Below are 57,671 nucleotides of genomic sequence, written 5' to 3'. Positions count from 1 at the left end.
GATACAATCCGGCTGAATTAATTGGAGTAATGCAAATATTAAAAGCTGCTGCCGGACCAAATCGAACTCCAGAAAGAATGAGCACACATCCTGACCCTGAAAATAGGATTGAAAAAATTAAAGAAGCAATTAAAAAATATGGCAAATAAAAAAAGAGGCGTTCAAAACGCCTCTTTTTTATTACACAATGTTGAAAAGATTATTTTTTTCTTTTCTTAGATTTTTTGTTTTTTGAAATTGCTTCAGAAATTACTTTATAGCTATCTTTAGCATTTGACAATTCTGCATATTTCAAAGCAGTTATACCTCTTTGAGACTTTAATTTTAATTTCGCGCCATTTTCAATTAGTAAAGCTGCAATTTTAGCTTTATTATGTCTAGCTGCAAACATTAAAGGAGTTAAACCATTAGATTTTCTGTTTACATCTTCACCTTCTTTAATTAAAGATTTTACGGTTTCAAAGTCTCCCATTTGAATTAATTTACAAAATGCATTTACACTAGTAGAGTAAACTGTTTTTGTTGGTAATAAAGTTTCATTTACATTGCTTTTTGCAGATACTAATACAACTGATAATAGTAATACGATAGATAAGATAGATTTTTTCATTTTTTAATAGTTTTAAGTTAAGTGTTATATACTAAAAGACTACCAAACAAAATTCTTGTTACATAAAACCATACTCATTAACAATACTTTAACCTTTTTAACATTTTATTTTATCGCAATCGTTTTAGTAAATTTTAGTCTAATTAAAGTCTAATTATAAAGCACTTAACACCATATCTTTGTATATTTGATACTTCAAATTAATTAATGTAATTACCAAATGAATAAGAAAGTAATTTTAATGATTTTAGATGGCTGGGGAATAACTCAAGAGCCAGAAGTTTCTGCTATTTTTAATGCAAAAACATCATATATAGACAGTTTATATACTAAATATGCTAACGCAAGTTTAAGAACTGATGGAGAACATGTTGGTTTACCTGTTGGTCAAATGGGTAACAGTGAAGTTGGACATATGAATTTAGGTGCTGGTAGAATTGTATACCAAAACTTAGTTAGAATAAATATGGCTGTTGAAGAAAAAACTTTAGGAAAAGAAAAAGTTCTTTTAGATGCAATTTCTTATGCTAAAGAAAACAATAAAAACATACATTTATTAGGTTTAGTTTCTAATGGTGGTATTCACTCACATATAGATCATTTAAAAGGTTTATTAGATGTTGCTGCTGAAAACAATGCAGAAAACGTTTATTTACACGCTTTTTCTGATGGAAGAGACTGCGACCCTAAATCTGGAGCTTACTTTATTAACGATATTCAAGAGCATATGGCTAAAACAACTGGAGAATTAGCTTCAGTAACTGGTCGTTACTATGCAATGGATAGAGATAAGCGTTGGGAACGTGTTAAAACATCATACGATGCTATGGTTAACGCAACTGGTGAATTATCTACAAACGCTGTTGAAAGTATTGAAAAAAGCTATGCTAATGATATTACTGATGAGTTTATTAAGCCAATTATTATGGCTGATGCAAACGGAGCACCAAAAGCAAAAATTAGTGAAGATGATGTAGTAATTTTCTTTAACTACAGAACAGATAGAGGTCGTGAGCTTACAGAAGTACTTACACAACAAGATTACCCAGAGTTTGGTATGAAAACATTGCCTTTACACTATGTTACAATTACTAATTATGATGAAACATACAAAGGAATTAATGTAATTTATAATACAGATAACCTTGTAGATACTTTAGGTGAAGTTTTAGAAAATGCAAATAAAAAACAAATTAGAATTGCAGAAACTGAAAAATATCCTCACGTAACATTTTTCTTCTCTGGAGGGCAAGAAGCAGAATTTAAAGGTGAAAAAAGATTATTATGCCCATCTCCAAAGGTGGCAACATACGATTTAAAACCAGAAATGAGTGCTTATGAAATTCGTGATGCTATTAACCCTGAATTAGAAAAAGGTGATGTAGATTTTGTATGTTTAAACTTTGCCAATGGAGATATGGTTGGACATACAGGTGTTATGGAAGCTGCAATTAAAGCTTGTGAAGCTGTAGATGAATGTGTAAAAGATGTTATTACAACTGCATCAGATAACGATTACACAACAATTGTAATTGCAGATCACGGTAACTGTGAAACAATGAAAAACCCTGATGGAAGTCCTAACACAGCTCACACAACAAACCCAGTACCTTTTATTGTAGTAGACAAAGATATTACAAAAGTAGAAGACGGTGTTTTAGGTGATATTGCTCCAACAATTTTAAAATTAATGGGAATAGAACAACCAGAAGCAATGACTAGACATTCATTAATCTAGTTGTAGATATAAATAAAAACTATATTTTAAAAATGAGAATATACTAGTGTATATTCTCATTTTTTTTGGTTACATTTCAATAAATAAAAATAATCACTTTATGAAAAATTTACTTTTATTAAGTCTGCTAACTTTATTAATTAGCTGTAAAATTCAGAAAAAAACAACTAAAGCTACAACTAATAATGATGGAGATTTAATTGGAATTGCCATAAAAAGTAATTTTTTAGTTGAACCACATAAAGACTGGTTCGATTTTAGTTATAATGATTATACGCCAAACAAAGAAATTATTAAACAACTAAAACCCTTAATAAATTCAGTAAAAATTAAAACTTTTATGGGTACTTGGTGCGGAGATAGCCAAGAACAAATACCTGTATTTTACAAAGTACTAGAAGCTACAGAATTTAATTTCAATAATTTAGAAATGGTTACTGTTAACCGCAAAAAAAAGGCTCCAAAAAGCTTACAAAAAGGTTTCAACATAATTAGAGTACCTACCATTATTATATTTAAAAATAATGAAGAAATTGGTAGGCTTGTTGAATACCCTAGAGAAACTATTGAAGCTGATTTATTAAAAATTATAAGTGGCAAACCTTATAAACATTCTTACGAAGAGTAATATTTTTAAATACTTATAAAATTATCTATTTTTGCCCTGCTAATTGTTATTGAAAAATATAATACTCAAAAGATAGATTATCCCTCACTGTTCTCCTAAGGTTATTTTTTTTATGCAATAGCATTAAATATTAATGTATTAATACAAACAATTTTATGAAAAAAATTACCCTTATAATTTGTTTAGTCCTAACAAATTATGTGGCTTTAAGCCAAACAATTACAGAATACTCTTCTGGATTTACTTCTTTAGAAGGTATTGCAATAAACCTTAACAATGAGATTTATGTTTCTGAACATGACTCTGGAAAAATTTACCATTTACTTTCTAACGGAACCAAAGTTGAAATTGCAACTGCCGGAGGATATGCAAATGATATGGTTTTTGATGCCAATAATAATTTATATATAGCAGAGCCTTTTTTAAATAAGATTTCTGTTATTAATACTAACACTTTAATTAAAAGCGATTATATATCTACCTTTCCTAACGGAAACTCGCCTTACGGATTAGCAATTTATAATGACTTATTATATTTTTCTTCGGAAACATCAGGAAAAGTAATTCAAATTAATGCTAATTTAACTACAACTGATTATACTACAGGTTTATTTACTCCTGAAGGTATTGCTTTTGACTCAAATGGAAATTTATATGTAGCAGATAGGAATGATAGAAAATTATTTAAAATAACACCTACTGGAACCAAAACAACTGTTGCTAGTAATATTACAAATATTAGAGGTGTAGCGGTTTCTCCAACAGATGAAGTTTATTTTACTTCGTATAATTCGTTTCCTGTTGAAAACAAAATTATGAAATACAATCCAACAACTGAAGCTATATCAGATTTTGTAATAACATCTTTAGATGAACCTAGATTAATTGAAATAGATAATTTAGGTAATATGTACGTTACCAATATTGGTAATGGTACTGTAACAAAAATTTATGATGATGCTTTACTTCCAGCAGCGAGTCCTAATGATATTGTGAATATTCCTGATACAATATTTAAAGATTATTTACTTAACTATGGTTTAATAAATGTAAACGGAGACGATGAAATACAAGTTTCTGAAGCAAACTCTTTTAACGGAGAAATATATATACCAAATAATAACATATCCGATTTAACAGGTATTGAATATTTTACAGAAATTTACAGTTTGGTATGTAACAGTAATAATTTAATTAGTTTAGACGTATCAAAAAACACAAAACTAATTAAACTTAGTTGTTCTTATAATAACATAACCAGTTTAGATGTTTCAACTAACACATTACTTAACGAACTATATTGTGATTCTAATAGCATTAGTGCTTTAGATATTTCAGCTAACACGCTACTTAATAAACTCTATTGTTCTTTTAATGACATTACAAGTTTAGATGTTTCAGCTAATACGTCACTTACTAATCTGAATTGTGGATATAACAATATTACTAGTCTAGATGTCTTGACAAATACGCAACTTACTAACCTAAGTTGCAATGGTAATGATATTACCAATTTAAATGTTTCTGCAAATACATTACTTACTTACCTTAATTGCGGAGCTAATGATATTAGTAGTTTAGATATCTCAGCAAACACTCTACTTACTAATCTGAGTTGTGGTTCTAATAATATTACTAGTTTAAATGTTTCTGCGAATACATTACTTACTCAACTTACTATAGACCAAAATGATATTTCCAGTATAGATCTTTCAACTAATACAGCTCTTATAAATTTAAACACTAGTCATAACCCTTTAACAACTTTAGATGTTACTAAAAATGTTTCTCTGCAATATCTTTCCTGTGCTAATAATGGGCTATCTACATTAGATATATCTAAAAACATTAACTTATTAAGCCTAGCATGTATTATTAATGAACTTACAACAATAGATCTATCAGCTAACGAATCTTTAAAAAAATTAGATATCGATCGTAATAAACTGCAATCTCTTGATTTAACCAAAAATGTATTATTAGAAATACTTGACTGTAGTCAAAACGAACCTTTAACTACTATAGATCTTAGAAACGGAAATAACACCTTAATTACCGATGCTAATTTCTCTAGTTCTAGCACTCCTAATTTAAATTGTATTTACGTAGATGATTCTACTTACAGTACTAATAATTGGACTAACAAAGACGCTGCAAATACATTTATTGAAACTGAAGCTGAATGTGGAACGCTGGGAACCAGCAATTTTGAAACTGCTCAAATAGGTATTTACCCTAATCCAGCTTCAGAAATATTGAATATTAATACTCCAATTAAAAAAGTTACTATTTACAATACTCAAGGCCAAATTGTTTTAATAAGCGAAATGAAAAATGTAAACATTCAAAACCTACCAAGCGGATTGTACTTTATAAAAATAATAGGAATTAACGATAATTTATCTACCTCTCAATTTATTAAACAGTAAAAATTAAAAATCATAATAAAAGAGCCGTTTATCAACATGATAAAACGGCTCTTTTATTTTCTTGTAAAAAATAATTTTTAAATAGCACTAATTCTTTATTCAATTTCATCGATACAGCAATTGATACTTTTTCCTTAATCGGTAATCATTTGCTATTCATCGACACTTAACTGTATCTCGCCTATAGTTATCCTCCACTCGTCTACTTCATCGTTATTTCGAGCAAACAAAGAGGTATATTTGATATACAATCGTTTTTTATTAAACAATTGTATAAACCCCAAAAAAAAGACATATGAAACCCCTACACTTACTAATAGCTGTATTGTTATTTAGTATAACAAATTCAGTATCCCAAACTGAGACAGACTCCCACACTTTAACAATTAATTTAAATACTGTTGCTCATTTAGAAATTAATTCAACAAACTCAAATGCCATTTCATTAAAAGGAACTGCACCTAATGATGCTGGTGAAAAAGTAGAACTTAATCAAAGTAATAATGATCTTTGGTTAAATTATTCTTCTATTGCCAAAAATAACTCAGCTAGAAATGTTACTGTACAGGTTATAGATGGTGAAGTACCTGAAGGAATTAACCTAATGGTTTCTGCAAACAAATATTTAGGAGATGGCGAAGGACATATTGGAAAAGTTGTAGAACAACCAATAATTTTAAATGATAAAAAAGCAACTAATATAATTGAAGGAATTGGAAGTGCTTACACTGGTAACGGAGCAAAAAAGGGACATAACCTTACTTATAAAATTGCTCAAAGTGATGAGGCAAATTCTTATGCTTTTTTAGATTTTGATGATTCCACAACGCTTACTATTGTTTACACATTATCTGACAATTAAAATTAAAAAACATAAAAAAAGGTCCTTCAAATGAAGGACCTTTTTAAGTTTATACTTATCTTTATATAATCAAACTACTTAAGTTTGTATTAAAAATACCCTACATATGAAAAACCTTCTATTAATAATTACCCTATTATTATTTCAACAAACATTTTCCAATGTAATTATCCTTAACGGATTAACTCATACACACAAAACTAAGTCTGGAGATGTAGTTACTGGAATAATTAAACTCAAAAACACCAAAGAATCTGAACAAAGAGTTATTATTTATTTTAATGACTTATTTCAAAATTGTGGAGAAGAAACTGTTTTAACAAACAAAACTACCCACAATAAATCTATTGAAAAATGGGTTTCAACAGAAATTAACGAATATGTACTTCAAGGAAAAGAAGAATATGAATTAATATACACACTAAAAATACCTAGCGACTCTTCCTTATTAGGATCTTACTGGGGTGTATTAATGATTGAAGTTGAAGAACCTATTAAAGAAGATTCTTTAGATTACAGCGTAAAATTACAATCTAAAATTAGATACGGAATTCAACTAATTGCTGATGTTAATGATAAAACAAGTTCGGAGCTTGAATTTTTCGATATAAAAATTGATAAAGATGAAAACAATGTTCCTGTTTCTATAGCTGTTGAAGCACAAAACTTAGGTGCTTTTTATGTTGAACCAACAATAGTTTTAGAAGTTTTTAATGAAGAAGGTGAACAAAAAGGCAAACAAGAAGTAAAATTCAAAAAAATATACCCAAAAAGCTGCAAAGTATTTACGCTAGATATATCCACCTTACCAAAAGGAAATTATACAGGTGTAATTGTTGCCGATTATGGCGAAGATATGTACGCCATAGACATTGAATTCGAAAAATAATTATTTATTACAAATAGTCTAATAAACTGAGTGAATTTATTATCATATAAAATAACACCTTTACTATTTGTTCTTTTTTTTGCTGTTAATATTTGTTTACCTCAATCATCAACCATTACCATAAATTCAAAAACTAAATTAAAAAAAATAAAACCTGGTAAACATTACACTATATTATTTGAAGTTCTAAACCCCTCAAATAAACCTATTAAATTGAATTTTGTTTATAATTTACCAAATCAATTTAAACCAATTTTAGCATCAAAAACAAAGACAATAGCTGCTTCAGGAAAAAAAAATATTATATTTTCTTTTTCTGTAGATAAATATTGCAAAGCTGAAAATTTTAACATTGAAATTATTGCAAATATTGAAGAAAAACCTGTTGCTAATTTCAAAATAAATTTAGAGGTTGATAAAATTTTTAACCTAGATATTACACCTTTAGAATCTCCCAAATACCTTAGATTTGAAAAAGATTTTACTTGTAAATATACCGTTACTAACAAAGGTAATAGTGCTGAAAACATTCAATTAGAATCATCACGAAGTATAAGCGTTAAACCTACCCATATTACACTTAGCCCTGATTCTTCTGCTGTTGTAACAGTTGTACAAGCAGTGCCATTTACTCCTTTTAGCAAAACGTTAGCTTTAAATGTTTTAAGCGCACAAGTAGCGTCTTCAGGAATAAAATTTTCTAATAGAACACCAATTACAGTTTACCCAAACAGCACAAAAAAACCAGATTTATATCATAGATACCCTATTTCAATAGCTACAGTATTTAATTATTTAAACGGTGATGAAACTATTAATGCTTTTAAATATAATGTAAGCGGCTCAGGTTTTTTAGATAGAAAGCACAACCATTATTTAAATTTCTCATATTCTGGCCCTAATCAACCAAAGCTCGTTAGATTTGGTGAGTATGACCAGTACAACATACTTTATAAATCTAAAAAATTAGAAGTTAACGCTGGTGACGTTTCTTATACATTATCAAATATTTCTGAAGCATCTAGAAATGGTAGAGGCTCAATTATAACTTACAATTTTGCAAAATCAAACGCTTCTGTTTTTTTCCTTGAGCCTCGATTTACAGATAGAATATCCGGAATATTTGGTGGTGATATTCAATGGAGTTTATCCGAAAAATCGCTTATTAAATTTGGGCTAATTAATAGAACTATTCTAGAAAATGACATATCACTAAAATCTCAAATTTACAGTTTGTCTTCTACGTATGCTGCTAAATACTTTAAAGTAACTGGTGAAGTTGCTTTTGAAAACAACGATTTAACAAATGGGTTTGGACTCTCTTTCGACTCTTTTTATAATAAACGAAAACTACAATGGGTAAACTCAATACAATATTCTGATAAAGACTTTAAAGGCTATTTAAGAAATAGTAAATCCTTTACAACACTTATTAATTACCAACTATTAAATAAAATAAACTTACACTCTAGCGGTATTTATAGGTCTATAAATCCTGAGAGAGATGAAATAAACTACAACTCGTCACCAATAATAGAAAATTATAAAGTTGGAATAAATTATAAACTAAATAGAACTAACGGATTAAAACTTGGTGCCAGCTATAGAAAAAAAGAAGATAGGTTAGAACCAAAAAAATTTCATTTTAAAGAAAATTTAATTAGTATATTTTATTCAAAACTGAAAATGAACAATTACAGTTTACAACTTTCAAACAGTTATGGAACTACTCAAAATTTACTTATTGAAAATGCAGATGAAACTACGGCTTTTTATAGTACAGCAGATATATCTTATTCAATTTTTAAAAATTTAAACATTAGCCTTTCCGCTAACTACGAATATACTAGTAGAAACTCTACAACAAACAATATACAAAGCTCTATTTACTATGGAGGAAACATTCAATACCAACTAAAAAACAAACTAAATTTAAGCTTATTTTACAGAAATGATTATGCAATAGATGAGTTAGAAGCAGATGCTCAAAGCTTTTTAGAAGCGCAAATTCAATATAATTATAATAATAACCATCGCTTTAGTTTTTCAGCTTCACAAGCTAGTTTACCTTCTCAAACTAGCACTAAAAACAAAGAACTCTTTTTAAGTGCGTCGTATAATTTAATTATTAACACTCCTCTTTCTAAAGATAAAACTAAAGGAAGTTTAAAGGGAAAAATAATATCTAAAGACAATGAGAACCTAGAAGGAATTCTTATTTCTTTAGAAAGTAAAGCCGCAGTTACAAATAAAAAAGGGGAATTTATTTTTTATAACCTGGTTCCTAATCAATATTCATTAACTGTTGCACAATCAAGTTTACCAAAAAATAAAATAATTGTAGAGCGTACACCATTAAAAATTAACATAGCTCCAAATAAAGAATCCTATATAGAATTGAATGTTGGCAAAACAGGTAGCTTAAATGGTGTAATTAATTTAAAAGAAATTAAATCAACTAGATCTTCTAAATTTGAAAAAAAGCTACCTAGAGTTGTTGTAAAAATTTCAAATAAAGACACTAAGTTTTTAACACAAACCAATGCTAAAGGGCAATTTACATTTAATAAATTAGTACCTGGTGAATGGAGAGTTGAGTTAATTATTAAATCTTTAGCCAAAGATTTTACATTTACAAAACCTATAAAAAATATTATTATTAAACCAGATGAAACTACTAATGTAGAATTTAATGCCGCTACAAAAAACAGAAGACTTAAAAAGAGTAAAAAAACTTTTAAACTATGATAAAAAAAATTATATATATAATTGTTTTAAATTCATTTTTAGGCTATAGCCAAAAAAATGTTGAAAGTAAAAACGCATCTTTCAAATTGAAAGAAATTGCATTGCTAAGTATTGAGCCAAACAATTCTACAGTTATGTTAAATTTAGGTAGCCCAGATTTTTCTGGAGACAAAGTAAAAACTACTTCTGTTAATAATGAAAAATGGATAAACTTTACTTCAGCTATATCTAACAGCTCTTCAAAAAGAAACTTACTGGTTAAAATAGAGGATGGAAATATACCTAATGGAATAGAGTTAAAATTAAAAACAGACAATTATACTGGCAACGGCAAAGGGCAATTAGGTGTAAAAACTAATATTGTTTCATTAAATAAAAGTTCCCAAACTATAATATCTGATATTGGAGGTGCTTACACTGGATCAGGAACAAATAACGGATATAAAATTACATATCTACTAGATATTTATGACTATAAGCTATTAAACAGAAACAACAGTCAAGTATTAACAATTAGTTTAACCTTAACAGATTTCTAATGAAAAACATAATTTACGTATTGCTAATATTAATTTCAACGTCTGTTTTTTCTCAAAAGATAAAAGTTTCTGGAAATTGGAATAAAACTCTAAGTGTAACCGATATTTCTATTGCAGGAAACGATTATGCTCCTTATTATGAAAGTAAAACAAACCAAACTAGACTTACGGTTTCACCTATTCCAAATAGTTGGTATAACAGAAAATATACACGCTTTAAAGTATTTGTGCATAAAGCAGATTTTAACTGGCATTCTAATTTAAACTTAGAAGTAAAGATAACTTCAAATACTCACGGAAATTCTACAGGAAAACAATATCAAGAAGTTACCAATTACTCAAATTTATTTTTTGAAACTATCGGTAAACAAAGTAATATTAAATTACAATATAAAATTTCTGGATTAAGCGTAACAATACCTGCAGAAACATATTCTACAGAAATTATTTATACTGTAATTAGCTTATAAAAAATGGCCTCTAAAAAAATTAGAAACCATTTTATTTATTTTAAAAACTAAACACAAATTAATGTGTTGCTTCATAATATGCCTTATCTATTTCTTCTCTATGGTCTGGATGCGCAATTTTTACAAGTTCTTGAACCCTTTGTTTAATTGTTTTTCCATACATATTTGCAACTCCATATTCTGTAACTATGTATTGAACATGTGCTCGAGTTGTAACAACTCCAGCTCCTTTATAAAGCGAAGGTACAATTCTACTCACTCCTTTATTTGTTAAAGAAGGCATTGCAATTATTGCTTTTCCACCTTCACTTAAACTAGCACCTCTAATAAAATCCATTTGACCACCAACACCACTATACATTCTATTTCCAATAGAATCTGCACAAACTTGGCCTGTTAAATCAACTTGAATAGCTGAGTTTATTGCAACCATTTTTGGATTTTGACGAATATTAGCAACATCATTTACATAATCGCAAGATCTAGCTTCTACAAACGGATTGTCATCCACATAATCATACAAACGTTGCGATCCAGCTAAAAACGTAGTTAACGCTCTACCACGCCCTAAGCCTTTATAATTACCATTAATTACATTTTTTAAAATTAAATCTATAACCCCATCCGAAAACATTTCGGTATGCAAACCTAAATCTTTATGGTTTCCTAAACGAGATAATACAGCGTTAGGAATAGTTCCAATTCCCATTTGCAGCGTACTTCTGTCTTCTATTAATTCAGCAATATAATCACCTATTGTATTTTCAATATCAGTTGGTGCCGGAATAATAAACTCATGAATTGGATTATTTACTTCAACAAAAGTATCTAATTCAGATATATGAATAATTCCTTCTCCATGCACACGTGGCATATATGAATTTATTTGTGCAATTACATGTTTTGCATTATCAATAGCTGCTAAAGTTGCTTCAACAGAAACACCTAAAGAACAATACCCATGCTTATCTGGTGTAGAAACTTGAATTAAAGCAACATCTACCGGCAACACATTTCTTTTAAATAAATTTGGTACTTCACTTAAAAAAACCGGAGTGTATGACCCATTTCCTGCTTTAATAGTGTGTCGTACATTTTTTCCAATAAAAAAAGAATTTACATGAAAACTATCTCTATATTTTGGGTCTGCATAAGGAGTTTCTCCTTCAATATGCAAATGGCAAACTTCAACATTTCTAAGTTCTTCGTGTCTCGCAGACATCGCATTTATTAATTCTTGCGGAGCAGCTGCGGCAGCTTGTATATACACTCTATCGTCAGATTTTATAATTTTTACGGCCTCTTCAGCAGTTACAGCTTTATACATAATATATATTTGAAAGTTAAAAACTAAATTTAATCACAATTTAGCAATAAAACACTGTTTAAAGTTATATTTTTTAAACTTATTGCAATACTATCATAATCTAATGTACTTGCATTTTATTTCTTTTTTTGATTTACCTTTGCACAATTAATAAACTATTTTAATGATTGTAATAAAAACTCGTGAGGAAATTGAATTAATGCGTGAAAGTGCATTAATTGTGTCTAAAACTTTAGGAATGTTAGCTAAAGAAGTTAAACCTGGTATAACCACTTTACATTTAGATAAACTTGCTGAAGAATTTATAAGAGCTGAAGGTGCTGTACCTGGATTTTTAGGTTTGTATGATTTTCCTAACACGCTTTGTATGAGTCCTAATGCACAAGTAGTACATGGTATTCCAAACGATAAACCTTTAGTTGAAGGTGATATAATCTCAATTGATTGTGGCGCTTTAAAAAATGGTTTCTACGGCGACCACGCTTATACTTTTGAAGTAGGTGAAGTAGCTCCAGAAACTAAAAAATTATTACAAGTAACCAAAGAAAGTTTATACGAAGGTATTAGAGAATTTAAAGCTGGTAACAGAGTTGGAGATGTTGGTTTTGCAATTCAAAACTACTGCGAAAAACACGGCTATGGAATTGTTCGAGAATTAGTTGGCCACGGTTTAGGTAGAACTATGCACGAAGACCCTGAAATGCCAAACTACGGAAGAAGAGGTAGAGGAAAAAAATTTACTGAAGGTATGGTTGTAGCTATTGAACCAATGGTAAATTTAGGTACACATAGAATTAATCAACTTAAAGATGGTTGGACAATTTTAACTAAAGATAACAAGCCAAGTGCTCATTTCGAACACGATGTTGCTATAGTAAACGGTAAACCAGAATTACTTTCAACTTTTAAATACGTAAACGAAGCTTTAGGTATTAAAACAAATGAAGAAGACGAGTTTAGACAATAATTTTTAATGAAGTTATTTAAATTTATACTCAACCATATACCAAGACCAATTCTAATTAAAGCTAGCTATTGGGTACGCCCAGTTATTGCTTTATTTTTGAAAGGAACAACTTTTACCGATCCTATTGATGGAAAAAGTTTTCGAAAATTTTTACCATATGGTTATGGCACCCAACGTATAAATGTACTTTCACCTAGTACACTTTCTTTAGAACGACACCGTTTACTTTGGTTGTATTTAAAAAATGAAACAGATTTTTTTGCTTCAGAAAAAAAAGTGCTACATATTGCTCCTGAACAATGCTTTTTAAAATTGTTTAAACAACAAAAAAATCTAGATTATATTACAGCAGATTTGTATTCGCCAATAGCAGATGTAAAAGCAGACATTTGCAATTTACCTTTTGAAGATAATAGTTTTGATGTTGTTTTTTGTAATCACGTTTTAGAACATATTATAGATGATGCTAAAGCAATGAGTGAATTATATCGTGTTTTAAAACCCGGAGGTTTTGGAATATTCCAAATTCCGCAAGAGCTTGAACGAGAAACCACTTACGAAGATTTTAGCATAACTTCTCCTGAAAAAAGAGCTAAACATTTTGGGCAATACGACCACGTTAGAGTTTATGGTCGAGATTATTTTAATAGGCTACGTTCTGCAGGTTTTAATGTTGAAGAAGTTGATTATTCAGCTAGTATTTCAGAAGAAACAATAAAAAAATACTGTTTGGTAAAAGGTGAAATTTTACCTGTGTGCACTAAATAAATTATTCTTTCAATCCTTCTGAAGCAAAAGTTTCCAATTCTCCTTTATTATTCATAAAAATTAGAAATGCTTTTAGCTCTTTATGCTCTTTTAAAAATGCTTTTGTTTTTTCTAATCCCATAGCCATAAAAGCAGTTGCATAACCATCAACATCTGCGCAATCTCCCTTTAAAATAACTGAGGCACTAAGCAAATTACTTTCCGTAGCATAACCTGTTTTTGCATTTATTGTATGAACAAACTTTTTACCGTTCTCATCAACTCTAAATTTTCTATAATTTCCAGATGTTGCAATAGATTCATTTTCTAAACCAATTGTTGTAGCATACGAGCGTGTTCCATCAAAATTTGGTTCTTCAATAGCAATTCTCCAAGGAATATTTTTATGATTTACACCTCTTGCTCTAATTTCTCCACCAATTTCAACCAAATAATTTTCAACATCATAAGCCTCAAACAACCTACCAACAACATCTACTAAATATCCTTTTCCAATAGCGTTAAAATCAAAATAAATTTGTGAATACTGCTTTTTAATTTTGTTATTGTTTAATACAACCTTATTAAAACCTACAAATTTTAATAAATTTTTAATTTTTATAGAATCTAAATTTTCCAATTTATCTTCAGGTCCAAAACCCCACGCATTTACTAAAACTCCAACCGTTGGGTCAAAATCACCATTAGTCTCTTTATAAATTCTATTCGATTTTTCAAAAACTTCTTTAAAATAAGCATCAATAACTACAGTTGAATCTCCTTTATTTATTTTAGAAATATCTGAACTAGGAATATATGTAGAAGTAGATTTATTTACTTTTTCAATTAAACTATCTACCTTTTTTTCAAAATTAGGAATTGAATCTCCTAAATATCTTATAGAAAAAGTAGTACCAATTGCATTACCAGTTAAAACTTGTAATTCGCTACCTTGTGGCTGACAAGATATAAACACTAAAAATGAAGCTATTATTAAAAAAAATCTCATTTAATCTTAATTTTAAATCGTTTTGTACAAAGATATAACATAAAGTATCTTAAATGTGTCTTAAAAAATAACAAAAATGTAAAATTTACGTTTAATTTTTTTTAAATTTGTAACTGTTAAAATCCTTTTTGAATTATGAAAAAAATATTAGTAATAAGTTTACTAACTTCAGTAGTATTAAGTTCTTGCGTATCTAAGAAGCAGTACGCAGATTTAGAGTCTAATTTCAACAAAAAAAAACAAGAGCTTGTTGATGTTAAGGCTGATTTAATGAAATGTAAAATAGAAGCTGAAAAAGTTTCTGCTCTTGAAAGTCAAATTGGTGACTTAAAGAAGGACAAAGAAAAAACATTAGAATATGTTGATAATTTAACTGTGTTATCTAAATCAGCATCTGACAATATTAAAGAAACATTAGCTCAAATGGGTAAAAAGGATGAGTATATCCAACATATTCAAAAAGCTATGACTCGTAAAGATTCTATTAACCTTGCTTTAGGTTTCCAACTTAAAAGTGTGTTAAAAGAAGGTTTCAACGATCAAGATATTCAAGTTGATGTTGAAAAAACAGTAGTTTATATTTCTATTGCTGATAAATTATTATTTAAAAGCGGAAGCTCAACAGTTTCTGGTGAAGCTAAAAGTGTACTAGGTAAAGTTGCTCAAGTAATTTCTGCTCAACCAGATTTAGAAGTAATGGTTGAAGGTTATACTGATAACAAACCAATTAGTACTGCTGGTATTAAAGATAACTGGGATTTAAGTGTTAAACGTGCAACTTCTATTATTAGAGTGTTACAAACTGACTTTAGCATTGAACCAAGCCGTTTAATTGCTGCTGGTAGAAGTGAATACAAGCCATTAGAAAGTAACGACACTGTTGAAGGTAGATCTAGAAACAGAAGAACAAGAATTGTATTAATGCCTAAATTAGAGCAATTCTTTGAATTACTAGAAAACAAAGTTGATTAACAAAAAATCAACATCTCAATATTCAAAAAAAGCCTTGCAAATTGTAAGGCTTTTTTATTAGTTTAATTCTACATCTAAACGCTCTATTCCATCATATTGCAATAAATACTCTTCATTTAATAATGGCCGTTGTAATTTATTCTTTTTACTTCCAAGGCCAACACCAGCAAATAACACTTTAGAGTTTTGTTTTCTTGCATGAGCTTTAAAAGTTTCCATCCAAACAACATCATATCCAATTGGTTTTTCGGTAATTTCTGAAGCCTTTACAATAACAAAAAACTGATTATTACTCTTATCTATACAAACAAATTGTGGGTGCTTTTTTAGCTGACTATTAACGGCTAAAAATTCGAAGCCTCTTGTTTCTAATTCTTTCCCAACAATATTCATTGCCAAATTATGTAATTCTTGATCTGTTAAAGGTCTACTCATAGCGCAAAAATAATATTGTTTTTTGTATTTAAATAAATAACTTATTTAAATCTAATAAATTTTGAACTATAAAAAGTATAACCTGGTATATTTACTTCGGAATTCAATTCCAAATTATACCACGGAGAGATAGAAATATCATCTAAGTTTTTCAATAAATGAACACTTTGAGCAGGTGTATTTCCTTGAAATAGTAAAAATAATTTTTCTCCTTTATCATTTTTTATTACATCTCCAATCATAACAACATGTCCAGGTGAACCACCTACAATTAACATATCACCCACTTGTAAATTTTTAATTGAGTTTACCCTAGTCATTTCATTAAACAAAGAAATAGTACCAGAATACATATAAATTAAATTCAAATACTTGTAAAAATTCTCTTTTGAATGATTCTTTGTTGCAGTTTTATGAAACGTGACTTTATTTCCCTTTACTTTTGGCCTATAACCTTCGGCATATTTTATCCAAGAACAATAATGACCACTAGTAAAATTGAATCCGATTTTATTTTTCTTATTTGTAGTCCATAAATACTCACTTCTAATTCTAATTAATGCATCTGCACATTGCTGTAAACCATTTTCTGGTACTGGTATATCTAATACTCCAAAATGACCAATTTGATTAAAATAATGGCTTCCATCGTAATTTATAACTTTTGCACCAAATGGTTTTAAAGTATAATTTCTTATATAACTTTCAAATGAACCAACTTTAGAAGTCTTTCTTTCAAAACCAGCGGGAATTATAACTCGATCTTTAACAATTAAACCTTCTTTGTTCAAATAACTTGGAGACGTTACAATTGCTTTTGCTACTTGTTTAACCGGTTTAATTTGCAGACCTATTAATAATAACAATATTAATAACCCAATAAATAAGAAAATCTTTTTCATAGTTTTAAAACGAAAAAAACCGACACTTTCGTATCGGTTTTTATAAATATTTAAAATTTTGTTAGATTATCCTCCAAAGTCATCAAATCTAATATTCTCATCGGCTAAACCAAAGTCTTCACCCATTTTTTGAACTGCTTTATTCATTAATGGTGGTCCACAGAAGTATAATTCTAAATCTTCTGGAGCATCGTGTTTAGATAAGTACTCATCAATTACTGCTTGATGTACAAACCCTGTAAATCCGTCTCCTTTTGTATCATTTACATCAGTTTTATTAACCCAGTTATCTTCTTCAGCTGGTTCAGATAATACTAAGTAAAACTTAAAGTTAGGGAAGTCTCTCTCTAAATCATAAAAATGTTTTAAATAGAATAACTCACGTTTAGAACGTCCACCATACCAGTAAGTAACTTTTCTACCTGTTTTTAATGTTTTGAATAAGTGATACAAGTGCGAACGCATTGGCGCCATACCTGCTCCTCCACCAACATATAACATTTCTGCATCAGATTCATTAATAAAGAATTCTCCATAAGGACCTGAAATTGTTACTTTATCACCAGGTTTACAATTGAAAATGTATGAAGAAGCAACACCAGGGTTCACACTCATCCATCCATTTTTAGCTCTATCCCAAGGTGGAGTAGCAATACGAACATTCAACATAATTTCTCTTCCTTCTGCAGGGTAAGAAGCCATTGAATATGCACGTTCTACATTTTCACTATTTTTCATTTTTAAATCCCATAAACCGAATTTATCCCATTCCATTTGGAATTTATCTGGAGTTTCGTGTTCTTCAGGATGTGCTGTAATATCCATATCCTTAAAATCAACCTCACATTCTGGAATTTCAATTTGGATATATCCACCAGCTTTGTAACCCATATCTTCTGGAATTTCAACAACGAATTCCTTAATAAATGATGCTACATTGTAATTTCTTACAACTGTTGCTTCCCATTTCTTAATTCCGAATACTTCTTCTGGAATAGAAATGTCCATATCTTGTTTTACTTTTACCTGACAAGATAAACGAGCTCCTTCTTTTAATTGCTTACGTGTAAAGTGAGGTGTTTCAGTTGGTAAAGCTTCACCTCCACCAGAATGCACGTGACATTCACACTGAATACAAGTTCCTCCACCACCACAAGCAGATGGTAAAAATATTTTTTCGTTTCCTAAAGTTGTTAATAACGAACTTCCAGAGGCTACTTCTATCTCTTTTTCACCATTAATTCTAATCTTTACAGGACCAGATGGTGATAATTTTTGTTTTACAAACAACAATAATGCAACTAATAGTAGTGTAATAACTAAAAACGCTACCACCGTTGCAACAATTGTACCTAAGGTATTTACTGCTAATATCATTATCTATTCTTTTATTTCAAGTTCGTTATTAGCTAAATTTTTAGCCTCCTCGATAGTTTCAACCTGAGCTGTTTTTTCTTCAACAGCTTCTTCTTCACCTCCAGTTAACATACCACCAAAACTCATAAAACCAATGGCCATTAAACCAGTAATAATAAAAGTTATTCCTAAACCTCTTAATGGTCCTGGTACGTTTGAGTATCTAATTTTTTCGCGAATTGCAGCAATAGCTAAAATTGCTAAAAACCATCCAATTCCAGAGCTTACACCATAATTAAATGCTAAACCTACTGATTGAATTTCACGAGACTGCATAAATAATGACCCTCCTAAAATAGCACAGTTTACAGCAATTAACGGTAAAAATATACCTAATGAATTGTATAATGATGGTGAGAATTTCTCAACTATTATCTCTACTAATTGTACCATTGTTGCAATGGTTGCAATAAACATAATAAAAGAAAGGAAACTTAAATCGTATGATGCATACTCTTCTCCTAACCAAACTAAAGCTCCGTCTTTTAATATATAGGTGTCTAACAACCAGTTTAAAGGAACTGTAATTGCCATTACAAAAATAACAGCTGCTCCTAAACCTACTGCAGTTGATACTTTTTTAGATACAGCTAGGTACGAACACATTCCTAAGAATGTTGCGAACACCATGTTATCTACAAATATTGACTTAAAAAATAATTCTAAATGTTCCATATTCTAGTTCTCTTCAATTAAATCTTGATTCTTATAACGTTGTACCCAGATAATGATTCCAACAGTAATTAGAGCCATTGGCGCTAATAACATAAATCCGTTGTTTTCATAACCAAAAGCATAAACTCCTGTTTTTTCAATAGGATCTCCTAAAACTTTAAAACCTAATAAAGTTCCAGAACCTAATAACTCTCTAAAGAATCCAATAATAATTAATATTACTGCATAACCTAATGAGTTTCCAATTCCATCTAAGAAAGATTTCCAAGGTCCGTTTGCTAATGCAAATGCCTCAAAACGCCCCATAATAATACAGTTGGTAATAATTAAACCAACAAATACAGATAACGTTTTACTTAGTTCGTATGCAAATGCTTTTAATACTAAATCTACAATAATTACTAGAGTTGCAACTACAATAAGTTGAACAATAATTCTAATTTTTGAAGGAATAATATTTCGCATTAATGAAATAACTACGTTTCCTAAACCTAGTACAAACAACACAGCTACAGACATTACTATAGATGCTTTTAATTCTGCCGTAATTGCTAAAGCTGAACAAATACCTAATACTTGTAAAGTAATTGGGTTGTTATCTGCTAACGGATCAGTAATTAATTTTGCGTCTTTTTTTGATAAAAGTCCCATAAATTATTTCTTTAATGTTTTTAAATAAGGTAAATACATTTTCAAATCTTTCTTTAACATTGCCGAAAGACCATCTCCAGTAATTGTAGCACCTGCAATTGCATCTACCTCAAAATCTGTTTTATCTACGTTTTTTGGATCTGAGTTTCCTTTAGCAGCAGTAATTCCTTTAAATGTATCACCATCTAAAATATGCTCACCAATAAAATCGTCCATAAAATAACGTTCTTTAATATTTGATCCTAAACCTGGTGTTTCTCCAGCGTGATCAAAATAAACTCCTTGTACAACTAATTGATTGTCTAAAGCTACATATCCCCAAATGGCATCCCATAATCCTTTTCCTCTCATTGGAACAATGTAAAACTCTTTACCTTCTTTATTACCAACAAATAATGGTAATTTTCTAGTGTATGAAGCAACTTTTGCACTTGCAGCTTCTTTCTTTAAATCAATTAAATAAGCTTCGTTATTTTCGGTAACTTTTTCACCTTCAATTACTACTTGCTTAGTTATATATTTAGAAAACTCACTTTCAACATTTTCTTTTGCAACAAAGGCTAAACTACCTTCTTCATTTTCATTTACGCCCATTGCGTATAAAATGTTTTGTTGTTTTTCTATACGTTTGTTTTCAGCTATTTTTTCTTTTAGCGAAGATGCTAAAAAAGCTAATAAAGTTCCTACAACAAGTACCATACCTGTTGCGAACAAAACTGTATAAGTATTACTATCAGTATTCTTTGCCATTGTTATGCGGTTTTTGCTTTTAAACGTTTTAACCTTCTTTTTACATTACCTTGTACAACGTAATGGTCAATAGTTGGTGCAAATACATTCATTAATAAAATTGCTAACATTACTCCTTCTGGGTATGCTGGGTTAAATACACGTATCATAATTGAAATAAATCCAATTAAGAAACCATAAATCCATTTACCTTTAGTTGTTTGTGATGCTGTTACAGGATCTGTAGCCATAAACACAACTCCAAAAGCAAAACCTCCAATTAATAAGTGGTGCCAGAACTCAGTACTCATTAAGCTATAAAATTTGCTAGTTTCAGTAATCCAACCTGCGCTAACAACACCGTTAAAAATTAATCCCATTACTAAAGCTCCAACTACAGATGATAACATAATTCTCCAGCTACCAATTTTAGTAAAGATTAAGAATAATCCTGCTAATAAAATAAGTAATGTTGAAGTTTCACCAACTGACCCTGGTATAAAACCAAAGAACATATCTGAAACTGTGTATGCCATTTCTTTACCTTGAGCAAGAGCTCCCATGATAGTTTCTCCTGAAATTGCATCAGGTGTAGCACCTTCAACTAAGTTTTGAACTCTTGGATCTGCTCCGTGAACCCAAACTTTATCTCCACTCATCCAAGTTGGATATGCAAAGAATAAAAATGCACGAATTGTTAATGCTGGATTTAGAATGTTCATTCCTGTACCACCAAAAACTTCTTTACCAATTACTACTCCAAAAATTACTGCTACAGCTAACATCCATAATGGAATATCTACTGGTACAATTAATGGAACTAACATTCCTGTTACTAAGTAACCTTCTTCTACTTCGTGACCTTTAATAATTGCGAATATAAATTCAACTCCTAAACCAACAACATATGATACAATTACTAGTGGTAAAACTTTAGTTAAACCAACTAAAAAAGCATCCATAGATAAAAAATCTACAGACTCTCCAATTGCTGCATAATGTTGAAAACCTGTGTTGAACATTCCAAATATTAAACAAGGAACAAGTGCTAAAACCACCATGTTCATTGTTCTTTTTAAATCGTCTGCTCCTCTTACGTGACCTCCTGAATGTGTAGTTTCATTAGGCGTATATAAAAAAGTATGAATAGCACTAAAAGCAGGCAACCACTTTTTGTCCTTATTCTGTTCTTTAAATTTATGTAAATTTTGTTTTAATCCCATAACCCTATCCTATTTCTTTTAACATTAAGTCTAAGCCTTTTCTAATAATCTCTTGGTGTGGTTGCTTAGAAATACAAACAAACTCAGTTAACGCAAAGTCTTCTGGTGCTACTTCATACATACCTAATGCTTCCATTTCATCCAAATCTTTATACATACAAGCTTTTAAAATTTGCATTGGAAAAATGTCTAAAGGAAATACTTCTTCATATTGACCAGTAACAACAAATGCTCTATGCTCTCCGTTTGTATTGGTATTTAAATTGTATTTCTTTTTAGGACTTAACCAAGAAAAAGTTAATGCTCTAGTTGTAGATATTTTTTTGAAAACTGGCATAGTCCATCCAAAAAACTCATAATCATCTCCTTCTGGAATTACTGTTACCACGTTATCATAAAACCCTAAAGCTCCTTTTAAATCTTGAGCTTTACCAGTTAATACGTTACCGCTTATAATTCTTTGGTTTCCATCTTTTATTTTACCTTCAACAATAGAAGCCATATTAGCTCCAATTTTTGTAGTATAATATTTTGGATCTTTAACTGAAGCTCCTGCTAAAGCAATTGTACGCTCTGCATTAAACTTACCTGTTAATAACAACTCTCCAATTATTACAAGATCTTGAGGAGTAACTGTCCAAACAATTTCACCTTTATTAATTGGGTTAATTTTTGCTATTTGAGTTCCAACATTTCCAACTGGATGTGGACCAGACACTTTGTGTATTGTACAATTATCTAGACCTTCTAAAGGAGATTTCCCTTTTTTACCAACTGAAACGTGTACATCTCCACTTGTTAACTTGCTTAATGCAGTAACTGCAGCTTGTAGCTCTTTATCTTTGCCGTCTAACACATAATTGTAATTAGCAGCTAAAGGAGCACTTGCATAAGCAGAAACAAAGATTGCTTTTGGTGAATTTGCAGCATCTGCAACAACATCATAAGGTCTTTGTTTAATAAATGGCCAACAACCACTTGCTAACAAATGAGCTTTAATTTCTTCTCCGTTCATTTCTTTTGGGTTTTTCACTCCAAAATCAACAAACTCTTGAGTAGAGTCAGCTTCAATTTTAAGTTCTAAAATTTTTCTTTTTTCACCACGAATGATATCTACCAACTCACCACTTACTGGCGATGGAAATTTCATGTCTTCGTTAGCTTTATTAAAGAATACTGCTTCACCAGCCTTTAACTTAGCACCAACTTTAACAGATAACTTTGGTATAATACTGTGGAAATCTTCAGGTTTTAATGTGTAAACATTGCTAGATACTGAAGTTTCGGTAACCTTCTCAGCCTTACCTTTTAACTTAATATCTAAACCTTTTTTAATTTTGATGTCCTGTGACATATTTTAAGTTTAATTAATAGTCTATAAAAAACGGTGCAAAAGTAACAATTTTTAAGCTATTTTTTAGCATATTTTAACACTTTTTTGATTCATAATTAAGAAGTTTATTTAACTAAAACGTTTTATTTCTATTTACCTTTATACTTTTGGTACAAAATTTGACGTTTTTAAATCTCTAAACTTTTATAAATTGAAGTATTTTAATTTTTTATTTATCTGCCTGTTTGTTTCCCAAATAAGTAATGCACAATCTAAGTTCGCTGAACCTGAATATATTAAAACTATAATTTTAAAACCTTCAGGAGCCAATTTATACGCACCATACGTTAGACTTGGACAAACAATAACACTTAGTTTTGACGATTTAAATGCTGATGAATATGATTATTCTTACAGAATTGAACATTGCACAATAGATTGGAAACCTTCTGACTTAATAGATTCTGAATTTATTAGTGGCTATGCTGAAGATAGAATTAGAAACTTTACAAATTCATTTAACACTTTACTGCCGTACACACATTATTCAGTTAGTATTCCTAATGAAGATACTCGTATTAAAATTTCTGGTAACTATATAATTTCTGTTTTAGATGAAGATAACCAGGTAGTTTTTAAACGTAAATTTATAGTTTACGAAAACAAGGTTACCGTAGGCGTTGCTATTTTTAAAAGTAGAGATTTAAAACATTACAACACAAAGCAAGCTGTAGAATTTAGTATAAATCACCCAGATTTTAGAATTAACAACCCAAGAGAAGAAATTATTCCTATTGTTTTACAAAACGATAATTGGCAAACTGCCATTACCAACTTAAAACCTCAATTTTACCGTGGCAATCAACTTTTGTACAAGTATAATAAAGAGACTAGTTTTTGGGCTGGAAACGAGTTTTTATATTTCGATTCTAAATCCATCCGAAATTCTTCGTTAAATATAGCTAGAGTTGAACAAGGCAAAAACCTATACCACTCGTATCTTTTTACTAATGAAGAACGCAATGGCCAACCATATACTTTACGCGAAGATATAAACGGTAATTTTGTTATTAGAAGTATTGATGGTCAAGACTCTACTATTGATGCGGATTATAGCTGGGTACATTTTTCACTAGAGTGTTTAGAAGATTTAAGTGGAAAAGATATTTATGTACACGGAAACTTTAACAATTGGCAATTAAAAGATAGCAACAAACTTATATACAACAACAAACTAGGGCTATATCAAGCTAATATTTTATTAAAACAGGGTTTTTACAACTATCAATTTATTACAAAAAATAAAGAAGGAGTATTAAGTAATTACGATATTGATGGATCTCACTATTTAACCGAAAACAATTATACTGTTTTAGTTTACTACAAAAAATTTGGAAGTAGATATACAGAAGTTATAGGTATTGGATATGGAAATTCAAGAAATATTAACAATTAGCAACTTATAATTTTATTATATTTGTTACTGAATATCAAGCTATAAGCAATGGTACAGCAAGTTACTAACGGCATAAAAGTTTCTGTAAAATCTAATTTCGAAGGCACTACCTATCGAGATTACAGACTCTATTTTGCCTTTAGCTACCAAGTTTCTATCGAAAACCAAAGTAACAATACTGTTCAACTTTTAGAACGACGTTGGACTATTTTTGACTCGCTTAACCACACCGAGATTGTTGAAGGCCCTGGAGTAATTGGTAAAAAACCAATTTTAAAACCAGGAGAAAATCATACTTACAAATCAAATTGCTTGTTAACATCTCCTTGCGGATCTATGAAAGGTTTTTATAGAATGGTAGATTTCTCATCATCAAATATTTTTAAAGTATACATTCCAAGCTTTCAATTAATGGTACCAAGTATACTTAATTAATTTTTTAAGTATATTTAGCCTATTAAAAAACAGCTAAATGAAACTTAAGCTTCCTATCTTAGGCAATTCAAAAAAAGATATTAAAAATTTAGAATGTTTAAATTGTGGGCAACCATTCTCTTCAAACGATAAATTTTGTTCTTACTGTGGGCAAAAAAACACTTCTAAAAAACTAAGATTTAGTGTTTTTATAAGCAATCTTACTTCTGGTTTTCTCTCATACGATTCAAGATTTTGGAGAACATTTATTCCGTTACTTATTAAACCAGGCCAAGTTTCAAAACAGTATATTGAAGGCAAAAGAGCTCGTTTTGTAAATCCGTTTCGTTTTTATTTGAGTGTTTCTATTATTTTTTTCCTATTGCTAGGTTTTTCAAATAAAACAAGCGAAAATACTACAAAAACAATAATAGATACAGAAAAAATAGATTCGTTAACTTCTACAATAAACACACAGCAAATTGATTCTATTATTTCGCAAACCCAGAACGAAATAAACAAAAACAGTAAAGACTCTATAAAGATTAATAAATTAGTTGAACTAGGCTCTATATTCAAACTTTCAGAAAAAGATGACAACAAAGCTGAGGAAAAATACACTTACCACATAAAAACAGATACTATAAAACAAATAAGTATTGGAGATAAATTAAATGATTTTTTCCATTTTCAAAAAGAGCACACTAAATTATCAACCACTAAAGCCCTAGATAGTTTAGGTTATAAGAAAACCTTTTGGAACAAATTTTACTATAAACATCTTTCAGCAATTAGAAAAAATTACAATCAATTAAAAAATGATAACAGCGAAAGGTTTGTAAAAAAGTTAATGTCCCATATTTCTATATCTCTTTTTATTTTTCTACCAATATTTACTATGTTTTTATTGTTATTATATATTCGAAAGCCTTATACATATATGGAGCATATGGTATTTGTATTCCATACCCAAACAGTATTCTTTTTGCTTTTTATTATATATTACTCACTAAGTTTTATAGTTGAAATGGAAAATAATGCTTGGGTGTTTACTATCCTTTTTCTTATATATTTATATAAAGCACTTAGAAATTTTTATAACCAAACCAGAAAGAAAACAATTATAAAATTTATACTATTAAACAGCTATTACTTGTTTTTATCTGCAATAGGTTTTGTAATTGTATTTATTATTTCATTTGCAACAAACTAAATAACAGGCTCATAAACTTCACTATTAACAACATCTTTATAAAACCATTGTATTGAATCTTGTTGTTTTTTTATTGAAGTAATACTTACCGTTTCTACATTAGTACGTTTCATTAAAATAGCTTGCTCCTTGTCTCCTTCTTCTGAATGATGAAATTGCAGTATGTTTTTTGAAGTAAATTTATTCTCTTGCATCCAAGAGTTAAACAAATTTTTACGTTTTACTTTATTAACGTTAGAATATAATGTAGATGACGACCAAATTTTAGGCTCTTGCTCTAAGAGAGTAAAGTGCTTTGTTTTTTCGTCCCAAATAAGTTCAAACAAACTTAATTCTTTATTCCAATCTAAAATTACCATAGTAAAAGGTTCAATACCTTCTAAATTTAGACCTTCAACATAACTAATAAAATTATTCGATTTTAAAATATCTTTAGCTATTACGCCTCTACTTTTTTTGTAATTACCTTTTTTTATATGGTTTATAAATGCACCATTTAACACACAAACCAATCTATTTTTAGAACTTTCACCTATCCATGTTCCTCCTGCGATCTTATCTTTAGGGTACATTAATTCAACATCATCTTCAATATATTTTTTTGGCAAAATAGTTTCTCTGTTTCTATTCTCGTCTCTACTAGAGGTTAATATAAAATTATTTTCTTCTAACGGAAGAAAGGTAACTGTACACATACTATCAAAATTTGTTTAATCAGTATCAGTTTTCAAAATAAAAACTAGATACTATTTTGTAACTTTGCTAGCAAATTTAAACTAAAAAATTAGAAAATAATATTAATTATGGCTTCAGGATTTTATAATGTACCAAAGGCAGTAAATGAACCAGTAAAATCTTACGCACCTGGATCTCCAGAACGTAAACTTTTATTAGACACTTACAAGAAAATGTATAATGAAAAGGTAGATATACCTTTTTATATAGGAGGAAAAGAATTTAGAACAGGAAATACTGTAGACATTCATCCACCACACGATCACAAACATTGTGTTGGTCAATACCATACAGCAGATAAAGAACATATAGAATTAGCAATTGAAAAAGCTGCTGAAGCTAGAGTTAAATGGGCAAAAACAAGCTGGGAACATAGAGCTGCAATATTTTTAAAAGCTGCAGATTTATTAGCAGGACCATTTAGATATAAAATGAATGCTGCAACTATGATTGCGCAATCTAAAAATGTATACCAAGCAGAAATTGATTCGGCTTGTGAGTTAATAGACTTTTTACGTTTTAACGTAGAGTTTATGACAGAAATTTATAGCAACCAACCACAATCTGCTCCTGGAATTTGGAACCGAATGGAATACCGTCCGTTAGAAGGTTTTGTATATGCAATTACACCTTTTAACTTTACAGCAATTGCTGGTAACTTACCTGCTGCACCTGCATTAATGGGTAATGTTGTTATTTGGAAACCTGCAAGATCTCAAGTATATTCTGCACAAGTAATTATGGAATTATTTAAGGCTGCCGGCTTACCTGATGGTGTTATTAATATGGTTACAGGAAATTCTGGAACAATTACTGATGTTTTATTAAACAGTTCTGATTTTTCTGGTGTTCACTTTACAGGTTCTACACCAGTATTTAACAGCTTCTGGGAAACTATTGGTAAAAATATGGACACGTACAAAACGTATCCAAGAATTGTTGGTGAAACTGGTGGTAAAGATTTTATTTGGGCACACCCAAGTTCAAACGCGCAAGAAGTTGCTACAGCAATTTCGAGAGGAGCTTTTGAATACCAAGGACAAAAATGTTCTGCTGCTTCTAGAGCTTATTTACCAAAAAGCTTATGGGCAGATATTAAAGCTTCAGTAGAAAAAGATTTAGCTTCTTTTAAAATGGGAACTCCAGAAGACCCAACAAACTTTATAAACTCAGTTATTGACGATAGAGCTTTCAAAAAACTATCTAGCTACATTGAGCAAGTTAAAGAAGATAAAGATGCTGAAATTATTATGGGTGGTGGATACGACGATTCTGTTGGGTATTTTATAGAGCCAACTGTTGTTTTAACTACAAACCCTCAGTACAAAACTATGACTACTGAATTATTTGGCCCTATTATTACCATTTATATTTATGAAGATGAACAATGGGAAGAAGTTTTAGATTTAGTTGACCAAACTGGTGAATTTGCTTTAACTGGAGCTATTTTTAGTGGAGACCGTTATGTAATTGATATAGCAACTAACAAATTAGAAAACGCTGCAGGTAACTTTTATATTAACGACAAGCCGACAGGTGCTGTTGTAGGTCAACAACCATTTGGTGGTGCTCGTGGATCTGGAACAAATGATAAAGCTGGTTCAGTTTGGAATTTATTACGTTGGGTAAGTAACAGAACAATAAAAGAAACTTTTGTTCCTCCAACAGATTACAGATACCCATTCTTAGAAGAATAAAAAAATAAGAACATATATAAAATCAAAAAACTCGCCAAATGGCGAGTTTTTTTTTACTAATGTTTAAACATCTTATTATCCTTTTTTAAGTTTTTCAGCCCCGGGTAACATACCAATTAACTCTTGAGGGTTATGAATTAAAATTGGAATATGCTGTGGGCATATATAGAAATTACTTTCTTGATAATAAAATTTCGTTACAGGTATCTCAGTACTACTAGCGTTACATACAATACATGTTTTATTTTCTGACATAAATTTCTCTTTAACAATACAAGACAAATTTACCTTTTAATCTTTAAATAAACCCTAACAAATGTCATACTTTTTGCAATTTTCTACGTGATTTGACATAAAAAAAGAGGATATTATAATAATAACACCCTCTTTACTAGAAATAAATATGATTCCTTTAATCGAAATCCTTGTCAATTCCAACAGTTGCATGCTGAACATTTTTAGTATTTCCATTACTATCAACTATAAATGCAACTACACTTAACTTTGTTTTATCTTCAATATTCGAAGTTAAATCTACACTAAAAGTTTTTTGATAAGAATTCTTATCCGAATCAAATTGAGAAGCCTCAATTGCATCACCAAAAATATCAGTAGGCACTTGTCTCAACACATTATCGTGAACAAAGTCTTTTATTACAGCTACACCTCCATAATACTCTGTATAGTTCTGTTGATCATAAACAAGTCCGTTTTCCAAAATATAAACTACTAATTTTTCACCATCTAAAGTTTGATTTTCGTTCAGCACACTAGATCCAATTGTAATATCTAATTTATCACCACTAAGCACAGTTGCAACACTTAATCCTATATTTGTAACCTTTGGCTTGTTAAATGTAGCTAACATATTTGTTATTTGACTAACATTTGAAGGTTCTGGATACGTCCAAGATGTTTTTCTATTAAGCATAGCTGTAGGATAACCAGATAACCCAATATAATCTTCTAAATCTGAAGCAGGATAGTTATATGGATCATGACTACCAGCCGTTGGATCAGTATTTCCTCTATGAATTGCAACCGGGATAGCATCTGAAGTTTCATCTAAAACTAATTCAATTCCCCAAGCAACTCTTGGGCAATAACCACACCATGCTCCTGTATAATCTTCGATTAATACTTTTTGCTTATGGCCAACTAATACACTTAATTCATTACTTGTAATATCATTGTATTTAGCCGTATATTTTTCAATTCCTCTACTAGTAGAAACATAAGAATTACCTGTTATTTCAGTACCATTAACGTAATAGGTTGCTTCATCAGTTAATGTAGAACCATCATTACCTTTAACTGTAAAAGTTACTGTGTCTCCCAAAAGAATTTCATCATTATCAACCTTTAATATTAGTGAAGTTAGTACAGCTGCAGCTTCATTAACTTTTACATTAAGCTTAGAACTTGTTAAACCATTGTAAGTTGCATACGCTTTAAATGTTCCATCTTCTGATGCAGTATATGTGTTCCCTGAAATAGAAACATCATTAAAATAAATAGAACTTTGTGCAGTTACCACATTACCTAAATTGTCTTTTACGCTAAACGTAAATGTTTCACCTATATCAGCTACTGTTTTATCAACCGCAATTGATATGGAAGTTGCTTTATCTTCAACAACATCATCTCCACTACTAGATGAGCTACTACAAGAAAGCATAAAAAAAGGAAGTATCACTAGCATGTACTTCGTAAAAGAATTAAATTTCATATAAATAATTTTTTGAATTTAAGCGAATATAACCAAAACTTAAAACTTAAACGCTATATTTTATTCCAAATTCACAAAAAAACGTTATTTTTGTTGTACATATAACAAACCTCTATGAAAAAAATAATTCTATTAATTACAGTGCTATTAAGCTGTAATTTTTTAAGTTACTCGCAAAATTCATTACCAAATTTATCTCTAAAAACAATTGACGGAAAAACTATTAACCTTGTTGATTTTGGTGAAAAAGACCAAGTTGTAGTTTATTCCTTTTGGGCCACTTGGTGTGTACCTTGTATTAATGAGCTAGATGCTATAAATGATGAATATGAAGATTGGACAGAAGAAACCAACTTTAAACTTATAGCTGTTGCTACTGACAATGCAAGAACTAGCTCTAGAATTAAACCTCTAGTTAATGGTAAAGAATGGGAATACGAAATTCTTTTAGATACAAATCAAGATTTTAAGCGAGCAATAAATGCAAATACTATTCCACATATTATTATTGTAAAAAATAATAAAATCTTATACACTCATTCGGGGTACACTCCTGGCAGTGAAATAGAATTGTATGAAAAAATTAAAGAATTAGCAGAATAAATTTTATATGAAAAAATATTTATTATTAGTGGCTGTTGTTGTTTCTATACAAGTATCAGCACAAGAAAAATGGTTTAGTGGAAGCTTTAATTCAAACTCACAATATTATGTAGATGATTCTAAAACTGGAGATTTTACTGAGGATGATAGATTTAGATCTAATAATTATTTAAAGTTAGATGCCTTATATAAAAACTTTAGTTTTGGTGTTCAAATAGAAGGTTACGTTCCACAAGCTATTTTAAACTTTTCGCCAACTTTTAATAAAGAAATTGGATTAGCAACTTATTTTGCTAATTATAAAAATGAAAAACTTGATATTACAGTTGGACATTTTTACGAGCAATTTGGTAGTGGTTTAGTTTTAAGATCTTGGGAAGATAGAGAACTTGGTATTAACAATGCGCTAATGGGTGGAAAAGTAAATTACACTCCCATAAATGCCATTCAATTAACAGCACTTTACGGAAAACAGCGTAAAGGGTTTGAACTTTCTAATGGAGAAGTTTTTGGTTTAGATTCAGAAATAAACATTACTGATTTATTAAAATCAACAAATTCAACATTAAACATTGGTTTAAGTGCCGTTAGAAGAGTTAATGAAGAAGCAACAAATACAAATCCTAACTTCAACAAAAATACAGATGCTTTTTCTGGAAGACTTAATTTTTCTAAAGGAAATATTTACTCGAACATAGAATATGTGTTTAAAACTGAAGATGCACTAGTTGAATTAGGAACTGTTAACACTAATAAATTAGCTGAAGGAAATGCATTTATTTTTAATACAGGATACTCTAAAAAAGGTTTTGGTATAGATGCTACTTTTAGAAGATTGGAAAACATGAACTTTTATTCAGACCGAGAAGAAGATGGTAACATATACAACCAACAGGTAGTAAATTATTTACCAAGCTTAACAAAACAACACGATTATAGTTTAGCTAACATATATGTTTACCAAGCACAACCAAAACTATCATACAATCCATTAGGTAAAGCGGGTGAAATTGGAACACAAATAGATATTTACTACAACTTAAAAAAAGGTTCTGCTTTAGGTGGTAAATACGGCACTAAACTGGCTTTAAATTATGCAACTTGGTACGGTTTAGATGCTAAATACAATATTGTAGATAGAACTTACTCTTCTGAATTTTTAACTTTTGGTAATAAATATTTTACAGATTTAAACCTTGAAGTGAGAAAAAAATGGTCTAAGCAATGGGCTTCACTTTTTACAATTGGAAATATTTATTATAACAAAAAATATATTGAAGAAACTGTTGGTGATGTTAGAGCCACTACAGTAATGGCGGAAAGCACTTATAAATACGCCCCTAAAAAATCTATTAGAGTTGAAGCACAACATTTATGGACTAAAGACGACAAAAAAAACTGGTTAGCAGGTACACTAGAAGTAAACCTATCGCCTAGAGTTTCGTTTTTTGCTACAGATATGTACAACTATGGTAATGAAACTAAAAAAATACATTACTATAATTTTGGAGGAAGCTTTACAAAAAACAGCACACGTATTGCCTTAAATTATGGTAGACAACGTGGAGGGTTAGTATGTGTTGGTGGTGTTTGTAGATTTGTTCCAGAATCTACAGGTTTTGGACTTGCTTTAAGTACTACTTTTTAGATTTTGAAGGCTTAAATTTTAGTGGAATATGAACTACTTTTTTTGTTTCAAAGAAGTCTTCATCAAAAATATTGGTTAAATCGAATAACTCTGCTTTTGGAAAATTTTGTAGTTCTTCGGTTAAGTCACCACCTTTTAAATACAAAATACCATTTTTTAAATGGTGTTTTTGTTTTTTAGCAACTTTAGTTTTGACCCATTTCATAAAATCATCCATACGAGTTACAGCTCTGCTAACAACAAAATCAAACTCACCTTTCACTTTTTCGGCTCTAATATGTTCGGCTTTTACATTAGTTAAACCTAACGCATTTGCAACCTCATTAACAACTTTTATTTTTTTACCAATTGAATCTACTAAATAAAAATTTACTTCAGGGTAAAGAATAGCTAACGGTATTCCAGGAAAACCACCTCCTGTACCAACATCTAAAATAGAACTGTTTGGCTCAAAAGCTTGTACTTTAGCTATACCCAAAGAATGAAGTACGTGTCTTAGATACAATTCATCAATATCTTTTCTTGAAATTACATTAATTTGAGCGTTCCATTCTGCATATAATTCACCTAATTTAGAGAACTGCTCTATTTGCTCATCGGTTAAATCTGGAAAGTATTTTAAAATTGTTTTCATATTTGTTCTAATGTGATTGCAAAATTAGTATTTCTATAATTAAAATAACATCTTTTGTTAAATTGTTATTTTTTTTATAAAATAGCATTTACTTTATATAATTGGTTATTTTTGACCGTTGTATATATACATATACACCTAAAAATATGACAAACGATAACAACATAAGCTTTTCAAGAATAGATAAAGCTAAATTTTTTAGAACTCTTAACAAGAGGGTTAACACCTACTTTAAAGAAAATAAAATTAAACGTACAGGTAATTGGAAATTATACTCCAAAGCCATTATAATGTTTAGTTTATTTTTAATTCCTTTGGTTCTAATATTAACAGTTCCAATGCCACAATGGGTACTACTTTTACTTACTATAGTAATTGGTATAGGTATGGCTGGTGTAGGTATGAATGTTATGCACGATAGTAACCACGAATCATTTTCCAGTAAAAAATGGGTAAATAAGTTAATGGGAAGCAGTATGTACATACTTGCTGGTAATGTTTACAATTGGAAAGTGCAGCACAACGTTTTACATCATACATTTACCAATATTCAAGGTCATGATGAAGATATTGATGCTGGAAGAATCATTCGATTTTCTAAACATGCAAAATGGATGAATATTCATAAATTTCAAAAGTATTATTCAATTTTTTTATATGGTTTATTAACTATAAACTGGGCAATAACTACCGATTTTAAACAAATGCGTAGGTATTTAAAAAAGAAATTATCTTATGGAGAATTTCCAAATCCAGCTACCGAATGGACTGTTTTAATTATCACAAAAATTGCATATTACTTACTTTGGATAGTTTTACCATTAGCTGTTTTAGATATTGCTTGGTGGAAAGTTTTAATAGGCTTTTTTGTAATGCATTATACTGCAGGAATGATTTTAAGTGTTGTTTTTCAATTAGCACACGTGGTTCCAAAAACAGAAATGCCTTTACCAGATAAAGACGGAAATTTAGAACATACTTGGGCAATTCACCAATTATACACAACTTCTAACTTTGCACCAACAAACAAATTTGTATCTTGGTACACGGGAGGTTTAAATCATCAAGTCGAACATCATATTTTTCCTCATATATCACATATACATTACGGAAAAATTGCCAAAATAGTAAAAGAAACCGCATTAGAATTTAACTTACCTTACAATGAGTATAGGACAATGCGAAAAGCAATATTTGAACATTTCAAACAACTTAAAACGCTAGGAGCAAATCCAGCACACGTATAAAAAACAAACAACATGAGCAACCAACTATCAGACAGAATTAACAACTTACCTGCTTCGGCAACTTTAGCAATGGCCGCTAAAGCACGTGAACTAAAAGGACAAGGAAAAGACATTATTGGTTTAAGTTTAGGTGAACCTGACTTTAACACTCCAGATTTTATTAAAGAAGCTGCTAAACAAGCAATTGACGAGAATTACAATTCTTACAGTCCAGTTGATGGGTACGCAGATTTAAAAGATGCAGTTATTGCAAAATTTAAGCGCGATAATAATTTAGAGTATAAGCCAAGTCAAATTGTAGTTTCAACAGGAGCAAAACAATCTATTGCTAACACATTACAAGTATTATTAAATCCTGGAGATGAAGTTTTATTACCTGCACCATATTGGGTAAGTTATTCTGCTTTAGCTATTTTATCTGAAGCAACATACAAAGAAATTCCATCTTCTATTGATACAGATTTTAAAATTACTCCTGAGCAATTAGAAGCTGCAATTACACCAAAAACTAAATTAATTTTATTCAACTCACCAAATAACCCAAGTGGTACTATTTATAGTGAAGCTGATTATAGAGCACTTGCTGCAGTTTTAGAAAAATATCCAAACATCTACGTATTATCTGATGAAATTTATGAGCACATAAACTACGGAGCTGAAACTTTTAGTTTTGCTGCTATACCAAGTATGTACGATAGAACAATTACTGTAAACGGTGTTGCAAAAGCATTTGCAATGACTGGTTGGAGAATTGGTTATATTGGAGCACCTGAATGGATTGCAAGAGCTTGTAATAAAATGCAAGGACAAATTACTTCTGGAGCCAACTGTATTGCACAACGTGCAACAATTGCAGCATTAGAAGCACCTGTTTCTAAAATTGACTATATGGTTGAAGAATTCCATAAAAGAAGAGACATTGTTTTAGAATTATTAGGTGAAATTGATGGTTTTAAATTAAATGTACCTGAAGGAGCATTTTATGTATTCCCAGATGTTTCTGCTTTCTTTGGAAAAGAATTAAACGGTGTAAAAATTGAAAACGCATCTGACTTTGCGTTATATTTATTAGAGTACGCAAACGTAGCAACTGTAACTGGTGATGCTTTTGGAGCACCTGATTGTATTAGAATTTCTTATGCAGCTTCAGAAGAACAAATTAGAGAAGCTATTAGTAGAATTGCAAAAGCAGTTAGCTAATTAACATATTAAATAAATTAAAAAAAGGCCGAAACAATTGTTTCGGCCTTTTTTTAATTCTTAGATTAGCTCTTCTTAGTTACATCAAAATTATAACTTAGCGTTATATGCATAATATTATTAGACACATATTTGGCTGAATTTTTCCTGAAGTAATACCTTCCATACCCTGCCCAAATTGTAGAATTACTTAACAACTTATAACCTAACAAAGCTTCAAAATTATTTTGGTCAAAATCTGGCTCAGTAATTCCATTAGCAAATCGTATTCTAATTTCGTTAGACAATCTGCCCATAATATGTTTATCATTTTTCAACTTAAATAAATTAGTAGTAGCACGTAATCTATAACGTAAACGATTTACATATTTATTACTTTCAATAACATTTGGAGTAACACTGGTATTAATTAAATCAATAACTCGTTCTTCAAACATTAATCGGTGTCCTATTTTAAATTTTCCAGAAGTGTTTGTTAAACTAATATGTTGAAAAAATCTATTTTCACTTTTATGAATTGAAGAATGAGAAACACCATTTGGATAATACTTATAATACAAATAACCCGCACCAACAGTAACACTATTGTTCAGCTTATAATTTATACTTGGCATAAATAAATAACTTTGTGTTTCTTTCAAAAAACGAACTCTACGTTGCTGGGTTACATTCAAAAAATAAAACTTTTCTGATAGCTTAACTTTATTTATAAATGTTAACCAAGAACCTCGATCTTTTAATATTTCTGTTTGAGACACGGCCTTATTTACTGTTAAAATAAGTAATGCCAATAGCACTATTTTTTTCATTTTATTTCAAAGTGATTAACACTACAAATTTACTTAACTCGTCAGCCTCCATTCTTCATTTTAAGTAATTATTAATAAAACGTTTTAGTAAAACTTCATTTTTACAAATCATTAAAAACCTACTAATTAAGTCTGAAAATATATTTTAATGTTATGATAAATATCATAGATTTTCATTTTTGTTGTATATTTAAGGAATATTAACTTAAAAAATAAAATGTTATGGCAATAATGAAAGTTATTGAAGTTATGGCAAACTCTGACAAAAGTTGGGAAGAAGCTACAAAAAAGGCTATTGCACAAGCAGGAAAAAGTGTAAAAAATATCAAATCAGCTTACGTACAATCACAAAGTGTAGTTGTAAACGACAATAAAGTTGATGAGTTTAGAGTAAATTTAAAAATTACTTTTGAAGTAAAATAGATTTTAAAAATTCTATAAATTAAAATAAAAGCACTTTAATAGAGTGCTTTTTTTATTACAGGTTTAGATTTATACATTTGGTCAATACAACTGCTTATACTTCTATTTTTGCTTATAATACTTATTAGTTGTCAAAACAATCCTTCAAAAAAAATGTCTGCACATAAATTCACCAACAAACTTATAAACGAAACTAGTCCTTACTTACTCCAACACGCACACAATCCAGTAGATTGGTATGCTTGGAATAGTGAAACCCTAGAATTAGCAAAAAAAGAAAACAAATTACTATTAATTTCTGTTGGTTATTCATCTTGTCATTGGTGCCATGTTATGGAACATGAAAGCTTTGAAAACGAAGAAGTAGCTACAGTTATGAATAAAAACTTTATTAATATTAAAGTTGATAGAGAAGAACGCCCAGATATTGATCAAATTTATATGAATGCCGTGCAACTAATAACTGGTAGCGGTGGTTGGCCTTTAAATTGTATTGCATTACCTGATGGAAGACCTTTTTGGGGAGGTACTTATTTCCAAAAAGAACGTTGGATAGGTACACTTCAAAAAATTGCAGAACTTTATAAAGAGTCTCCTGAAAAAATTATTGATTATGCTGAAAAACTAACAGAAGGAGTTAAAAACTCTGACTTAATTACTGCTAATAATAGTGAAGAAAATTTCAGCATAAAAGATTTAAATATAGCTGTTGAAGAATGGGTAAACTATATAGATCTTGATTTAGGAGGAAGAAGCGGAGCTCCAAAATTTCCAATGCCAAATAACTATCTATTTTTATTAAGGTATGCTACCCAAACTAATAATACTGCAATTTTAGATTTTGTAAACACAACCTTAACCAAAATGGCTCTTGGTGGAATTAACGACCAAATTGGTGGTGGTTTTTCAAGATATTCTGTAGATAAAAAATGGCATGTTCCACATTTTGAGAAAATGCTTTATGACAATGGTCAATTAGTAAGCTTATATTCTGAAGCTTACCAAGCAACAAAAAACCCACTTTATAAAGAAACGGTATACAATACATTACAATTTATAGAAGAAGAATTAACAACAACAGAAGGTGCTTTTTATTCGAGCTTAGATGCTGATAGTTTAAATAAAGAAAACAAATTAGAAGAAGGTGCTTTTTATGTGTGGAAATCTTTAGAACTTCAAAAATTACTAAAAGATGACTACTCATTATTTTCAGACTACTATAGCATAAATTACTACGGCTATTGGGAACACGAAAATTATGTTCTAATAAGAAAAGATACAGACAGTGATTTTATAAAAAAACATTCAATTTCTATTGAAGAATTACACAATAAAATTAATTCTTGGAAAAAAATATTACTTAACGAGCGTAACAAAAGAGAAAAACCTAGGTTAGATGATAAATCATTAACATCGTGGAATGCTCTAATGCTAAAAGGATATATTGATGCTTATAAGGTTTTTGGTGAGTCTAAATTTTTAGAAACTGCTTTAAAAAACGCTAAATTCATATACTCTAAACAATTACAAACGGATGGTAATTTAAACCATAATTACAAAAATGGCAAAAGTACTATTAATGGATATCTAGAAGATTACGCCACAGTAATTGACGCTTATATTGCTCTGTATGAAATAACTTTAAATGAGTTTTGGTTAACAACAGCTAAACAATTAACCGATTATTCTTTTGATCATTTTTACGATTCTGAAAAATCTATGTTTTATTTTACATCTAATATAGATGAAAGCTTAATTGCGCGTAAAATGGAAATTGAGGACAATGTAATTTCTTCTTCAAACTCTATTATGGCAACTAATTTATTTAAACTTAGCCACTACTACTCTAACAGCTATTATTTAAAAACTAGCAAACAAATGCTTTCTAATGTTAAAGAGAAAACTATGAAATACGGCTTGGCATATGCTAACTGGCTTTATTTAATGTGTAATTTCTCTGGTAGTTATTATGAAGTTGCAGTTACTGGAGAAAACTCACTAGAAATTATTAAAGAGCTAAACAAAAATTACTTTCCAAATAAGCTTATTGCAGGCAGCACTAAAAAAAGTAGTATTCCATTAATGGAGGGTAGAGATAGCGGTTCTAAAACTTTAATTTACATATGTGTTGATGGTGCATGTAAACTTCCAGAAACAGATATAAACAAAGCTATAGAACAATTAAATATAAATTTATAAATGACTACACTACAAATAATTATTGTTTTGTTTATTGCTTTTGAACATTTCTACTTTATGATTTTAGAAATGTTTTATTGGACAAAACCACAAGGGCTAAAAGCTTTCGGCTTAAAACTAGAAGAAGCAAAAACAACTAAAGTACTAGCACAAAACCAAGGCTTGTATAATGGCTTTTTAGCTGCAGGTTTAGTTTGGGCTGTATTAATTAAAAATCCGTCAGTTGCACTATTTTTTCTAATATGCATTACTATTGCTGGAATTTATGGAGCCTATTCAACCAAAAAAAATAAGATATTTTTAATACAAAGTATTCCAGCTATATTAGGAATAATATTATTTTTGTTTCAAATTTAAATAAACTATGGATTATAAAAAATATTTAGACCTTGCGTCTCAATTTGTACAAGACAATGCATCAAGAGTAATTTTTGCCATTCTAATTTTAATAATTGGATTATGGTTAGTTAAAAAAATTGTAAACATCACAAAAAAAATAATGAATAAAAACGGTGTTGATGTTACACTTCAAAAGTTTTTAGGAGATTTACTTTCTTGGGTATTAAAAATTCTAATATTTATTACTACAATTTCTCAACTTGGAGTTGAAACCACATCATTTGTTGCTATACTTGGTGCTGCTGGTTTAGCTGTTGGATTAGCATTGCAAGGTTCTTTAGCTAATTTTGCTGGTGGTGCATTAATTATGATTTTTAAACCTTTTAAAGTTGGAGACTTAATTGAAGCTCAAGGTGAAATAGGTGCGGTAAAAGAAATTCAAATTTTTGTTACTAAAATTATCTCTCCGGGTAACAAATTAGTTATTATCCCAAATGGAATTTTATCTAATGGAAATATTAAAAACTATACTGAAGAAGGAAAGCTTCGTGTAGACTTAACTATTGGTGTTGGCTATGATGAAGACATAAAACAAACTAAAGAGGTTTTAATGAATGTTATGCTTAACAACTCTAAAGTTTTAAAAGATCCTGCTCCAACAGTTAATGTTTCTGAATTAGCTGATAGCTCTGTAAACTTTGCTGTTAGACCTTGGGCTACACCTGAAAACTACTGGGATGTATATTTTGAAACAACAGAAGCTGTTAAAATAGCATTAGACAAAGCTGGTATTGAAATACCTTATCCACATGCTGTTGAAATAAAAAAAGAAAGTTAATTTTTAAACAGAAACAAACTAATTCAATTATAGTATTTAAACACTACGATTCTTTATAAGAATTACTTTTTTGAAACTGTAGTTACAAAATCTTTTAAATAAAAAGGTTCAAAATAAGCGACATCTTCGATGTCGTTTTTTTTGTACTTATAAAATGACAATTCAGACATTTCATTTGCTGAAGGAAATTTATCATCTATAAAAATAGCATTTTCACTTTTTAGTATTGATTTACATTTTTCTGCTCCATCACCTACAAAGTAAACTTTAGATTCAACTAGATATTCACTAAAAGAATTTTCGTCTATAATTTTAGCGCTAACTTTTTCAACAGTTTTACCATTTTTAAAAATTGCACAATAAACTTCCATTCTTCGAGCATCCAACAAAGGAATTACTACCTTATTTTCAGTTTCAATAGTATTTGCTAAAGCTTCCAACGTATGGATTGAAATTAAAGGTAAGTTTAACGCAAAACAAAGCCCTTTTGCAGCTGAAACTCCAATTCTTAAGCCCGTATAAGAACCAGGACCTTTACTAACAGCTACAGCAGCTAACTGACTTAATTCAATATTACTTTGTTCACATACTTCTTTTATAAATTTATGAAGTTTTTCAGCATGCGAGTATCCTCCATCATTGTATTCTTTTAAAGCAATGGTTTTTCCATTTTCAGCAACACTTACCGAACAGTTTTTTGTTGCAGTTTCAATATTTAATATAAAAGCCAAATCAATATTTATTTAGTTTACAAAGATACTTATTTTGCTGTTTCTATAAAATGAAAACGCCCAACGAAATTTCATTGGGCGTTTTTACTTATTATTTAATTTTTTTTAATCTACAAAAGCTTCTCCGTAATAGAATTTCAACACTTTTGTTTTAAATACGTAATCATATTTTGCTCTAATAATTGCACCTTCAGCAGTAACCAATCTATTTCTAACTTGGTCAAAATCAAAAGATGTCATAGCTCCAAGATTAAAACTTTCTTGCGCATTTTTAAAAGCTTCATTCTGTGCTAATAAAGATTTTTCTGCAGATTCATATGTTTTTGCAGCTGCTTTAGCATCGTAAAATGCTTTTTGAATAGTTTGCTCTAATTCTAATTTTTTACTTTCTAAACCAAATTTAGAAATCTCATAATTTATTAGTTGTCGGTTAACGTTAGATTTAGTTTGACCTCTATTAAAAATAGGAATGTTTAAATTAAATCCTAAACCGTAACCGAAATTATCGTCCATTTGTGTAAAAAATGGTTTATGAAACTGGTTGTTTTTTAAGTCATAACCATAGCCAGAACTTGCATTTGCACTTACAGAAAGCGACGGTAAAAATCCTGCTTTAGCAATTTCTATATTATAATTTGCCGATTCTATAGCTAATTCTGCGTTTTTAATTTCTGGTCTGTTTACAACAGCTTTTTTATAAACATCATTAGGATTGTTATATAACATAGCAACTCCTGGGCTTCCAACTTCTATATTTTCAACATCAAAATTAGCAGGACTTATTTGCAATAACTGCGCTAAATTAAGCAATGCTATATTTAAAGTATTCTCATTTAAAACTACAGATTGTTCATCGGTTGCAGCTTTAGATTGCGCGTTTAACAAATCTCCTTTTGGCTTAGAACCAGCTTCAAATTGAGTTTTAGCAAGTTCTATTTGCTTTTTACTTATTTCATACTGAACTTTTGCTACATTCAAGTTTTCTTTTGCAAATAGTACATTTAAATAGGTATTTACTACATATAAAGAAATATCATCTTGTATTTTTTGCAAACTTAACTTACTAGATTCAACACCTAACTGAGCTTGTTTGTAAGAATTTAAATTTCTATAACCGTTAAAAACAGTAATACCAGAACTCAAGCCAAAGGAGCCTCCGTAAGTACTTGTAGAAACACGATCGTTACTTACAGGATCAAATCCAGACCCAAAATTTAAACTTCCGTTTGTTGAAGCATTTAAATTAGGTAAAAAATTACCTTTAGAACTAATAACATTTTCTTCACTAACAGCAACATTAAGCTCACTTTGCTTTATAGATATGTTATTATCTAATGCATATTTTACGCATTCTTGTAACGTCCATTTCTTATCCTGTGCATTTATACTAACAATAAATAATAATGCTAAAAAAGTAACAATTTTGGTTTTCATTTGAATAGTTGTTGAGTTTAATATCTTATTAATCACTTATAATTCTAACCTTTATTGGCACTTAGAATTTAATGAATCTTGCTATATGACGACTAAAATAATTATTTGTTACACTTATTGTCTCTTATAGAAGTGTTAAAGTTTATTTTTTCTTCGATATTTAATTATAAAGTATAGTAAAGTACCAACCAAAATATACGGAAAAACCATTAAATAAAGTATTCCTGTATTTAACCCTTCAGCTTCTGATGCATTACCACTTTCAACTACAGCCTTACACATAGCGCATTGTGCATTTGCAACTTCAAATAAAAATATAAATGCTATGAGTAATAATCTTTTCATTAATAATAAGGTGAAATCATTACATAAACCACAACTCCGCTCACAGCTACATACAACCATAGCGGGAAAGTAATTTTAGCTATTTTCTTGTGTTTTTCAACATCATTAGTTATACCTCTAACAAAAGTTATTAATACAAAAGGAATTACAGCTATAGATAAAATAATATGAGATATTAAAATTGTAAAATAAACAAACTTAACACCACCTTCTCCTTCAAATTGTGTTGAATTAGAGGTCATATGGTATAGCACATACATAACTAAAAATACTGCTGAAAATCCAATAGCTGTTTTTATTAAATTTTCATGTAGCTTTATTTTTTTATTCTTAACCGCCCAAACTGCAGCAATTAAAATAAATGCAGTTAAACCGTTTATTGTTGCATAAATTGGTGGTAAAAAAACAGGTAATTCTACATCTAATTTTACACCAAATAGTACTGCTACTACTAATGGAATTGCAATTGATAAAATTACAATCCATTTATTGTATTTTGTTGAAGTTGAATTTTCCATTATTCTTTTAAAAGTATTTCTATATCTTCTTTAATCATTTGAATAGATTTATTATCCAAACCATCATAAAAGGCAATTGGGTTTCCTAAATCATCTAGTCTAGATCTTATATTTCCTTTTTTATCTACCAAAGCAAACATTCCTGAATGTTCAAAACCTCCTTCTGCTTCAGCATTTTCACCAGCATACAATGCAATTCCATTATTTGCCAATGTGTAAATTTCTTTTTTATCGCCTGTTAAAAAATTCCAATTCTTTAAAGTTGCTCCGTGATGTTTAGCATAGGCCTTTAATATTTTAGGAGTGTCATATTCTGGATTTATACTAAACGATGCAATACCAAAATCTAAATTTCCATAGAATTTATTTTGAATCTTCACCATATTTTCATTCATTTTTGGGCAAATTGTTGGGCACGTAGTAAAGAAAAACTCTATAACATACACCTTATTATTGTAAAATGAATTTGAAATTTTATTGCCATCTTGATTGGTAAATTCAAACGAAGGAACTTTACCAATTGTTACTAAATTTGGTGTTTTAAATTTATTTACAATTTTTGGGACTGCATAAATTCCAAAAATTAAAATTATAAATGCAACACCAACGTATGAGTATTTTTTCATTTTAAATTATATTTCTCTTTTTCTTCGAGCTTCTTTTTCGGCAGATTTTTTTAATTGATAATAAATAATATCAATATCATCTTTCATTTTGTTTTTAAGCGTCGAAACAGATTTCATATTATAGCCATACAATTTACCACTTTCGGTATCTTCATCGTCTTTTCTTCCTCTTAAACGCAGTTCCATATCAATTATATATGCGTTTTCTGAATATAAATTTTCATTTAAACTATAAGGGGTTTCAAAACTATTAAACAATTCTTTTATTTCAGCTTCAGTTTTATAAACAAAATTCCATTTACTAATATCTGTAAATGCAGAAAGTTCTTCGAAAGTTTCTTTATAATCGTTAGCAGTTCCTGCTGGTAAAATAGCTGTTACTTGAAATAATGGCTTTTGATAATAACGCTTATAAATTGTTTGGTTTAAATTAAACAAACTAGCCTTTGCGGTATTTACATTGCTACCTAAAAAGCAAACAACATTTAAATGTTCTGCAAATGAAGTGCTAGAATTATTAACATTTTGAACTTCTTTAGTTAGTATTGGTAAGTTTGAATATTTATAAATTCCCTTCGACAAAAAAATATAAAATACCAATGGTAAAACAAATAGACTAAATAGTACTAAGAATTTTTTCATACTTCAAATTTAACATAAAAAAAGGTGGTTAAAAACCACCTTTATAAATTATTTTAATTTGTTTTTAGTAATTCCATTTTGTTAGTGGTCCTAATACGTCGTGAATATAACTTCCTTCAATTAAAAGTAAGGTAGCTAAATAACATATTAAAAATACTCCAGTCCAAACTACAGCTCGTCTCATATTCTTTTTCTCATCGACCATATGCATAAAAAACCAAGTAATATAATATGCTTTTACTAAGGTCAATACTAAGAAAATAATATTTAACGGACTTGTACCTAACATTGTTGTTAAGTGTAAAAAATCTGGTTTCCAAATACCAAAAGCTACTTCAACAATTGTAATTAAAGAAAGAATGATAAATACTTTCCAAATTAATTTAGTGTGCGATGTATGTTCCTGTGCGTGTGCTCCCATTTTTTAAATCTTTTTTTAATTAAACTAAGTAGAAGAATGTAAATACAAACACCCAAACCAAATCTACAAAGTGCCAGTATAAACCAACCTTTTCAACCATTTCATAATGTCCTCTTCTTTCATAAGTACCAATAATTACATTGAAAAATATAATTATGTTAATTATAACACCAGACAAAACGTGAAAACCGTGAAAACCTGTAATAAAGAAAAAGAAATCTGCAAACAACGTTCTACCGTACTCGTTAACTTTTAAGTTTGCCCCTTTTACTACTGCTTTTGCTTCACTTAAATAAGCCATTGCATTTTCTCGTGGAACAATAATTTTAGATTTTGTAGCGGCATCAATTTGTTCAGTTCTAATTGTAATTTCTGGATGTGCTTTAAAACCTTCCATAACTTGCGTTAATGAAACAGGTGGCAAAGCAGCTTCTTTTGAAAACCAAATACCTTTATCTTTTGTATGTTGTACTCTTTCTGAATGCGAAGATGCCGCAAAACTTTCTAGAGTAACTTGATGCCCAGAAGCATCTACAAATTGGATTATTTTTCCATCATTTAACTGAACTGCTCCGTACGAACCTTGAATAAAATTTTTCCATTCCCAACCTTGAGAACCTAGAAATATTAAACCACCAATTATTGTTAGAAACATATAAAAAGTAACCTTTCCTTTTTTCATTTGATGCCCAGCATCAACAGCTAATACCATTGTTACTGATGAAAATATTAAAATAAAGGTCATCAATGCCACATAATACATTGGTGCATGTAATCCGTGTAAGAAAGGAAAATGCGTAAATACCTCATCGGCAATTGGCCAAGAATCAATAAATTTAAAACGCATTAATCCGTAAGCAGCTAAGAATCCTGAAAAAGTTAGAGCATCTGATAAAATGAAGAACCACATCATCATTTTTCCGTAACTAGAGCCTAGCGGCTTGTTGTTACCTCCACTCCAGGAGTTACCATTAGCTTTAGTAGTAGCAATAGTTGCTTCCATAAAGTTATATTTGATTTTTAGTTATAGTTGTGCCAAATATATATAATTTTTATTATCTAATAAAATAGAAAAATAAAAATAAGTAAATCCAAAGAATATCTACAAAGTGCCAGAAGATTGCTCCAAGCTCTAAACCAAGATAATCTTTTGATGAATATTTTGCTGCAAAATGTCTAAATAGCACTACTAACAACACAATAACACCTGCAGCTATATGCGCTAAATGCGCCAAAGTAATACCATAAATAAATGAAGATTTAACTGTGCTATCTTTTCCTGCAAATACCAATCCTTCATTATACAATTCACTAAAACCTTCAAATTGATAATAAATAAATCCAACACCTAAGGCTAAAGTTGCTAATAAAAATATAGAAGTTAACTGCCTATTATCTCTTTTAATAAAAAATTTAGCCAAAATAAAAGCTATACTGCTTAAAACAATCAATATAGTACTTGTAAAAAATGCATCAGGCAAATCAAACGACACCCAATCGTGTCTTTTTCTACTTACAACGTATGCACTTGTTAACCCAGCAAACATCATTGTCATACTTATCATAGATACCCATAACATAGGTTTTGCTGACTTTCTTTTAGCTTGCTTGTATTCTTTTTCTAAAGATTCTCTCATTTTTTTAATGTAAAAATTTATCTACAACGTAAATTACTTGTATCAAAGTTATGTATAAAACACTTGACAGCATCAATTGTCTTGCTTCTTTATCAGTTTGATGTTTATATAATTTTACTCCGTAATACAACATTGTACTTCCTAATAAAACTAAAATAACTGCTGTAATAGGGTGAATATAAAAAGCTCCAGTCATTTTTAGTACAGGAATTATTGAAACTATAATTAAACAAACTGTATATATTATAATTTGAATAACTGCTTTTTTATTTTTTTGCCCCATAGGCATTAAATTAAATCCTGCTTTTTTATATTCATCGTATTGTAACCAAGCTATTGCCCAAAAATGAGGGAATTGCCAAAAAAATTGAATTAAAAATAACATTCCTGGCTCAATTGAAAAATCGTTAGTAGCTGCAACCCAACCTAACATAAATGGAATAGCTCCTGGTATTGCTCCAACAAACACAGACAGCGGTGTAACAGCTTTTAATGGCGTGTAGATACTTGTATATAAAAATATTGAAATAGCACCAAATAAAGCACTTTTTGGATTTATACTGTACAATATAGCCAAACCTAACACCGTAAAAGAAACAGCAATTACCAAAGCTGTAGAAACATTCATTCTTTTAGCAGGTAATGGTCTGTTTTTTGTTCGCTTCATTAAAGCGTCTGTATCTTTTTCAATAATTTGATTAAATGCATTTGAAGCTCCAACCATTAAATAACCTCCAATAGCTAAAAGTATTAATATTGAAATTTTAATTTCTTCGGCTCCTAACAAATAACCGGCTAATGATGAAAAAACAACACTAAGTGATAACCCAACTTTTGTAAGTTGTTTAAAATCTCCAAAAACAACCGAAAAATTTGTTTTTTTATGAATAGAATTTGATGTTGACTGCATTAAGTACGTTTATATTTCTGCAAATATATTTTTTTATTACATATTTACAACCTAAAAATTAAGGGATTAGAAAATTCTTTTAAAATTAATTCAAAAAAGTCTTTGTAGTTAATAATTTTCGTTTAAATTTGCACTCGCATTTGGGAATAACAATTGCATCGATCTTTAAAATATGACTGCGAAAGTAGCTCAGGGGTAGAGCATCACCTTGCCAAGGTGAGGGTCGCGGGTTCAAATCCCGTCTTTCGCTCTACAATATATAAAATACCAATGCTCGAGTGGTGGAATTGGTAGACACGCTGGACTTAAAATCCAGTGGACTGTAAGGTCCGTATGGGTTCAAGTCCCATCTCGAGTACAAAAAAAGACTAAACTTAATTGTTTAGTCTTTTTTTTATACCAGTATTTTATTCAAAAAAAATTATATTTAATTTTCTATAAGTATAAAAAAGAGTCGATTAAAATTTTAATCGACTCTTTTAATTTGTTAAAATGCTTTAAATAAAACTTAAAGCTTCATTACTTTTAAATTTACAGACTCTTCGTTTTCTAACTGTAATTTTACAAAATACAATCCTGAAGGATAGGCTTCAATATTAAATTGTAAAACTCCATTATTAATAATTTTACTTTCTTTTACTAAAATTTGTGATTGCGAATTGTAAATTTCTACACTTATATTTTTCTTTTCTGAATTTACAGATATCTGTACAACTCCAGTAGTTGGATTTGGATATGCAGTTATAGTGCTTTGAATTAGCTCACCTTCACAATCTATACTTGACTTTATTTTTACCAAATCACCTTTATTAGTGGCCACTGAAAAAGATTTTGAGTTGGTATTTAAAACAGTCTCATTATTTACAACTACTTCAAAAGGAGCAGTACCTTGCTCAATATTTACAAATATTCGACTCGAAAATGCTTCTGTTTTCCCCGCAATTGAAGTTGCTTCGTCTATTTTCAAGTTATAACATTGCTCCAAATTAGTACTATTATTAGTAATACAAAACTCATAAAAACCTGGAGCTAAATTTTCTAAAGCAGCATCATTTGTAAAATTAACCTCTGTACCATTAAAATTAAGAGTGTAATTATTGGTATTAACTGCTGAAATTTTAATTTTTCCGTTATCTTCATCTGGACAAGCTTCATTTACAGCCTCAATATCAAACTCCTCCACACTTAAAGTTGCATCTACTGCCTCTAATAAATAAACTTTTTCTGGCTCCATTTCAAAAGTTCTACTTAAATTTTCTCCGGTTAATAAATTTGTTAACCCAATAGTTGAACTTCCATTTAAACCAAGCGTTACTGTTGCGGTTTCCTTACCTATATTTACTAATGAAATTATATTTTTTCCATTGACAGCCACTACTCTCCAACTTACTCCTTTTTTACCCAAACTATTAGTTTCAGCTACACTAATTTTTGGCATTCCACCTTTAGATTCTACAACATCTAATGCTGAATTTGCCATACTAGACACCGACGAATTAGAAATTAATACCCCTCCATTATTTGTATTTAAGTAAACATTATGATTTCTACCATACTCATCCATTTTTAAGCTCTCTGAATCCAATATAACAGTTCCGCCGTTATCCAAGTATTGTTGTAAGCTATTTAACTCGCTAAGTGTAACATATTGCGTGTTATTTACCACTATAACATCCCATAAAGAGTTATTTTGTTGTGTAATTATATTTTCTGTAGCAAAACCTAATGATAAACCATTAAAATATAATTCTTCATACAACTCAAACACATCGTCCATATGGTTGGTTTTGTTTAAAGCTGAAGTTTTTGAATGAAAAATTCTTATCGGCTTCCTCATATTTTGTAAAGCTGTAAATTCTTCAGCAAAAGCATTTATATCAAGCATTGTTGAAGCAACTTCATTAACTATTCTAGGCTGCTGATTATTAGAACCTGCATAACTTTTTCCTGAATTATTTCTTATTGAACCATCTTCTCTTCTAGACCAAAACCAAGTTTGAATTACATTTAAACCGTGTATATGCGCCAACCAATATGTCATTCTCGCATAAGAAGGCTTTTGATATAAATCTCTAAATTTAGTAGTTGAAAGAAAATGGCCTTCTGAATTATAGTTTATTTTATTTGGACTTATAGATTTAAAAAAATCGTATGACATTGCTAACTCTCTCCATTCAAAATTGTAGCGACTTTCCCATTCTTCAACAGAACCCCACATATAACTATTATGGCTACCAGCATCGTTACCAATTATTTCACTTTGCATTGTTAACGCTTCAAAATCTAAACCGTGATCTCTACCATTACCCGACCACATTTTTGGTATTAATTTTAAATGTGTTTTAGCCAACGGATCGTGTTCTTGAATTTTGGACCTTAAAAAACTATACCATTCCGTAACTCTATTCATATTAAACAGTTGCCAATCGTACCACATTGGTGTTCCTCGTAGCGATATTTCAATTGGAATTTCAATTGTAACCTCATTAAAACTAGCAAAACTAGTTTCCCATAACATATTTAATTCTGAAATTGATGTGTGTTTATTTTCTAACCAAATTTTAAACTTATCGATAGTATAATTAGAAACTGGTCCAGATGCCCAAACATCTTTTGTACCATCTTTTGTAGTAATAAAATGAGGTTCATTAACTAACATATAACCAAGTTCGGTATACTTTTTACCAGCCATAAGCGGTACAGTGGCACCTAACAAATGGCTTTGCAGTTCTCTTGCTCCAGGATTATCTATATCATAAGCGGTAAACGTATCTTCTCGCATTTTAAAACCAGGCCCATAGGTAGTTTCTGCCCAATCAGGTACATTTTTATGATTTAAAAATATACTTCCAAAAGCTACATTATCTGTTTTACCTTGAATTTCAGCAATTAAATCACCTTTAATTGCTCCACTTGAATTAGTAACATCTGTAGGGGTTATAAAAACACCATCTTTATTACCATAAAACTCCGTTAACTCTTCAATTCGTGGTTTCCAAGTATAGTCTTCTAAAAATACGGGCTTTCCTTGAAACATTATTTTATTTCCACTTATTGATACTTGCGACCAATCAATTTTGGGGCTAGCTTTTCGGGTTACTTCACCATTAATTAGCTTGGTTATATTTAAAATGGCTTCGTCTAGCATTAATATGATTTCGTTTCTTTCAAAATCTGGTAAATCTTCAGCCATTTGAGCCGCATTATCTTTATAAATATGAACCAGAGAAAAATACTCTGTATTTGTTGCTACATTTTCTTCATCCCAATTAGCGTACTTTAAAAAAACCTCAGCTGTTCTAATTGTTGCTTCTTCTTTTAAAACATCAATCCCCTTAGTTTCTGCCTGAGCTATAAGATTTTTTAACTCTGTAATTTTAGTATTTGCCGTTTCTTCTAACTGAGCAAACACAGGAACTACATCCAAAAAACTAAACAGTATAAACACTGTTAAAATTTTATTTTTTTTCAGCATCTTATTCAAACCTAAACTTCTCATTAACTATATTTTAAATTTTCAACAATGTAAAAATGCTTCAATAAAACAAAACATTTGTTTCTTTACGTTTAGAAAATGTCTGTTGCTGTAAATTTATTGTAGGTTCCACAAAATTAACAGCAAAAAAATACCTAATTACAAATTGAATTTATCTGTAATTAGGTATTCTTTTAATAAACTGTGATTATTATTTATAATCAACCATAATAAAATAGATATGCTATAAAAATATTTTAAGCTATAAATTACTTAACAACTAAAATAACTGCTGCTTCTTTATACCAAGGAGAAGTAACTACAGATTTTTTAGTAATTTTTTCTTCTTTAGAATATTCTCCAGTTAAGGTATTAAACCATTGTATTGTTCTAGTTTTAATTTTTTTCTCAAAAAGCCATCCAGTAAAAATTCTATAACTACTTTTTGGCATGTAAAGAATATAATTATCTTCATTACCTTTCATACAATAACCTGCCATATTCTTTTTTGGAAAAGGTTTGTAATCTGAAAACGTATGTTTCTTAAAAAAGTTCGTAAAATGCTTGAAATACTCAAATCTTGGCTTTTTAAAACTTTCAGGTTGTTTATAAGCGTTATGAATAATAACATCCCAAGAAGCTGCCTGCCAATAATATGTTGAATAAGATCCTGAAAATGCACATTGATAATTTCTATCCAAACACGTTTCAGCATCTGTATAAAAGCCGGTAAACACTTCATATGGAGATTCTTCATAACCTCCATGTTCAATATTAAATACCGGTTTGTTTTTATATGTATTGGTATTATCTAACATTTTATCATACAACAAATAAGACCAGTCTTGACGAGAAATAAAGTCTACTTTATCCTCATTTCTTTTACAGAATCCAAAGTCGTGTACTGTTACTAATCGAGAAAAAGCATCTGCCTTTCTAACTCGTTCAATTTTTTCTAAGAAAAACGATTCATCAACAGTTCCGTATAACATAGCTTCTTTGGAAATATCCCAAAGAATATTCGGATACGCTTGGTATCTCTTTATTACATAATCAAAATACATTTTATCAGATTCTGAATTTGGCTCTGGCCAAGAAACCAATTTGTTCCAAACGTAAATCATTAAATGAGCCACAATATTTTTATCGTGCATTGAAGCTACTACTCTATCTAATTTTTTAAAATAATCAATATTTAGCGATGAGAAATCCGGATTTACATTATTTCCTAAAAATGGATAAATATCCTTTGGTGCTCCATATTCGTGTTCTGGATAATCCTGTAATTTTTCATCCTTTGGCCAATATTGTGGTGATTTCTTCCAATCTACATCATAAGAAAAAACAGTTGTTACCACTTGATTAAATCCATTCTCACTTATTAGATTTAACAAGTGATCTGTTTTTGGAATCCCTTCTTCATTTTTATAATCTAAAGCGTACATCCAATCACATTCGAAAGCCATTAGAAAATATGGCGTTCCATCTTCATAAATAAAATATTCTGGGTTCTTCGGGTCAACAATTATTTCTCCATGATGATTTTTAGAGTTTTTATCCAATACAACAACAGTTCCCTTTTTGTTATTTAATCCTTTATTCGAAGATTTTGTAGTATAAATCCACTTTCCTGGTTTAGATGATGAAAATCTTAAAATCCACTCTTTTCCTCCATTATAAAACCCTGAAATTTTCATTTCCTCACCATCTTCATGTATGAAATTAGCTGATAAATCTACATTAAAAGGGCTCTTTACTTTTCCTGAACTTTTTAAATTAACATCTAAAACTTCCCATTTTTCAATAGTTATAAACTTAGATTTTATTGGACTCGCACTGTACGTTGATACTGAAGCTGAAAACAGCAACACCAATAATATACTTAAATAATTCTTCATTCTTTATCTGTATTTAATAATGTCTTTTCTTTAATTTCTCTTTTTCAATATCAAAATTAGGGTTTTCTGTCATCATTTGAGCATCTATGGAAGATCTCCAAGCTTTTAATTTTTTTAATAATAAAGCAGCTTTCTTTGGATTGGAACTTGTAAGATTTGTAGTCTCATTAATGTCATTCTTCAAATTGTAAAGTTCTAAACTGCCATCTTCGTAAAACTCAATTAACTTCCAGTTCCCATCTCTAATTGCTCCATACGGATTTGTTCTGTGGTAATGTGGATAATGCCAATACAGTTCTTTTCTTTTAATTTTTTTTGAAGTTCCTGTTAGTAAAGATTTAATACTAACTCCATCTAAATGCTGTTTTGGTTTTTGTTCAATACCGGCTAAATCCAATAAAGTTGGATAAAAATCAGTTCCTATAACCATTTCATCGCAAGTTGAACCTCCCTTAATATTTTTAGGCCATTTTACAACAAAAGGCTCTCTAGTTCCTCCTTCGTGTGAAAACCCTTTGTACGCTTTTAATCCGCCTGTAGTTTCATCGTAATTACCGCCATTATCTCCGGTTAAAACAACTATGGTGTTATCAGCAATTCCCAATTCATCTAACTTATCTAAAATTCTTCCAACACTATTATCTAGTTTTTCAACCATTCCGGCTCTTGCTGGATCTAAATATTGATTTTTAGTATTTTTAAATGTCTTTGCTTTTTCTTTATACTTTTTTACCAATTCTGGAGGAGACATTACTGGACCGTGAATAGTATAATATGAAAAGTACATTAAAAATGGCTTATTCTTATCAAAATCATCTAAAATATCTATAGCTGCATCTGTAAGCTTATCCGTTAAAAAGTCGCCTGGTTTTCCATCATCTAAATTTGGCATATCAAAAGGTGAAAAGTATCTACCTTTACCTCTTGGGGCTCCCCATTCTCGTCCGCCAATATTTATATCAAAACCGTGGCTTGTTGGGTAGTGTTCTTCAAAATCATCTTGCCCAATAGGCATTAAATGCCATTTTCCTAAAAAAGCTGTTGAATAACCCACTTCTTTCAAGGCTTCTGGCAACAAAACTTCTTTATGCTCCATTCTCATATTCCAATCAGGTACAGCAAGTTTTGCGTGTGGTCTATTGTGCCCAACAATCCAATCAGTTAATTTTAAACGTGCTGGATATTTCCCTGTTAATATTGCCGCTCTGCTTGGTGAACACACAGTACAAGCAGCGTAACCGTTTGTAAATAGCATTCCTTGACTAGCTAATTTATCAATATTTGGGGTTTCATTAAATTCTGCTCCGTAACAACCAAAATCTCCCCAACCTACATCATCAACTAATAAAAAAACTATATTAGGTTTACTGTTTTGAGCTATAATTATTGTTGGAACTAACAATAACAACTGTAAAAATTTCTTCATTTATTTTAATTTTGAATTAAAATATCACTTTTCTTTAAAACCTTTCCATTTGCTTTAAGATTTCTACCATAATGATTTTTAACATGGTTCAATATTACAGGTACACGCTTATCTTCAGTATTGGTTTTAATTGAAATGTTTTGCAAATTTAAACCATTTAAATGTCTTGCGTAAATACCATAAGCTGGTAAACCTTCAACAACATAAAATTCTGGCCAGCGCTTCATATTATCTAAAGTATATTCTTTAACATCTAACTTTCCTGCATCTTCAATAGTACCACCACCTGAGACAATAAAATCTACATTTGAAATTGAAATATCTTCAATTTCGTGTCCTGGAATTCCTGTTAAGAAAAAAGCTGAATGTTTATCTCCTTTAGAATTATCTACAATAATATTATCGAATTTCATATTATGCATTCGTTTTAAAGGCTCATACTCTCCATTAGGAGTTTCAACACTGGCAATTTGCTGGCAGAAAGTCATAAATATAGGTCTTGGAACGTTTTCCATAACCAAATTACTAAACGTCATATGACTCATATTTCCACCTTCATTTTGCTGAATTTTCAATCCAGAATCTTGTATATCTCTAAATGTACAGTTAGAAACCGTAACATACTCAATATCTCCTCTAGACAATAATCCAATTCTAATACCTCCCCATTTTGTGGTAAAATTACAATTGGTAATAGTTACATTTCTACAAGGTTTCTCTGGAAGTGAAGTTTGCAAACAAATACAATCATCACTATTATCAAAGTTTGAATTACTGACTCTTACATTTTGACAACCATCAAAATCTAATCCATCTCCATTAAAATTAGCTCTACTAATAATTGTAATTCCATCTACCGTAATATTGTTACAATACAAAAATGCCGAAGTCCAAGCAGCTGGATTTATTAAATGAATATCACGCAAAGAAATATTAGAACAATCTTTTAATCGTATTAACATTGGACGCATAATTTTTGCCTTTCGAGGGAAATTCTTATAATGCCCGTTACCATCAATTGTGCCGTGACCTTCAAAAGCAATTGAAGTTGCATTTTCAGCATAAATTAAACAAGCGTTTTTTGAAATCTCTCCTTTGTACATATTTTTATGCACACCTTCTAGCGGATAATCATTTTGGTTTGCACTTCCTTGTAACACCGTTCCATTATCTACGTGCAATGTAACATTGCTTTTCATAAAAATGGTTCCAATAACATAAATTCCTCCACCGTCAATCATAACAGTTCCGCCTCCATTTTTGTTACAATCATCTATTGCTTTTTGAACTGCAATAGTATTTACCGTTTTCCCATCATTTATAGCTCCATAGGTAGCAATATTATATTCTTTTGCAACTACTGACACTATTGTAAGAAGAGTTAATAGAAGCGTTAATTTTAATTTGTTCATCTTTTTAATTTTAATAGATTATCCACTTTTGTACCTTCAGGTACTTTTTCAACATTTAATAGTTTTCTTGCGTTTAAAACTTTATCACCTGTTTCTTTTTGCCATTGAAACAATATATGCTGATACTTTAAGGTTTCCTCTTTGTAAGCTGAATTTAAGGCTAAGTTTACAGTTTCTTCAGTATCGTTATTTAAATTGTATAATTCAAATGCATAATTTTTTGAAGGCTTGAAATAGGCTCGCTGCAATTCATTTAAACTATCTTTTTTGTACAATTCTAGCATACTTTTAAAAGTAAGTGTTCGTTTTGCATAGCCATTCCCTCTAAATGACAACTCTGGAAAAAAGTGATGTATATACTGATATTCTTTTGAAATTACTGCTCTTGAACAATCAAAAAAATTGTTCATACCATCTCGTGTTGCAAAAATGTACTTTCTATTATTCGGTTTGTTACTTAATAAATCTAAACCCTCCATTGTTTTAGGAATTTTAATTCCTGCAGCATTTAAACAGGTTGGAGCAATATCAATTATACTAGCAAGTTCTTCATTTATTTCTGAAGGTTTAATTTTGTTTGGCCATTTAATAATCATAGGAATATGAATTCCTGATGTCCATAAACTTTGTTTGTGTCGCTGTAACGTAGCTCCGTGATCAGACATTAAAATTACCAACGTATTGTTTGCGTAACCAGATTTTTCCAATGCCTTCAAAAATTTGCCAACTTCAAAATCTACATGAGAAACAGCATCTAAACTTGAAGCCAAAACACTGCGAACTTCATCTGTATCTGAATAATGAGGTGGAATTTTAATTTTTGTTGAATCTACAGCAATTCCTCTTTCTTTTGCCCATTTTCTACCAGGAACAAATCCGTGTTTTTTTCCAGTTTCAATATTGGCATATGCAAAAAATGGTTGATTACTTTCCTTTGAATTCCATTTTCCGCCCTTAAAATAAGTTTCAATATTTTCTGGATCTATAGTTTGAAGATTTTTAAAAACTTCTTTACCACTTTCTCTATTATTTTCTGGTTTTCCTCTATCAAAATTTAAATCGGTTTTAGCAGTAGCACCGTACAATTTTTGATACATTAAATCTCCTTTACTTCTAAAATTCACTGTAAAATACCCTGCATCACTCATTAAATCTGTAAGAATTGAATATCCATCTGGCAATTTATCTATGTATGAACTTCTGTGATGGGGCGCTCCAATTGTTGAAGCGTAACAACCAGTAAATAAAGTTGTATGACTAGGACTACAAACTGTTGCCGCAGAATAAGCTCTTGTAAATAACATTCCTTCTGAAGCTAATTTATCTATGTTTGGAGTTGTAACCAACGTATTTCCATAACACCTAAAATCTGGATCCAAATCATCCAAAAATAGGATTAAGATATTTGGTTGAGTACCTTCAATTGATTTCACATTGGATATACAAGAAACACTCAAACTTATAAGAATACAAATTCCGAAATAAATTATTCTATTAATCATGATTCCTAATTTCTTTCAACTTTTAACACATAAGCATATTCACAAGGTTTATCTTTTGGAAATTCGATGTTCAAACTTTGAGCATTTTGTTTCCATTTTAATTTAGCTTTACTTCCAATTAAACTAATACTTTTTATTTCTCCCGGATACAATTTTCCATCGAAACCAAATGCTTTAACTTCTAATTCATCTTCTGGCCAATCTAAAACTA

At 29.9% G+C, this 57,671-nt stretch carries 55 protein-coding genes and 2 tRNA genes (2 of these 57 running past the window's edge); 26 read left to right on the top strand and 31 right to left on the bottom strand.

Annotated elements, in window-relative coordinates; genetic code table 11:
- Positions 1-149, top strand: partial view of a M48 family metallopeptidase gene (locus BLU40_RS02975; protein WP_090119547.1) — the 3' end only. Its footprint begins 622 nt before the window's first position; only the last 149 of its 771 coding nucleotides appear in the window; its start codon lies beyond the left edge, outside the window; it ends in the stop codon at positions 147-149.
- A gap of 50 nt (positions 150-199) precedes the next feature.
- On the opposite strand, the gene BLU40_RS02970 is transcribed toward BLU40_RS02975, so the two are convergent.
- On the bottom strand, positions 200-610 hold the full coding sequence (locus BLU40_RS02970; protein WP_090119545.1) for an ankyrin repeat domain-containing protein: 411 nt from the start codon (positions 608-610) through the stop codon (positions 200-202).
- A gap of 220 nt (positions 611-830) precedes the next feature.
- On the opposite strand from BLU40_RS02970, the gene gpmI reads away from it, so the two are divergent.
- The 8 genes from gpmI (at position 831) to BLU40_RS02930 (ending at position 10,913) form a co-directional block, all read left to right on the top strand.
- Complete coding sequence (gene gpmI, locus BLU40_RS02965) at positions 831-2,348, top strand: 2,3-bisphosphoglycerate-independent phosphoglycerate mutase (RefSeq protein WP_090119543.1); 1,518 nt, start codon at positions 831-833, stop codon at positions 2,346-2,348.
- A 100-nt stretch (positions 2,349-2,448) separates the two neighbouring features.
- Positions 2,449-2,976: a TlpA family protein disulfide reductase gene (locus BLU40_RS02960; protein WP_090119541.1), complete on the top strand. Its 528-nt coding sequence runs from the start codon at positions 2,449-2,451 to the stop codon at positions 2,974-2,976.
- Positions 2,977-3,131: 155 nt separating this feature from the next.
- Positions 3,132-5,405, top strand: a complete 2,274-nt coding sequence (locus tag BLU40_RS02955; protein ID WP_090119539.1) for a T9SS type A sorting domain-containing protein — start codon at positions 3,132-3,134, stop codon at positions 5,403-5,405.
- A gap of 295 nt (positions 5,406-5,700) precedes the next feature.
- Positions 5,701-6,267 carry a hypothetical protein gene (locus tag BLU40_RS02950; protein ID WP_090119537.1) on the top strand — a complete coding sequence of 189 codons (567 nt, stop codon included), beginning with the start codon at positions 5,701-5,703 and terminating at the stop codon, positions 6,265-6,267.
- Positions 6,268-6,373: 106 nt separating this feature from the next.
- Positions 6,374-7,156 carry a hypothetical protein gene (locus BLU40_RS02945; protein WP_090119535.1) on the top strand — a complete coding sequence of 261 codons (783 nt, stop codon included), beginning with the start codon at positions 6,374-6,376 and terminating at the stop codon, positions 7,154-7,156.
- 30 nt (positions 7,157-7,186) lie between these two features.
- The gene (locus BLU40_RS02940) at positions 7,187-9,904 is read left to right on the top strand and encodes a hypothetical protein (protein WP_090119533.1); all 2,718 of its coding nucleotides are present in this window, start codon (positions 7,187-7,189) and stop codon (positions 9,902-9,904) included.
- Positions 9,901-10,443: a hypothetical protein gene (locus BLU40_RS02935; RefSeq protein ID WP_090119531.1), complete on the top strand. Its 543-nt coding sequence runs from the start codon at positions 9,901-9,903 to the stop codon at positions 10,441-10,443. The genes BLU40_RS02940 and BLU40_RS02935 overlap by 4 nt, the downstream gene beginning before the upstream one ends.
- A complete protein-coding gene (locus tag BLU40_RS02930) occupies positions 10,443-10,913 on the top strand; it encodes a hypothetical protein (RefSeq protein WP_090119529.1) in 471 nt (156 codons plus the stop codon). The genes BLU40_RS02935 and BLU40_RS02930 overlap by 1 nt, the downstream gene beginning before the upstream one ends.
- A 58-nt stretch (positions 10,914-10,971) precedes the next feature.
- Here the strand turns inward: BLU40_RS02930 and BLU40_RS02925 are convergent, their stop codons facing one another.
- The gene (locus BLU40_RS02925; protein ID WP_090119527.1) at positions 10,972-12,240 is read right to left on the bottom strand and encodes an acetyl-CoA hydrolase/transferase family protein; all 1,269 of its coding nucleotides are present in this window, start codon (positions 12,238-12,240) and stop codon (positions 10,972-10,974) included.
- A gap of 163 nt (positions 12,241-12,403) precedes the next feature.
- Here BLU40_RS02925 and map point away from each other — a divergent pair, with 163 nt between their 5' ends.
- Both map and BLU40_RS02915 read left to right on the top strand, forming a co-directional pair.
- Positions 12,404-13,207: a type I methionyl aminopeptidase gene (gene map, locus BLU40_RS02920; RefSeq protein ID WP_090119525.1), complete on the top strand. Its 804-nt coding sequence runs from the start codon at positions 12,404-12,406 to the stop codon at positions 13,205-13,207.
- A gap of 6 nt (positions 13,208-13,213) precedes the next feature.
- A complete protein-coding gene (locus BLU40_RS02915) occupies positions 13,214-13,975 on the top strand; it encodes a class I SAM-dependent methyltransferase (protein WP_090119523.1) in 762 nt (253 codons plus the stop codon).
- Between the two features lies 1 nt (position 13,976).
- On the opposite strand, the gene BLU40_RS02910 is transcribed toward BLU40_RS02915, so the two are convergent.
- Complete coding sequence (locus BLU40_RS02910) at positions 13,977-14,963, bottom strand: FAD:protein FMN transferase (RefSeq protein ID WP_175454733.1); 987 nt, start codon at positions 14,961-14,963, stop codon at positions 13,977-13,979.
- A gap of 135 nt (positions 14,964-15,098) precedes the next feature.
- On the opposite strand from BLU40_RS02910, the gene BLU40_RS02905 reads away from it, so the two are divergent.
- Positions 15,099-15,935 (top strand): OmpA/MotB family protein, encoded by an 837-nt coding sequence (locus tag BLU40_RS02905; RefSeq protein ID WP_090119522.1) that lies wholly within the window; start codon positions 15,099-15,101, stop codon positions 15,933-15,935.
- Positions 15,936-15,992: 57 nt separating this feature from the next.
- On the opposite strand, the gene BLU40_RS02900 is transcribed toward BLU40_RS02905, so the two are convergent.
- The 8 genes from BLU40_RS02900 to BLU40_RS02865 form a co-directional block, all read right to left on the bottom strand.
- Positions 15,993-16,370, bottom strand: a complete 378-nt coding sequence (locus BLU40_RS02900) for a Na(+)-translocating NADH-quinone reductase subunit F (protein ID WP_090119520.1) — start codon at positions 16,368-16,370, stop codon at positions 15,993-15,995.
- 41 nt (positions 16,371-16,411) lie between these two features.
- Positions 16,412-17,272: a DUF4846 domain-containing protein gene (locus tag BLU40_RS02895; protein ID WP_090119518.1), complete on the bottom strand. Its 861-nt coding sequence runs from the start codon at positions 17,270-17,272 to the stop codon at positions 16,412-16,414.
- Positions 17,273-17,338: 66 nt separating this feature from the next.
- Entirely contained in the window at positions 17,339-18,649 is a 1,311-nt protein-coding gene (nqrF, locus tag BLU40_RS02890) for an NADH:ubiquinone reductase (Na(+)-transporting) subunit F (RefSeq protein ID WP_090119516.1), read from the bottom strand.
- A 3-nt stretch (positions 18,650-18,652) separates the two neighbouring features.
- Complete coding sequence (gene nqrE / locus BLU40_RS02885; RefSeq protein ID WP_090119514.1) at positions 18,653-19,363, bottom strand: NADH:ubiquinone reductase (Na(+)-transporting) subunit E; 711 nt, start codon at positions 19,361-19,363, stop codon at positions 18,653-18,655.
- A 3-nt stretch (positions 19,364-19,366) separates the two neighbouring features.
- The gene (locus BLU40_RS02880) at positions 19,367-20,014 is read right to left on the bottom strand and encodes an NADH:ubiquinone reductase (Na(+)-transporting) subunit D (RefSeq protein ID WP_090119512.1); all 648 of its coding nucleotides are present in this window, start codon (positions 20,012-20,014) and stop codon (positions 19,367-19,369) included.
- Positions 20,015-20,017: 3 nt separating this feature from the next.
- Positions 20,018-20,764: a Na(+)-translocating NADH-quinone reductase subunit C gene (locus BLU40_RS02875; protein WP_090119511.1), complete on the bottom strand. Its 747-nt coding sequence runs from the start codon at positions 20,762-20,764 to the stop codon at positions 20,018-20,020.
- 2 nt (positions 20,765-20,766) lie between these two features.
- The gene (locus BLU40_RS02870) at positions 20,767-21,966 is read right to left on the bottom strand and encodes an NADH:ubiquinone reductase (Na(+)-transporting) subunit B (RefSeq protein WP_090119508.1); all 1,200 of its coding nucleotides are present in this window, start codon (positions 21,964-21,966) and stop codon (positions 20,767-20,769) included.
- Between the two features lie 4 nt (positions 21,967-21,970).
- Positions 21,971-23,320 carry a Na(+)-translocating NADH-quinone reductase subunit A gene (locus BLU40_RS02865; protein ID WP_090119506.1) on the bottom strand — a complete coding sequence of 450 codons (1,350 nt, stop codon included), beginning with the start codon at positions 23,318-23,320 and terminating at the stop codon, positions 21,971-21,973.
- Positions 23,321-23,510: 190 nt separating this feature from the next.
- On the opposite strand from BLU40_RS02865, the gene BLU40_RS02860 reads away from it, so the two are divergent.
- From BLU40_RS02860 to BLU40_RS02850, 3 genes are read left to right on the top strand one after another with little or no spacing between them, the layout of a single operon-like run.
- Positions 23,511-24,755, top strand: coding sequence for a type IX secretion system plug protein (locus BLU40_RS02860; protein ID WP_175454732.1), 1,245 nt, complete (start codon positions 23,511-23,513; stop codon positions 24,753-24,755).
- Positions 24,756-24,803: 48 nt separating this feature from the next.
- Positions 24,804-25,190 carry a Co2+/Mg2+ efflux protein ApaG gene (gene apaG / locus BLU40_RS02855; protein ID WP_090119502.1) on the top strand — a complete coding sequence of 129 codons (387 nt, stop codon included), beginning with the start codon at positions 24,804-24,806 and terminating at the stop codon, positions 25,188-25,190.
- Positions 25,191-25,227: 37 nt separating this feature from the next.
- On the top strand, positions 25,228-26,382 hold the full coding sequence (locus BLU40_RS02850; RefSeq protein ID WP_090119500.1) for a DUF3667 domain-containing protein: 1,155 nt from the start codon (positions 25,228-25,230) through the stop codon (positions 26,380-26,382).
- Here the strand turns inward: BLU40_RS02850 and BLU40_RS02845 are convergent.
- A complete protein-coding gene (locus BLU40_RS02845) occupies positions 26,379-27,077 on the bottom strand; it encodes an NRDE family protein (RefSeq protein ID WP_090119498.1) in 699 nt (232 codons plus the stop codon). The genes BLU40_RS02850 and BLU40_RS02845 overlap by 4 nt on opposite strands.
- A 108-nt stretch (positions 27,078-27,185) precedes the next feature.
- Here BLU40_RS02845 and pruA point away from each other — a divergent pair, with 108 nt between their 5' ends.
- Positions 27,186-28,814, top strand: coding sequence for an L-glutamate gamma-semialdehyde dehydrogenase (gene pruA / locus BLU40_RS02840; RefSeq protein WP_090119495.1), 1,629 nt, complete (start codon positions 27,186-27,188; stop codon positions 28,812-28,814).
- 412 nt (positions 28,815-29,226) lie between these two features.
- Here pruA and BLU40_RS02830 read toward each other — a convergent pair whose 3' ends face one another.
- Positions 29,227-30,543: an Omp28-related outer membrane protein gene (locus BLU40_RS02830; protein WP_090119491.1), complete on the bottom strand. Its 1,317-nt coding sequence runs from the start codon at positions 30,541-30,543 to the stop codon at positions 29,227-29,229.
- Between the two features lie 114 nt (positions 30,544-30,657).
- Between BLU40_RS02830 and BLU40_RS02825 the strand changes: the two genes are divergently transcribed.
- Both BLU40_RS02825 and BLU40_RS02820 read left to right on the top strand, forming a co-directional pair.
- Positions 30,658-31,146 (top strand): TlpA family protein disulfide reductase, encoded by a 489-nt coding sequence (locus tag BLU40_RS02825; RefSeq protein WP_090119488.1) that lies wholly within the window; start codon positions 30,658-30,660, stop codon positions 31,144-31,146.
- A 7-nt stretch (positions 31,147-31,153) separates the two neighbouring features.
- Positions 31,154-32,794, top strand: a complete 1,641-nt coding sequence (locus tag BLU40_RS02820; protein ID WP_090119486.1) for a DUF6029 family protein — start codon at positions 31,154-31,156, stop codon at positions 32,792-32,794.
- On the opposite strand, the gene rsmG is transcribed toward BLU40_RS02820, so the two are convergent.
- Positions 32,784-33,428 carry a 16S rRNA (guanine(527)-N(7))-methyltransferase RsmG gene (rsmG, locus tag BLU40_RS02815; RefSeq protein WP_090119484.1) on the bottom strand — a complete coding sequence of 215 codons (645 nt, stop codon included), beginning with the start codon at positions 33,426-33,428 and terminating at the stop codon, positions 32,784-32,786. The genes BLU40_RS02820 and rsmG overlap by 11 nt on opposite strands.
- Positions 33,429-33,574: 146 nt before the next feature.
- Here rsmG and BLU40_RS02810 point away from each other — a divergent pair, with 146 nt between their 5' ends.
- Positions 33,575-34,675, top strand: coding sequence for a fatty acid desaturase family protein (locus tag BLU40_RS02810; RefSeq protein WP_090119482.1), 1,101 nt, complete (start codon positions 33,575-33,577; stop codon positions 34,673-34,675).
- A gap of 12 nt (positions 34,676-34,687) precedes the next feature.
- Entirely contained in the window at positions 34,688-35,875 is a 1,188-nt protein-coding gene (locus BLU40_RS02805) for a pyridoxal phosphate-dependent aminotransferase (RefSeq protein ID WP_175454731.1), read from the top strand.
- A 65-nt stretch (positions 35,876-35,940) separates the two neighbouring features.
- On the opposite strand, the gene BLU40_RS02800 is transcribed toward BLU40_RS02805, so the two are convergent.
- Complete coding sequence (locus BLU40_RS02800) at positions 35,941-36,684, bottom strand: DUF2490 domain-containing protein (RefSeq protein ID WP_090119480.1); 744 nt, start codon at positions 36,682-36,684, stop codon at positions 35,941-35,943.
- 222 nt (positions 36,685-36,906) lie between these two features.
- Between BLU40_RS02800 and BLU40_RS02795 the strand changes: the two genes are divergently transcribed.
- From BLU40_RS02795 to BLU40_RS02780, 4 genes are all read left to right on the top strand, one after another.
- A complete protein-coding gene (locus tag BLU40_RS02795) occupies positions 36,907-37,107 on the top strand; it encodes a dodecin family protein (RefSeq protein ID WP_090119478.1) in 201 nt (66 codons plus the stop codon).
- A gap of 153 nt (positions 37,108-37,260) precedes the next feature.
- Positions 37,261-39,306 carry a thioredoxin domain-containing protein gene (locus BLU40_RS02790; protein WP_090119476.1) on the top strand — a complete coding sequence of 682 codons (2,046 nt, stop codon included), beginning with the start codon at positions 37,261-37,263 and terminating at the stop codon, positions 39,304-39,306.
- On the top strand, positions 39,307-39,663 hold the full coding sequence (locus BLU40_RS02785) for a DUF1304 domain-containing protein (protein ID WP_090119474.1): 357 nt from the start codon (positions 39,307-39,309) through the stop codon (positions 39,661-39,663).
- Between the two features lie 7 nt (positions 39,664-39,670).
- Positions 39,671-40,483, top strand: a complete 813-nt coding sequence (locus BLU40_RS02780) for a mechanosensitive ion channel family protein (protein WP_090119472.1) — start codon at positions 39,671-39,673, stop codon at positions 40,481-40,483.
- Between the two features lie 62 nt (positions 40,484-40,545).
- On the opposite strand, the gene tsaB is transcribed toward BLU40_RS02780, so the two are convergent.
- From tsaB to cyoE, 10 genes are all read right to left on the bottom strand, one after another.
- Positions 40,546-41,214, bottom strand: coding sequence for a tRNA (adenosine(37)-N6)-threonylcarbamoyltransferase complex dimerization subunit type 1 TsaB (tsaB, locus tag BLU40_RS02775; protein ID WP_090119470.1), 669 nt, complete (start codon positions 41,212-41,214; stop codon positions 40,546-40,548).
- Between the two features lie 105 nt (positions 41,215-41,319).
- Positions 41,320-42,648: a TolC family protein gene (locus BLU40_RS02770; protein WP_090119468.1), complete on the bottom strand. Its 1,329-nt coding sequence runs from the start codon at positions 42,646-42,648 to the stop codon at positions 41,320-41,322.
- Between the two features lie 135 nt (positions 42,649-42,783).
- Positions 42,784-42,993, bottom strand: coding sequence for a cytochrome c oxidase subunit II (locus tag BLU40_RS02765; protein ID WP_090119466.1), 210 nt, complete (start codon positions 42,991-42,993; stop codon positions 42,784-42,786).
- Positions 42,993-43,511 (bottom strand): DUF420 domain-containing protein, encoded by a 519-nt coding sequence (locus BLU40_RS02760; protein WP_090119464.1) that lies wholly within the window; start codon positions 43,509-43,511, stop codon positions 42,993-42,995. Before BLU40_RS02760 ends, BLU40_RS02765 begins: the two co-directional genes overlap by 1 nt.
- Positions 43,511-44,137 carry an SCO family protein gene (locus BLU40_RS02755; protein ID WP_090119462.1) on the bottom strand — a complete coding sequence of 209 codons (627 nt, stop codon included), beginning with the start codon at positions 44,135-44,137 and terminating at the stop codon, positions 43,511-43,513. Before BLU40_RS02755 ends, BLU40_RS02760 begins: the two co-directional genes overlap by 1 nt.
- 6 nt (positions 44,138-44,143) lie before the next feature.
- Complete coding sequence (locus BLU40_RS02750) at positions 44,144-44,779, bottom strand: hypothetical protein (RefSeq protein WP_090119460.1); 636 nt, start codon at positions 44,777-44,779, stop codon at positions 44,144-44,146.
- A gap of 64 nt (positions 44,780-44,843) precedes the next feature.
- Positions 44,844-45,200 (bottom strand): cytochrome C oxidase subunit IV family protein, encoded by a 357-nt coding sequence (locus BLU40_RS02745; protein ID WP_090119458.1) that lies wholly within the window; start codon positions 45,198-45,200, stop codon positions 44,844-44,846.
- Positions 45,201-45,219: 19 nt separating this feature from the next.
- Complete coding sequence (locus BLU40_RS02740; protein WP_090119457.1) at positions 45,220-46,203, bottom strand: cytochrome c oxidase subunit 3; 984 nt, start codon at positions 46,201-46,203, stop codon at positions 45,220-45,222.
- 52 nt (positions 46,204-46,255) lie between these two features.
- Entirely contained in the window at positions 46,256-46,837 is a 582-nt protein-coding gene (locus BLU40_RS02735; RefSeq protein ID WP_090119455.1) for a cytochrome c oxidase subunit 3, read from the bottom strand.
- Between the two features lie 4 nt (positions 46,838-46,841).
- Complete coding sequence (cyoE, locus tag BLU40_RS02730) at positions 46,842-47,747, bottom strand: heme o synthase (protein ID WP_090119453.1); 906 nt, start codon at positions 47,745-47,747, stop codon at positions 46,842-46,844.
- Positions 47,748-47,925: 178 nt separating this feature from the next.
- Between cyoE and BLU40_RS02725 the strand changes: the two genes are divergently transcribed.
- Positions 47,926-47,997: transfer RNA gene (locus BLU40_RS02725), tRNA-Gly, on the top strand.
- A 22-nt stretch (positions 47,998-48,019) separates the two neighbouring features.
- A tRNA-Leu gene (locus BLU40_RS02720) sits at positions 48,020-48,105 on the top strand.
- Positions 48,106-48,255: 150 nt separating this feature from the next.
- Here BLU40_RS02720 and BLU40_RS02715 read toward each other — a convergent pair.
- The 6 genes from BLU40_RS02715 to BLU40_RS02690 form a co-directional block, all read right to left on the bottom strand.
- Complete coding sequence (locus BLU40_RS02715; protein ID WP_090119451.1) at positions 48,256-51,246, bottom strand: T9SS type A sorting domain-containing protein; 2,991 nt, start codon at positions 51,244-51,246, stop codon at positions 48,256-48,258.
- 245 nt (positions 51,247-51,491) lie between these two features.
- Entirely contained in the window at positions 51,492-53,120 is a 1,629-nt protein-coding gene (locus BLU40_RS02710) for a DUF5060 domain-containing protein (RefSeq protein WP_090119449.1), read from the bottom strand.
- A gap of 13 nt (positions 53,121-53,133) precedes the next feature.
- A complete protein-coding gene (locus tag BLU40_RS02705) occupies positions 53,134-54,546 on the bottom strand; it encodes a sulfatase (protein ID WP_090119447.1) in 1,413 nt (470 codons plus the stop codon).
- Positions 54,547-54,551: 5 nt separating this feature from the next.
- Positions 54,552-55,958, bottom strand: a complete 1,407-nt coding sequence (locus BLU40_RS02700) for a glycoside hydrolase family 28 protein (protein WP_090119445.1) — start codon at positions 55,956-55,958, stop codon at positions 54,552-54,554.
- Complete coding sequence (locus tag BLU40_RS02695; protein WP_090119443.1) at positions 55,955-57,460, bottom strand: sulfatase family protein; 1,506 nt, start codon at positions 57,458-57,460, stop codon at positions 55,955-55,957. The genes BLU40_RS02700 and BLU40_RS02695 overlap by 4 nt, the downstream gene beginning before the upstream one ends.
- A gap of 5 nt (positions 57,461-57,465) precedes the next feature.
- Positions 57,466-57,671, bottom strand: partial view of an alpha-L-fucosidase gene (locus tag BLU40_RS02690; protein WP_090119441.1) — the end only. 1,312 nt of this gene lie beyond the right edge of the window; the window shows 206 of its 1,518 coding nt (coding positions 1,313-1,518); the start codon falls outside the window, past its right edge; it ends in the stop codon at positions 57,466-57,468.

It is taken from the genome of Lutibacter oricola, assembly GCF_900106565.1.
Taxonomy (GTDB): domain Bacteria; phylum Bacteroidota; class Bacteroidia; order Flavobacteriales; family Flavobacteriaceae; genus Lutibacter; species Lutibacter oricola.
Note: the sequence above shows the minus strand (reverse complement) of the source record. Positions and strands in the feature narration are given on the sequence as shown.

Excerpts from the sequence above, each read along its gene's own strand:
- BLU40_RS02970 (WP_090119545.1), bottom strand. The coding sequence starts at position 610 with ATGAAAAAATCTATCTTATCTATCGTATTACTATTATCAGTTGTATTA.
- gpmI (WP_090119543.1), top strand. The coding sequence starts at position 831 with ATGAATAAGAAAGTAATTTTAATGATTTTAGATGGCTGGGGAATAACT.
- BLU40_RS02960 (WP_090119541.1), top strand. The coding sequence starts at position 2,449 with ATGAAAAATTTACTTTTATTAAGTCTGCTAACTTTATTAATTAGCTGT.
- BLU40_RS02955 (WP_090119539.1), top strand. The coding sequence starts at position 3,132 with ATGAAAAAAATTACCCTTATAATTTGTTTAGTCCTAACAAATTATGTG.
- BLU40_RS02950 (WP_090119537.1), top strand. The coding sequence starts at position 5,701 with ATGAAACCCCTACACTTACTAATAGCTGTATTGTTATTTAGTATAACA.
- BLU40_RS02945 (WP_090119535.1), top strand. The coding sequence starts at position 6,374 with ATGAAAAACCTTCTATTAATAATTACCCTATTATTATTTCAACAAACA.
- BLU40_RS02935 (WP_090119531.1), top strand. The coding sequence starts at position 9,901 with ATGATAAAAAAAATTATATATATAATTGTTTTAAATTCATTTTTAGGC.
- BLU40_RS02930 (WP_090119529.1), top strand. The coding sequence starts at position 10,443 with ATGAAAAACATAATTTACGTATTGCTAATATTAATTTCAACGTCTGTT.
- BLU40_RS02925 (WP_090119527.1), bottom strand. The coding sequence starts at position 12,240 with ATGTATAAAGCTGTAACTGCTGAAGAGGCCGTAAAAATTATAAAATCT.
- map (WP_090119525.1), top strand. The coding sequence starts at position 12,404 with ATGATTGTAATAAAAACTCGTGAGGAAATTGAATTAATGCGTGAAAGT.
- BLU40_RS02915 (WP_090119523.1), top strand. The coding sequence starts at position 13,214 with ATGAAGTTATTTAAATTTATACTCAACCATATACCAAGACCAATTCTA.
- BLU40_RS02910 (WP_175454733.1), bottom strand. The coding sequence starts at position 14,963 with ATGAGATTTTTTTTAATAATAGCTTCATTTTTAGTGTTTATATCTTGT.
- BLU40_RS02905 (WP_090119522.1), top strand. The coding sequence starts at position 15,099 with ATGAAAAAAATATTAGTAATAAGTTTACTAACTTCAGTAGTATTAAGT.
- BLU40_RS02900 (WP_090119520.1), bottom strand. The coding sequence starts at position 16,370 with ATGAGTAGACCTTTAACAGATCAAGAATTACATAATTTGGCAATGAAT.
- BLU40_RS02895 (WP_090119518.1), bottom strand. The coding sequence starts at position 17,272 with ATGAAAAAGATTTTCTTATTTATTGGGTTATTAATATTGTTATTATTA.
- nqrF (WP_090119516.1), bottom strand. The coding sequence starts at position 18,649 with ATGATATTAGCAGTAAATACCTTAGGTACAATTGTTGCAACGGTGGTA.
- nqrE (WP_090119514.1), bottom strand. The coding sequence starts at position 19,363 with ATGGAACATTTAGAATTATTTTTTAAGTCAATATTTGTAGATAACATG.
- BLU40_RS02880 (WP_090119512.1), bottom strand. The coding sequence starts at position 20,014 with ATGGGACTTTTATCAAAAAAAGACGCAAAATTAATTACTGATCCGTTA.
- BLU40_RS02875 (WP_090119511.1), bottom strand. The coding sequence starts at position 20,764 with ATGGCAAAGAATACTGATAGTAATACTTATACAGTTTTGTTCGCAACA.
- BLU40_RS02870 (WP_090119508.1), bottom strand. The coding sequence starts at position 21,966 with ATGGGATTAAAACAAAATTTACATAAATTTAAAGAACAGAATAAGGAC.
- BLU40_RS02865 (WP_090119506.1), bottom strand. The coding sequence starts at position 23,320 with ATGTCACAGGACATCAAAATTAAAAAAGGTTTAGATATTAAGTTAAAA.
- apaG (WP_090119502.1), top strand. The coding sequence starts at position 24,804 with ATGGTACAGCAAGTTACTAACGGCATAAAAGTTTCTGTAAAATCTAAT.
- BLU40_RS02850 (WP_090119500.1), top strand. The coding sequence starts at position 25,228 with ATGAAACTTAAGCTTCCTATCTTAGGCAATTCAAAAAAAGATATTAAA.
- BLU40_RS02845 (WP_090119498.1), bottom strand. The coding sequence starts at position 27,077 with ATGTGTACAGTTACCTTTCTTCCGTTAGAAGAAAATAATTTTATATTA.
- pruA (WP_090119495.1), top strand. The coding sequence starts at position 27,186 with ATGGCTTCAGGATTTTATAATGTACCAAAGGCAGTAAATGAACCAGTA.
- BLU40_RS02830 (WP_090119491.1), bottom strand. The coding sequence starts at position 30,543 with ATGAAATTTAATTCTTTTACGAAGTACATGCTAGTGATACTTCCTTTT.
- BLU40_RS02825 (WP_090119488.1), top strand. The coding sequence starts at position 30,658 with ATGAAAAAAATAATTCTATTAATTACAGTGCTATTAAGCTGTAATTTT.
- BLU40_RS02820 (WP_090119486.1), top strand. The coding sequence starts at position 31,154 with ATGAAAAAATATTTATTATTAGTGGCTGTTGTTGTTTCTATACAAGTA.
- rsmG (WP_090119484.1), bottom strand. The coding sequence starts at position 33,428 with ATGAAAACAATTTTAAAATACTTTCCAGATTTAACCGATGAGCAAATA.
- BLU40_RS02810 (WP_090119482.1), top strand. The coding sequence starts at position 33,575 with ATGACAAACGATAACAACATAAGCTTTTCAAGAATAGATAAAGCTAAA.
- BLU40_RS02805 (WP_175454731.1), top strand. The coding sequence starts at position 34,688 with ATGAGCAACCAACTATCAGACAGAATTAACAACTTACCTGCTTCGGCA.
- BLU40_RS02800 (WP_090119480.1), bottom strand. The coding sequence starts at position 36,684 with ATGAAAAAAATAGTGCTATTGGCATTACTTATTTTAACAGTAAATAAG.
- BLU40_RS02795 (WP_090119478.1), top strand. The coding sequence starts at position 36,907 with ATGGCAATAATGAAAGTTATTGAAGTTATGGCAAACTCTGACAAAAGT.
- BLU40_RS02790 (WP_090119476.1), top strand. The coding sequence starts at position 37,261 with ATGTCTGCACATAAATTCACCAACAAACTTATAAACGAAACTAGTCCT.
- BLU40_RS02785 (WP_090119474.1), top strand. The coding sequence starts at position 39,307 with ATGACTACACTACAAATAATTATTGTTTTGTTTATTGCTTTTGAACAT.
- BLU40_RS02780 (WP_090119472.1), top strand. The coding sequence starts at position 39,671 with ATGGATTATAAAAAATATTTAGACCTTGCGTCTCAATTTGTACAAGAC.
- BLU40_RS02770 (WP_090119468.1), bottom strand. The coding sequence starts at position 42,648 with ATGAAAACCAAAATTGTTACTTTTTTAGCATTATTATTTATTGTTAGT.
- BLU40_RS02765 (WP_090119466.1), bottom strand. The coding sequence starts at position 42,993 with ATGAAAAGATTATTACTCATAGCATTTATATTTTTATTTGAAGTTGCA.
- BLU40_RS02760 (WP_090119464.1), bottom strand. The coding sequence starts at position 43,511 with ATGGAAAATTCAACTTCAACAAAATACAATAAATGGATTGTAATTTTA.
- BLU40_RS02755 (WP_090119462.1), bottom strand. The coding sequence starts at position 44,137 with ATGAAAAAATACTCATACGTTGGTGTTGCATTTATAATTTTAATTTTT.
- BLU40_RS02750 (WP_090119460.1), bottom strand. The coding sequence starts at position 44,779 with ATGAAAAAATTCTTAGTACTATTTAGTCTATTTGTTTTACCATTGGTA.
- BLU40_RS02745 (WP_090119458.1), bottom strand. The coding sequence starts at position 45,200 with ATGGGAGCACACGCACAGGAACATACATCGCACACTAAATTAATTTGG.
- BLU40_RS02740 (WP_090119457.1), bottom strand. The coding sequence starts at position 46,203 with ATGGAAGCAACTATTGCTACTACTAAAGCTAATGGTAACTCCTGGAGT.
- BLU40_RS02735 (WP_090119455.1), bottom strand. The coding sequence starts at position 46,837 with ATGAGAGAATCTTTAGAAAAAGAATACAAGCAAGCTAAAAGAAAGTCA.
- cyoE (WP_090119453.1), bottom strand. The coding sequence starts at position 47,747 with ATGCAGTCAACATCAAATTCTATTCATAAAAAAACAAATTTTTCGGTT.
- BLU40_RS02715 (WP_090119451.1), bottom strand. The coding sequence starts at position 51,246 with ATGAGAAGTTTAGGTTTGAATAAGATGCTGAAAAAAAATAAAATTTTA.
- BLU40_RS02710 (WP_090119449.1), bottom strand. The coding sequence starts at position 53,120 with ATGAAGAATTATTTAAGTATATTATTGGTGTTGCTGTTTTCAGCTTCA.
- BLU40_RS02705 (WP_090119447.1), bottom strand. The coding sequence starts at position 54,546 with ATGAAGAAATTTTTACAGTTGTTATTGTTAGTTCCAACAATAATTATA.
- BLU40_RS02700 (WP_090119445.1), bottom strand. The coding sequence starts at position 55,958 with ATGAACAAATTAAAATTAACGCTTCTATTAACTCTTCTTACAATAGTG.
- BLU40_RS02695 (WP_090119443.1), bottom strand. The coding sequence starts at position 57,460 with ATGATTAATAGAATAATTTATTTCGGAATTTGTATTCTTATAAGTTTG.